Source organism: Streptomyces sp. NPDC020875 (assembly GCF_040641415.1).
Taxonomy (GTDB): Bacteria; Actinomycetota; Actinomycetes; order Streptomycetales; family Streptomycetaceae; genus Streptomyces.
Genome location: NZ_JBFADP010000017.1, coordinates 1 through 57,671, shown reverse-complemented (window position 1 = coordinate 57,671; position 57,671 = coordinate 1). Strand labels below are relative to the sequence as shown.

The 57,671-nt window shown below is 72.0% G+C and carries 49 protein-coding genes and 1 riboswitch (1 of these 50 running past the window's edge); of the genes, 20 read left to right on the top strand and 29 right to left on the bottom strand.

From position 1 onward, the window contains the following. The 4 genes from AB0G74_RS12245 to AB0G74_RS12230 form a co-directional block, all read right to left on the bottom strand. On the bottom strand, positions 1–18 hold the start of the coding sequence (locus AB0G74_RS12245; protein WP_361143987.1) for a DUF5304 domain-containing protein. Its footprint begins 510 nt before the window's first position; 18 of the gene's 528 nt are visible here — the first part of the coding sequence; its start codon is at positions 16–18; its stop codon lies beyond the left edge, outside the window. Positions 19–92: 74 nt separating this feature from the next. Beyond that, a complete protein-coding gene (locus AB0G74_RS12240; RefSeq protein WP_361143984.1) occupies positions 93–1,295 on the bottom strand; it encodes an ArsA-related P-loop ATPase in 1,203 nt (400 codons plus the stop codon). Continuing rightward, complete coding sequence (locus AB0G74_RS12235) at positions 1,295–1,741, bottom strand: SRPBCC family protein (protein WP_361143981.1); 447 nt, start codon at positions 1,739–1,741, stop codon at positions 1,295–1,297. The genes AB0G74_RS12240 and AB0G74_RS12235 overlap by 1 nt, the downstream gene beginning before the upstream one ends. A gap of 276 nt (positions 1,742–2,017) precedes the next feature. Further along, the gene (locus AB0G74_RS12230; protein WP_361143978.1) at positions 2,018–2,800 is read right to left on the bottom strand and encodes a metallophosphoesterase; all 783 of its coding nucleotides are present in this window, start codon (positions 2,798–2,800) and stop codon (positions 2,018–2,020) included. A 473-nt stretch (positions 2,801–3,273) separates the two neighbouring features. On the opposite strand from AB0G74_RS12230, the gene AB0G74_RS12225 reads away from it, so the two are divergent. Beyond that, positions 3,274–5,133 carry an AMP-dependent synthetase/ligase gene (locus tag AB0G74_RS12225; protein WP_361143975.1) on the top strand — a complete coding sequence of 620 codons (1,860 nt, stop codon included), beginning with the start codon at positions 3,274–3,276 and terminating at the stop codon, positions 5,131–5,133. Positions 5,134–5,424: 291 nt separating this feature from the next. Here AB0G74_RS12225 and AB0G74_RS12220 read toward each other — a convergent pair whose 3' ends face one another. Further along, positions 5,425–6,579: a glycosyltransferase family 4 protein gene (locus AB0G74_RS12220; protein WP_361143973.1), complete on the bottom strand. Its 1,155-nt coding sequence runs from the start codon at positions 6,577–6,579 to the stop codon at positions 5,425–5,427. Between the two features lie 184 nt (positions 6,580–6,763). On the opposite strand from AB0G74_RS12220, the gene AB0G74_RS12215 reads away from it, so the two are divergent. After that, positions 6,764–8,137, top strand: a complete 1,374-nt coding sequence (locus tag AB0G74_RS12215; RefSeq protein ID WP_361143970.1) for a glycosyltransferase family 87 protein — start codon at positions 6,764–6,766, stop codon at positions 8,135–8,137. On the opposite strand, the gene AB0G74_RS12210 is transcribed toward AB0G74_RS12215, so the two are convergent. The 5 genes from AB0G74_RS12210 to AB0G74_RS12190 all read right to left on the bottom strand — a co-directional run bounded on the left by AB0G74_RS12210 (position 8,094) and on the right by AB0G74_RS12190 (position 13,841). Next, positions 8,094–9,305: a hypothetical protein gene (locus AB0G74_RS12210; RefSeq protein ID WP_361143968.1), complete on the bottom strand. Its 1,212-nt coding sequence runs from the start codon at positions 9,303–9,305 to the stop codon at positions 8,094–8,096. The genes AB0G74_RS12215 and AB0G74_RS12210 overlap by 44 nt on opposite strands. A gap of 125 nt (positions 9,306–9,430) precedes the next feature. Beyond that, complete coding sequence (locus tag AB0G74_RS12205; RefSeq protein WP_361143965.1) at positions 9,431–10,456, bottom strand: NlpC/P60 family protein; 1,026 nt, start codon at positions 10,454–10,456, stop codon at positions 9,431–9,433. 288 nt (positions 10,457–10,744) lie between these two features. Further along, complete coding sequence (locus AB0G74_RS12200; protein WP_361143962.1) at positions 10,745–11,779, bottom strand: NlpC/P60 family protein; 1,035 nt, start codon at positions 11,777–11,779, stop codon at positions 10,745–10,747. 411 nt (positions 11,780–12,190) lie between these two features. Next, positions 12,191–13,552: an NYN domain-containing protein gene (locus AB0G74_RS12195; RefSeq protein WP_361143959.1), complete on the bottom strand. Its 1,362-nt coding sequence runs from the start codon at positions 13,550–13,552 to the stop codon at positions 12,191–12,193. 46 nt (positions 13,553–13,598) lie between these two features. After that, the gene (locus AB0G74_RS12190; RefSeq protein WP_358828767.1) at positions 13,599–13,841 is read right to left on the bottom strand and encodes a hypothetical protein; all 243 of its coding nucleotides are present in this window, start codon (positions 13,839–13,841) and stop codon (positions 13,599–13,601) included. Between the two features lie 254 nt (positions 13,842–14,095). Between AB0G74_RS12190 and AB0G74_RS12185 the strand changes: the two genes are divergently transcribed. The 7 genes from AB0G74_RS12185 (at position 14,096) to AB0G74_RS12155 (ending at position 20,766) form a co-directional block, all read left to right on the top strand. Beyond that, on the top strand, positions 14,096–14,851 hold the full coding sequence (locus AB0G74_RS12185; RefSeq protein WP_361144157.1) for a rhomboid family intramembrane serine protease: 756 nt from the start codon (positions 14,096–14,098) through the stop codon (positions 14,849–14,851). After that, on the top strand, positions 14,848–15,129 hold the full coding sequence (locus AB0G74_RS12180) for an Lrp/AsnC ligand binding domain-containing protein (RefSeq protein WP_358828765.1): 282 nt from the start codon (positions 14,848–14,850) through the stop codon (positions 15,127–15,129). The genes AB0G74_RS12185 and AB0G74_RS12180 overlap by 4 nt, the downstream gene beginning before the upstream one ends. A gap of 171 nt (positions 15,130–15,300) precedes the next feature. Next, the gene (locus AB0G74_RS12175; RefSeq protein WP_361143955.1) at positions 15,301–15,762 is read left to right on the top strand and encodes a hypothetical protein; all 462 of its coding nucleotides are present in this window, start codon (positions 15,301–15,303) and stop codon (positions 15,760–15,762) included. A gap of 79 nt (positions 15,763–15,841) precedes the next feature. Further along, positions 15,842–17,212, top strand: coding sequence for a HAMP domain-containing sensor histidine kinase (locus tag AB0G74_RS12170; RefSeq protein ID WP_361144153.1), 1,371 nt, complete (start codon positions 15,842–15,844; stop codon positions 17,210–17,212). Beyond that, the gene (locus AB0G74_RS12165; RefSeq protein WP_361143953.1) at positions 17,209–17,871 is read left to right on the top strand and encodes a response regulator transcription factor; all 663 of its coding nucleotides are present in this window, start codon (positions 17,209–17,211) and stop codon (positions 17,869–17,871) included. The genes AB0G74_RS12170 and AB0G74_RS12165 overlap by 4 nt, the downstream gene beginning before the upstream one ends. A 221-nt stretch (positions 17,872–18,092) precedes the next feature. Beyond that, positions 18,093–19,508, top strand: a complete 1,416-nt coding sequence (locus tag AB0G74_RS12160; RefSeq protein WP_361143951.1) for an SLC13 family permease — start codon at positions 18,093–18,095, stop codon at positions 19,506–19,508. A 40-nt stretch (positions 19,509–19,548) separates the two neighbouring features. Then, a complete protein-coding gene (locus AB0G74_RS12155; protein ID WP_361143948.1) occupies positions 19,549–20,766 on the top strand; it encodes a glycerate kinase in 1,218 nt (405 codons plus the stop codon). Here the strand turns inward: AB0G74_RS12155 and AB0G74_RS12150 are convergent. The 6 genes from AB0G74_RS12150 to AB0G74_RS12125 all read right to left on the bottom strand — a co-directional run bounded on the left by AB0G74_RS12150 (position 20,700) and on the right by AB0G74_RS12125 (position 28,549). Then, positions 20,700–22,127, bottom strand: a complete 1,428-nt coding sequence (locus tag AB0G74_RS12150; RefSeq protein WP_361143946.1) for an aminotransferase class V-fold PLP-dependent enzyme — start codon at positions 22,125–22,127, stop codon at positions 20,700–20,702. The genes AB0G74_RS12155 and AB0G74_RS12150 overlap by 67 nt on opposite strands. A gap of 210 nt (positions 22,128–22,337) precedes the next feature. Beyond that, positions 22,338–22,455: riboswitch (SAM riboswitch) on the bottom strand. 567 nt (positions 22,456–23,022) lie between these two features. Beyond that, positions 23,023–24,090 carry an anthranilate phosphoribosyltransferase gene (gene trpD / locus AB0G74_RS12145; RefSeq protein ID WP_361143943.1) on the bottom strand — a complete coding sequence of 356 codons (1,068 nt, stop codon included), beginning with the start codon at positions 24,088–24,090 and terminating at the stop codon, positions 23,023–23,025. A gap of 120 nt (positions 24,091–24,210) precedes the next feature. Then, a complete protein-coding gene (locus AB0G74_RS12140; protein WP_361143939.1) occupies positions 24,211–25,902 on the bottom strand; it encodes a cytochrome b N-terminal domain-containing protein in 1,692 nt (563 codons plus the stop codon). Continuing rightward, positions 25,899–26,981 (bottom strand): Rieske 2Fe-2S domain-containing protein, encoded by a 1,083-nt coding sequence (locus tag AB0G74_RS12135; protein ID WP_361143936.1) that lies wholly within the window; start codon positions 26,979–26,981, stop codon positions 25,899–25,901. The genes AB0G74_RS12140 and AB0G74_RS12135 overlap by 4 nt, the downstream gene beginning before the upstream one ends. After that, entirely contained in the window at positions 26,978–27,787 is an 810-nt protein-coding gene (locus AB0G74_RS12130) for a c-type cytochrome (RefSeq protein ID WP_361143934.1), read from the bottom strand. The genes AB0G74_RS12135 and AB0G74_RS12130 overlap by 4 nt, the downstream gene beginning before the upstream one ends. Before the next feature lie 144 nt (positions 27,788–27,931). Next, positions 27,932–28,549: a heme-copper oxidase subunit III gene (locus AB0G74_RS12125; protein WP_361143931.1), complete on the bottom strand. Its 618-nt coding sequence runs from the start codon at positions 28,547–28,549 to the stop codon at positions 27,932–27,934. Between the two features lie 182 nt (positions 28,550–28,731). Here AB0G74_RS12125 and AB0G74_RS12120 point away from each other — a divergent pair, with 182 nt between their 5' ends. Next, positions 28,732–29,133 (top strand): hypothetical protein, encoded by a 402-nt coding sequence (locus AB0G74_RS12120; protein ID WP_358828754.1) that lies wholly within the window; start codon positions 28,732–28,734, stop codon positions 29,131–29,133. Positions 29,134–29,337: 204 nt separating this feature from the next. Here the strand turns inward: AB0G74_RS12120 and AB0G74_RS12115 are convergent, their stop codons facing one another. The 4 genes from AB0G74_RS12115 to coxB form a co-directional block, all read right to left on the bottom strand. Next, entirely contained in the window at positions 29,338–30,588 is a 1,251-nt protein-coding gene (locus AB0G74_RS12115) for an Ig-like domain-containing protein (protein WP_361143928.1), read from the bottom strand. 128 nt (positions 30,589–30,716) lie between these two features. After that, the gene (locus AB0G74_RS12110; RefSeq protein WP_361143926.1) at positions 30,717–31,115 is read right to left on the bottom strand and encodes a cytochrome c oxidase subunit 4; all 399 of its coding nucleotides are present in this window, start codon (positions 31,113–31,115) and stop codon (positions 30,717–30,719) included. Next, positions 31,112–32,839: a cytochrome c oxidase subunit I gene (gene ctaD / locus AB0G74_RS12105; RefSeq protein ID WP_358828751.1), complete on the bottom strand. Its 1,728-nt coding sequence runs from the start codon at positions 32,837–32,839 to the stop codon at positions 31,112–31,114. Before ctaD ends, AB0G74_RS12110 begins: the two co-directional genes overlap by 4 nt. Beyond that, positions 32,836–33,801, bottom strand: coding sequence for a cytochrome c oxidase subunit II (gene coxB / locus AB0G74_RS12100; RefSeq protein WP_361143923.1), 966 nt, complete (start codon positions 33,799–33,801; stop codon positions 32,836–32,838). Before coxB ends, ctaD begins: the two co-directional genes overlap by 4 nt. Before the next feature lie 409 nt (positions 33,802–34,210). Between coxB and AB0G74_RS12095 the strand changes: the two genes are divergently transcribed. Beyond that, on the top strand, positions 34,211–35,602 hold the full coding sequence (locus AB0G74_RS12095) for an aminotransferase class V-fold PLP-dependent enzyme (RefSeq protein ID WP_361143920.1): 1,392 nt from the start codon (positions 34,211–34,213) through the stop codon (positions 35,600–35,602). 253 nt (positions 35,603–35,855) lie between these two features. Here the strand turns inward: AB0G74_RS12095 and AB0G74_RS12090 are convergent, their stop codons facing one another. Further along, the gene (locus AB0G74_RS12090; protein WP_361143918.1) at positions 35,856–36,827 is read right to left on the bottom strand and encodes a carbohydrate kinase family protein; all 972 of its coding nucleotides are present in this window, start codon (positions 36,825–36,827) and stop codon (positions 35,856–35,858) included. A 131-nt stretch (positions 36,828–36,958) separates the two neighbouring features. Between AB0G74_RS12090 and AB0G74_RS12085 the strand changes: the two genes are divergently transcribed. Both AB0G74_RS12085 and AB0G74_RS12080 read left to right on the top strand, forming a co-directional pair. After that, complete coding sequence (locus AB0G74_RS12085) at positions 36,959–37,162, top strand: hypothetical protein (RefSeq protein WP_361143915.1); 204 nt, start codon at positions 36,959–36,961, stop codon at positions 37,160–37,162. Between the two features lie 140 nt (positions 37,163–37,302). Next, the gene (locus AB0G74_RS12080) at positions 37,303–38,826 is read left to right on the top strand and encodes a hypothetical protein (protein WP_361143912.1); all 1,524 of its coding nucleotides are present in this window, start codon (positions 37,303–37,305) and stop codon (positions 38,824–38,826) included. 242 nt (positions 38,827–39,068) lie between these two features. On the opposite strand, the gene AB0G74_RS12075 is transcribed toward AB0G74_RS12080, so the two are convergent. Further along, complete coding sequence (locus AB0G74_RS12075) at positions 39,069–39,425, bottom strand: iron-sulfur cluster assembly accessory protein (RefSeq protein WP_006349715.1); 357 nt, start codon at positions 39,423–39,425, stop codon at positions 39,069–39,071. Positions 39,426–39,713: 288 nt separating this feature from the next. Between AB0G74_RS12075 and nadA the strand changes: the two genes are divergently transcribed. Further along, positions 39,714–40,919 (top strand): quinolinate synthase NadA, encoded by a 1,206-nt coding sequence (gene nadA, locus AB0G74_RS12070; RefSeq protein ID WP_361143909.1) that lies wholly within the window; start codon positions 39,714–39,716, stop codon positions 40,917–40,919. A gap of 290 nt (positions 40,920–41,209) precedes the next feature. After that, positions 41,210–42,436: a Bcr/CflA family efflux MFS transporter gene (locus AB0G74_RS12065; RefSeq protein ID WP_361143907.1), complete on the top strand. Its 1,227-nt coding sequence runs from the start codon at positions 41,210–41,212 to the stop codon at positions 42,434–42,436. On the opposite strand, the gene AB0G74_RS12060 is transcribed toward AB0G74_RS12065, so the two are convergent. From AB0G74_RS12060 to AB0G74_RS12035, 6 genes are all read right to left on the bottom strand, one after another. Then, positions 42,414–43,091 carry an alpha/beta hydrolase gene (locus tag AB0G74_RS12060; protein ID WP_361143905.1) on the bottom strand — a complete coding sequence of 226 codons (678 nt, stop codon included), beginning with the start codon at positions 43,089–43,091 and terminating at the stop codon, positions 42,414–42,416. The genes AB0G74_RS12065 and AB0G74_RS12060 overlap by 23 nt on opposite strands. A gap of 151 nt (positions 43,092–43,242) precedes the next feature. Then, the gene (locus AB0G74_RS12055) at positions 43,243–46,374 is read right to left on the bottom strand and encodes an efflux RND transporter permease subunit (RefSeq protein WP_361143901.1); all 3,132 of its coding nucleotides are present in this window, start codon (positions 46,372–46,374) and stop codon (positions 43,243–43,245) included. 163 nt (positions 46,375–46,537) lie between these two features. Then, positions 46,538–47,218, bottom strand: a complete 681-nt coding sequence (locus AB0G74_RS12050) for a response regulator transcription factor (protein ID WP_361143898.1) — start codon at positions 47,216–47,218, stop codon at positions 46,538–46,540. Continuing rightward, complete coding sequence (locus AB0G74_RS12045) at positions 47,215–48,639, bottom strand: histidine kinase (RefSeq protein WP_361143896.1); 1,425 nt, start codon at positions 48,637–48,639, stop codon at positions 47,215–47,217. Before AB0G74_RS12045 ends, AB0G74_RS12050 begins: the two co-directional genes overlap by 4 nt. A 175-nt stretch (positions 48,640–48,814) precedes the next feature. Beyond that, the gene (locus AB0G74_RS12040) at positions 48,815–49,093 is read right to left on the bottom strand and encodes a hypothetical protein (RefSeq protein ID WP_361143893.1); all 279 of its coding nucleotides are present in this window, start codon (positions 49,091–49,093) and stop codon (positions 48,815–48,817) included. Positions 49,094–49,281: 188 nt separating this feature from the next. Next, positions 49,282–50,064, bottom strand: a complete 783-nt coding sequence (locus tag AB0G74_RS12035) for a PspA/IM30 family protein (protein WP_361143890.1) — start codon at positions 50,062–50,064, stop codon at positions 49,282–49,284. A gap of 386 nt (positions 50,065–50,450) precedes the next feature. Here AB0G74_RS12035 and AB0G74_RS12030 point away from each other — a divergent pair, with 386 nt between their 5' ends. The 4 genes from AB0G74_RS12030 (at position 50,451) to AB0G74_RS12015 (ending at position 55,568) form a co-directional block, all read left to right on the top strand. Continuing rightward, positions 50,451–51,047, top strand: a complete 597-nt coding sequence (locus AB0G74_RS12030; RefSeq protein ID WP_361143887.1) for a DUF3043 domain-containing protein — start codon at positions 50,451–50,453, stop codon at positions 51,045–51,047. A gap of 164 nt (positions 51,048–51,211) precedes the next feature. Next, positions 51,212–51,937, top strand: a complete 726-nt coding sequence (locus tag AB0G74_RS12025) for a class I SAM-dependent methyltransferase (protein WP_361144148.1) — start codon at positions 51,212–51,214, stop codon at positions 51,935–51,937. 309 nt (positions 51,938–52,246) lie between these two features. Further along, a complete protein-coding gene (locus tag AB0G74_RS12020) occupies positions 52,247–54,028 on the top strand; it encodes an ABC transporter ATP-binding protein (RefSeq protein ID WP_361144145.1) in 1,782 nt (593 codons plus the stop codon). A gap of 373 nt (positions 54,029–54,401) precedes the next feature. Next, a complete protein-coding gene (locus tag AB0G74_RS12015) occupies positions 54,402–55,568 on the top strand; it encodes a trypsin-like peptidase domain-containing protein (RefSeq protein WP_361143884.1) in 1,167 nt (388 codons plus the stop codon). Positions 55,569–55,700: 132 nt separating this feature from the next. Here the strand turns inward: AB0G74_RS12015 and AB0G74_RS12010 are convergent, their stop codons facing one another. Continuing rightward, on the bottom strand, positions 55,701–55,907 hold the full coding sequence (locus AB0G74_RS12010; protein WP_361143881.1) for a hypothetical protein: 207 nt from the start codon (positions 55,905–55,907) through the stop codon (positions 55,701–55,703). A gap of 90 nt (positions 55,908–55,997) precedes the next feature. Here AB0G74_RS12010 and AB0G74_RS12005 point away from each other — a divergent pair, with 90 nt between their 5' ends. Then, the gene (locus tag AB0G74_RS12005) at positions 55,998–57,194 is read left to right on the top strand and encodes a bifunctional adenosylcobinamide kinase/adenosylcobinamide-phosphate guanylyltransferase (protein WP_361143878.1); all 1,197 of its coding nucleotides are present in this window, start codon (positions 55,998–56,000) and stop codon (positions 57,192–57,194) included. Positions 57,195–57,671 lie beyond the last annotated feature (477 nt).

Here is a 57,671-nt window from a genome sequence, read left to right as displayed (position 1 = left end):
CTCGGTGGCATCGCTCATCTCGTACTCCTGCACAGGCGCGGTCGGGGCGGGTTCCTCGTACGTTCGACGGTACCCGACCGGGCGCGGGCCGTTCAGCCCTGTGCGGGCCAGAGCCCGGGGTCGGGGGTGAAGCGGACGGTGAGGACGCCGTCGGTGAGTCCGGCGCCGCTGACGGTGCAGCGGCGGAGCGCGGACGGCAGCGGAACGATCCTGCGGAACGGCCCGACGGTGAGGACGAGTTCCTGGCCGCGGCGGACCAGACCGAGGTCTTCCTTGGCGGCGCCGGGCAGGGCGATGCTCCAGGTGAGGAGGTTGTCGTCGGCCCGCAGGTCGGTGACGCCGGTATCGGAGGGGCCGAGGGAGACCCCGGTCCCCCCGGCCGGTACGCCGAGCCGGGCCAGGTCGTCCGTACCGCGCGGGTCGTGTCCCAGGTGGGGGACGCGGCAGAGGACCGGGTCGCCGCCCCGTTCGTCCCAGGCGGCCCATTCGTCCAGGCATTTCCGCTGCCGGGCGGCGAGATCGGCGAGCCAGGGGTCGGTGGAGTGCTCGGGGAGTACGCGGTTGGCGATCAGGCCCTCGACCCGCAGGCCGTAGAGCGCGAGGCCGGGGCGGGCGGCCCGGAGCGCGGCGGTCGCGGACGGCGACGGCTCGGCGACCACGCGGACGGTGGTCGACTCGGCGGCGAGCAGGGTCTCGACGGCGGCCAGTTCGTCGTCCCGGCGGGCGGCGGTCTCGTAGAGCCAGCGCGCGGGCATCGGGACCCCGGCGAGCTGGGCGAGTACGGGCCGCAGGGCGCGGGCGGCCTGCCGTTCGGGCGGCAGGAGCCGGCGGAGGTAGCGGCGGAGCCGTTCGGGCAGGGCGAGCAGGTCGGGCGCCTCGGCGAGCGGCGGCAGATCGACCACCACGAGATCCCATACGGAGGTCCGCGCGGCTTCCCGGGCGACGGCCCGGAGCAGCGCGAACTGTTCGCCGCCGGGGATCCCGGTCAGCTCCTCGCCCGCCATCGGGGCGGCGCCGAGCAGTTCGAGGGCGGGTGCGGCGGTCCGCTGGAGGGCGAGGAACTCGGTCCGGAAGTCGGCCGCGGCGTCGATCCGGGCGACCCGGAGCCCGGGGGCGGCCTCGGCGGGGGTCGCGGTCGGCGGTTCGGCGAGTCCGAGCAGGGCGGCGAGGGCGGGCCCGGGTTCGGCCGACAGCAGCAGGGTGCGAAGGCCGTCCCGGGCGGCGGCCGTCGCGGTGGCCGCCGCGACGGTGGTACGGCCCGCGCCGCCGAGGCCGGTGACGAGGACCGTACGCATCAGGCCGCTGTCCCGCTTTCGACGCGCTTCTTCAGGCCGTCCAGCGCGCGGTCGATGATGACCTTCTCCGCCTTGCGCTTGATCATGCCCAGCATGGGGATCTTGACGTCGACGGTGAGCCGGTAGGTGACCTCGGTCCGCCCGCCGTCCACCGGGCGCAGGGTGTACGAGCCGTCGATGGCCCGGAGCATCTGGGACTTCACCAGGGTCCAGCTGACCTCGTCGCGGCCGTTCCAGGTGTACGCCAGGGTGTGGTCGTCCTTGATCGCCCCGGCGTCGAGGACGAGCCGGACCTGCTCGGCCCGGCCCTCGTCGTCCCGGGAGACGACCTCGGCCTGCTTCACCTCTCCGGTCCACTCGGGGTAGCGGTCGAAGTCCGAGATCACAGCCATGACTTCGGCGGGCGCCGCGTCGATGATGATGCTCGAGCTGGTGTGTTCCGCCATCGCCGCGGCTCCTCGCAGTGCGGTCCCGGTAACCGGGCCGACGCGGTCGGCACCGCGGGGTCCCCGGGTCAAGGGTGAAGGTGAATAGGTGGTGTGAAGGCTATCGCGCCCCCGGGGGCGGCTGTTCCACGCCCCGGGGGGTCGTCCGGGGCGCGGCGGGGTCCGGAAGCCGGGGCCGGGCGCCGGGCCCGGTCCCGGAGCGCGCCGCGCGGGCCGGTCCGAAGCCGCCGGGCCGCCCGGTCGGGCAGGGCTACCCGGGTCGGCCGGGCCGCCGGGTCACCACTCCAGCGCCCACGGCCGCCCGCTGGACGCGAAGTGGCCGACATTGACGCATTCGGTGGCACCGATCCGCATCCGGGACACCAGCGGCTGGTGGACATGGCCGAAGAGGGCGTACCGGGGCCGGACCCGGTGGATCGCGTCGAGCAGTGCGGCACTGCCCCGTTCGAAGCGGCGGGCGACGGTGTCGTACGTCAGCTCGGGAACGTCGGGCGGGATGTGGGAGCAGAGCACGTCCACCTCGCCGAGCGCCTCGACCTTCGCCGCGTACTCCTCGTCGGAGATCTCGTACGGGGTGCGCTGGGGCGTCCGCAGCCCGCCGCCGACGAAGCCGAAGACGAGCCCGCCGATCTCGGCCCGCTCGCCGTCGAGGACGGTGACCCCGGGGCGGGCGTACTCGGGCCAGAGGGTCGGGATGTCGACATTGCCGTAGGTGGCGTACGTCGGGACGGGGAAGGCGGCGAACAGCTCGGCGTACTGGCGGCGGACCGCTTCCTCGATCAGCTCGTCCCGGCTCCGGCCGCCGGTGTCGAGCCCGGCCCAGAGGCGGCGGGCCAGGTCACGGGCGTCCTCGAAGCGGCGGGCGGTACGGAGCGAGACGATCAGATCGGCGTTCTCGACACCGAACAGCTCGGGGAAGATCCCGCGCGAGTGATCGTGGTAGTCGAGGAAGAGGACGAGATCGCCGAGGCAGACCAGGGCATCGGCCCCGGCGCCCGCGGCGGCCAGGTCGGCCGCGTTGCCGTGTACGTCGCTCACGACGTGGATCCGTGTGCTCACCGTCCGGTCTCCCCTGTTCTGCGGCGTTACCCGCTCCCGGCGCGGCCCCGCGGGCCGCCCGCCCCTGCCCGGCCCCCGTACGCCCGGCGCGTCCGGGCCCGGCGGTCCGGCCCGCCGCCCGGAGACCGCTCGGTCCGTGGGACGGCCGCCGATGCCCGGCCCGGCCGGGGTCCGGCCCCGCCCCCGCCGATCACCCTAGGTCGGCCCGCCGCCGCCCGCCAGGTCCAGGGGCTCCGGACCCGGGCCGCCGTCCGGCCCCGGACCAGGCGTTCTTCCCCGTTGCCCGGCCGGTGGCTTACCGTGGGACTACCCTGCGCGAACCACAGCCGTACGCCTTCCACGGCGGGTGTGACGCACGGAACATCTGGCCGGAACCCCCTACCCGGAACCGACTACCGGTGGGTAACGTCCGGGCAGCCCAGTGCACCCCTCCACGAAGCTGTGGCGCCGGCGCCCGATGAGGAGCAGCAGTCTTGCGCGAGTTCAGCCTTCCGGCCCTGTACGAGGTCCCGGCCGACGGGAACCTGACGGACCTCATCCACCGCAACGCCGCCCAGTACCCGGATGTCGCGGTCATGGGCCGCCGCACCCCGGACGGCTGGGTCGACATCACCGCGCGACAGTTCCTCGCCGAGGTGCGCGCCGCCGCCAAGGGCCTGATCGCCTCGGGCGTCGAGCCAGGCGACCGGATCGCCCTGATGTCCCGGACCCGCTACGAGTGGGTGCTCCTCGACTTCGCGATCTGGTCGGCGGGCGCGGTAAGCGTCCCCGTCTACGAGACCAGCTCGGCCGAGCAGATCTCCTGGATCCTGGCGGACTCCGGTGCCGTCGGCATCGTCGTGGAGTCGGCGGCGCACACGGCGGCGGTGGCTTCGGTACGCGACCGGCTGCCGAAGCTGCGGTCGGTCTGGCAGCTCGACGGCGACGGGACGGACGGCGACCGGTCCGGCGACGGCGAGGCCGGGGCCGGAGCCGGAGCCGGGGCGATCGAGGAGCTGACCGCCGCCGGGGTCACGGCCGGGATAGCCGATACGACCGTGGACCAGCGCGGCGGAGCCCTCAAGGCCGACGACATCGCCACCATCGTCTACACCTCGGGCACCACCGGCCGCCCGCGCGGCTGCGTACTGACGCACCGCGCCTTCTTCGCCGAGTGCGGCAACATCGTGGAGCGGCTGAAGCCGCTCTTCCGTACCGGCGACAGCTCGGTCCTGCTCTTCCTGCCCGCCGCGCACGTCTTCGGCCGGATGGTCGAACTCGCCGCCGTGATGGCGCCGATCAAGCTGGGTACCCTGCCCGACATCAAGACCCTCACCGACGACCTGGCCGCCTTCCGGCCCACGGTGATCCTCGGAGTGCCGAGGGTCTTCGAGAAGGTCTACAACTCGGCGCGGGCGAAGGCACAGGCCGACGGCAAGGGCGCGATCTTCGACCGGGCGGTGCTCACCGCCATCGAGTACAGCCGGTCACTCGACACCCCGCGCGGCCCCTCGTTCGGGCTCCGGCTCCGGCACGCCCTCTTCGACCGGCTGGTCCACCGCAAGCTGCGCGCCGTACTCGGCGGACGCGGCGAGTACGCGATCTCCGGCGGGGCGCCGCTGGGCGAGCGGCTCGGCCACTACTTCCGGGGCATCGGCTTCACGGTCCTCGAAGGGTACGGACTCACCGAGTCCTGCGCGGCGACCGCGTTCAACCCGTGGGACCGGCAGAAGATCGGTACGGTCGGCCAGCCGCTGCCCGGCACGGTGGTACGGATCGCCGACGACGGCGAGGTACTCCTCCACGGCGAGCACCTCTTCGAGGGGTACTGGAACAACGAGGCCGCGACGGCGGAAGCCCTGCGCGACGGCTGGTTCCACACCGGGGACATCGGCACCCTCGACGAGGACGGCTATCTCGCCATCACCGGCCGGAAGAAGGAGATCCTGGTGACCGCGGGCGGCAAGAACGTCGCCCCGGCCGTGATCGAGGACCGGATCCGGTCGCACGCGCTGATCGCCGAATGCATGGTCGTCGGGGACGGCAGGCCGTTCGTCGGCGCGCTGATCACCCTGGACGAGGAGTTCCTCGGCCGCTGGGCCGCCGGACACGGCAAACCGGAAGGCTCCACGGCCGCCACGCTCCGGGACGACCCGGAACTGCTTGCCGCCATCCAGCGGGCCGTGGACGACGGCAACGCGGCGGTCTCCAAGGCGGAATCGGTCCGCAAGTTCCGGATCCTGGGAACCCAGTTCACGGAGGAGGCGGGCCATCTGACGCCGTCGCTGAAGCTGAAGCGGAATGTGGTGGCGAAGGACTTCGCGGACGAGGTCGAGGCGATCTACCGCGCCTGAGCGGCGAGATGCCCCGGGGCCCGGGGTCCCTTCTCCGGGCCGCGCGCGGCGGCTGAAGCCTGTTCGCGGTCCGCACCACCGTCGTGGCTGTTCGCGCAGTTCCCCACCCCCCTGGGTTGCCCTCCTGACCGCCCTCAAAGAGAGACGGCCCCTTCAGCGGCGTTGCCGGGGAGAGCTTTTAGGGGCTCTGGGGTCCCCCCCATTGCCCCTGGGCATAGGGGGCGGAACTGCGAGACGAGCCACCCACCGGCGCGCGGGCCGGGAACAACATCAGGCCGCGTGGGAGCGGGGTCAGAGCAGGCCGCGGAGGTGGGCGGCGAGGAGGTCCCAGCGCCAGGACTCCTCGACCCATTCGCGGCCGCGCCTGCCCATGCGGTCGCGGAGTTCCGGGTCCAGCAGGAGGGTGATCACGCGGTCCGCCGACTCGGCGACCGCCGCGTCGTCGGTGCCGCCGCGCACCACCCAGCCGGTCTCGCCGTCGAGTACGGCGTCGGGCGCGCCGCCCGAGTCGCCCGCGACGACCGGGAGGCCCGTGGCGGACGCCTCCAGGTAGACGATGCCGAGGCCCTCGACGTCGAGTCCCCCGCGCCGGGTGCGGCAGGGCATGGCGAAGACGTCGCCCGCGCCGTAGTGGGCGGGGAGTTCGGACCAGGGCACGGCGCCGGTGAGACGGACGGAGTCGGCCACGCCGGTGGTCTCGGCGAGCCTCAGCAGGTCCTTCTCGTACGGTCCGCCGCCGACGATCAGCAGGACCGCGTCGGGGACCCGGGCGAGGATCCTCGGCATGGCGAGGATCAGGGTGTCCTGGCCCTTGCGCGGCACCAGCCGGGAGACGCAGACGACGACGGGCCGGTCCTTGAGGCCGAGGCGGTCCCGGACCAGGGCGCCGCCGGAGTCGGGGTGGAAGGTCTTCTCGTCGACCCCGGGCGGCAGCTGAACCATCCGGGCCGCCGCCTCGGGGGTGAGCGCGGCGGCGATCCGGGAGCGGGTGTACTCGCCGAGATAGGTGATCGTGTCGGTGCCCTCGCCGATCCGCCGCAGCAGGCGGCGGGCGGCGGGCAGCTGGGCCCAGCCCGCTTCGTGGCCGTGGGAGGTGGCGACCAGTCGTTCCGCCCCGGCCTTGCGCAGCGCCGGGGCCATCAGCCCGAGGGGCGCGGCGGCGCCGAACCAGACCGAGCGGCAGCCGTGTTCCCGCAGCAGGGCCGTGGCGCGCGCGGTGACCCGGGGGGTCGGCAGCAGCATGGTCGTACGGTCGCGGACGACGGTGAACGGCTGCTCCGCGTCGAACGCGGCCGTCGCCTCGACGCCCTCACGGCTCCGCTTCCAGGTGGAGGCGTAGACGACGATCCGGTCGGGGTCCATCCGCAGCGCCATGTTGTGCAGAAACGCCTGGATGCCGCCGGGGCGCGGCGGGAAGTCGTTGGTCACGATCAGGGTCTTGTGCATCGTGCGCCGACAGTACCAATCCCGTCCGGCGGTCCCGGAGCGGCGCCGCCCGCCGTCCGGAGGTGACGGCCCCGCCTTCCCGCGCGGGGCGCGGGAGCCCGGCATCATGAGCGGACCACTGCCCGGCATTTCAGGCAAAAGTGATGCGTGGGACGGGTCGGGTGGATCAGCGGAGGGGCGCGTCATGAGCGACCGGCGGTACGGGGACGGCCCCGCGCGGGAGTCGGAGGACCGGACCGGACCGCCGCCGGGCCCCGTGGCGCCGGGCGCTCTCGCGGGGATCGCCGTGGTCTGGTCCCTGACCCGGGCCGTACTGCTCCTCGGTGTCTTCCGGGTGGTCGTCCTGCCGGGGCCGGACGTCACCTCCGACGTCTCGGTGATCTACCGGGGCTGGTACGAGGTGCTGCGGACCGGGACGTTCCCCGTCGCCGATGTCACCTGGCAGTATCCGCCCGCCGCCGCGCTCGCGATCCTCTCCCCCGGCGCGCTGCCCTTCCTCGGCTACACCACCGCCTTCTTCGTACTGGCCCTGGTCTGCGACGCGGTGGTGCTGGGGCTGTTGCTGACGGCGGCCCGCCGTCCGGGGCGTTCGGTCCGGGGCGTCTGGGTGTGGGTGGCGGGTGTTCCGCTGCTGGGGCCGACCGCGTACGCCCGGTACGACCTGATGGTGACGGCGGTCGCGGTCGGGGCGCTGCTGGCCGGGGTGCGGCGGCCCCGGGTGATGGGGGCGCTGGTGGCGCTGGGCGCGCTGTTGAAGGTGTGGCCGGTGCTGCTGCTGGCGGGGGTGGCCCGGGCCCGGGTGTGGTGGTCGGCGGGTGTGGTGGCGGGGGCCGTACTGGCGGTGTCGGCCCTGGTACCGGGCGCGTTCGGCTTTCTGACGCATCAGCGGGACCGGGGTACGGAGGTCGAGTCGCTGGGCGCGCTGGTCTTCCACGCCCGGCGGCTGCTGGGCGACCGGGAGACGCGGGTACTGCTGAACTACGGCTCGATCGAGTTCGTCGGGCCGGGTGTGCCGGTGGTGTCGGCCGCCGCGCTGCTGCTGGCGGTCGCGGCGCTGGGCTGGCTGGTGGTGTGGCGGCTGCGGGCCCGGGCGGCGCTCCGCGATCCGGGGCCCGCCGGGTGCCGTACGGCCGAGGACCCGGCGTCCGGGCGCCGTACGGCCGGGGGACTGACGGCGGACGCCGCCCTGACGGCGGTACTGCTCTTCACCACCACGAGCCGGGTGATCAGCCCGCAGTATCTGCTCTGGCTGATCGGGCTGGCGGCGGTCTGTCTGCTGGGCCGCCGGGCGGCGATGACGGGCCCGGCGGTACTGGTCCTGCTGGCCTCGGCGGTGACGGTGGTGGAGTTCCCGCTGCTCTTCGACCGGGTGGTGGCGAGCGACCCGGTGGGGGTGGCACTGCTCGTGCTCCGCAACGGGCTGCTGGTGGCGGCGACGGTGTGGGCCTGCCGCCGGCTGTGGCGGGCCACGGTCCCGTACCGGGGGACGCGTACCACCGCCGTACGCCCGGCTGCTAGTCGAGGCGCTGCCGCAGATAGTCCCGCCAGCGCGCGGTGAACTCGCCGGGTTCGACGCCGAGGAGTCCGGTCATCGCCTTCTCCACCGAGGCACGGCGGTCGGCGCCGCCGCCGATCTGCCGGTAGAACCGCAGCAGGGTGTCCTCTCCCCAGTCGGCGGCGATCAGTTCGCAGGCCAGCCAGCCGCTCTCGTAGGCGCGGGCGAGGGTGGCCGCGTCGCCGCCGAACGAGAAGGCGTCGTCCTCCGGCAGTTCGGCGGGCAGTTCGCCGAGGCGGGCGGCGCGCTGGAGTTCGGGTGCGTTCTGTCCGGCGGTCCGGGGCGTTTCCCGGTACGCGACCCAGTCCGCGAACCCCTCCGACAGCCAGAGGGGGGTGGCGGCGGAGGTCGCCGTGCGGGTGGCGACATGGGTCGTCTCATGGGCCAGGACCACACTCTGGCCGAAGTCGCCCAGCAGGTCGTACGCGGCGGGGTTGACGATCACCCGGTCGGCGGGGACCGCCGCGGTCGTCCCGGTCTCCCCGGTGGTGACGGCGGCGATGCCCCGGTACGAGGCCCCGGGCGTGCCGAGCAGCGCCCCCATCGCGTCGACGGAGCGGGGCACGAGCACCACGACCTGTCCGGCCCAGGGGAACCGCCAGGCCGCCGAGACGACGGGGACCGTACGGTCCACCAGGGCGGCCAGGGCCCGGAGCCGTTCGCGGGGCTGTCCGACGGCGAGGACGAGGGAGTCGCGGCCCCGGACGGCGGTCACCGGGCCCTGCTCCCACAGCTGGTCGGCCGCGCCGGGGCCGGGCCGGTCGGCGGTGACGTACCAGTGGTCGTCGCGCAGGACCAGTTCGATCGAGCGGGGGACGACGACGGGCGCGGTGTCGTATCCGGCGATCCGGTAGTGGAGTTCGGCCTCCGCGTACGCCTTGCCGCCCTCCCGCCGGACCGTGCCGAGCCGGTAGGCCCAGGAGGCGACGGGGACATGGGCCAGATTGCGGAACGTCCGGCGCTCCTTCGCCCGCAGTACGGTCTGCTCGATGGCGACGACCGACAGATACGCCTGCTCGTCCCGCTGTTCCAGGGCGGTCGCGCGGTGGTTGAGGGTCTCCTGGACCGAGTCGACGGTATGGCCGGATGCCGACGGTTCCGTCGTACAGCCGACGGCTCCGCCGCCGATCAGGGCGGCGACCGCGGAGAGGGTGACGGCACGTCTGCCCACCGTCGGCCCGGGGGCCTCCGGTGGGTCCGTCCGCCCTGTCGGGGCCATTCGTTCCGGCCACTCCGGCCTCTCGCGCACCGCCACCCGGCCGATCGTACGGAACGCGGGCACCGGTGGCCCGGTGTTCAGACCCGTGTGACCGAAGAGACCGGCATCATGCCGACCGGGTCGTAGCGGACGGCGGCGCCCGGATAGGGGGCGTGGACGACCTGTCCGTTGCCGACGTACATCCCGATATGGCTGGCGTCGTGCCGGTAGGCGACCAGGTCGCCGGGGCGGGCCTGGGAGAGCGGTACGCGCCGTCCGGCGTACCGCTGGGCCTGTGACGTGCGGGGCAGTCCGACCCCCGCCTGGGCGTACGACCACTGGGTGAGGCCCGAGCAGTCGAAGCCGGAGGGGCCGTTGGCGCCCCAGACGTAGGGGCGGCCGACGGCGCCCCGGGCGGCGGCGACCGCGGCGGCGGCGCGGGACGAGGCGGGGGTCTCGCCGCCGGCCGGGCCGAGGGAGCCCCGGCCGGAGCGGGAGGAGCGGTCGTAGGCGGACCGCTCGTCGGCGGGGAGGGCGTTCAGCAGCCGCCGGGCGGCGGCGAGTTTCCGTTCCACGGTCCGTTTGTGGCGGGCGACGGCGGCCCGGGAGCGTTCCAGTTCGGCCAGGTCGCGGTCGGCCTCGGCCCGGCGCTGGACCAGCTCGCGCTGGGAGCGCAGGTACTCGTGCAGGGTGTCGGTCTGGCGGTCGCCGATCCGCTCCATCAGTTCGGCGCCGCTCAGATAGCTGTCCGGGTCGGCGGAGAGCAGCAGCATCAGGGCCGGGTCGGCGCCGCCGAGGCGGTACTGGGTGCTGGCGACCGCGCCGAGGGCGCCGCGCATCCGGTTGAGCCGTTCCTGGCCCCGGGCGAGGGCGTCCTGGGCGGCCCGGGTCCGGGTCCGGAGCTCCCCGGCCCGCTCCCCGGCCCGGTTGAACTCCTCGGTGGCCCGCTCCGCGTCGGCCAGCAGCCGGTCGACCCCGGCCCGGGAGGGGCGCGGACCGTCGGGCGCGGCACCGGCGGGCGCGGTGCCCAGGGCGGCGGCGGCCGTCGCCGCGGCGGCGGAGAGCACGGTGACCCGGGCGCTGTGGGTGAGACCGGGCGGTGAGGGCCGTCGATGGGACGCCACGGGCCGCGCTCCTTCTGGGGACGGGGAGTGGTGCGCGGCAGACAGTAGCCGGGCGGGCGGGGGCGGCCAAAGACCGTACGGGTGCCCGTGACGGCGCCCCGGCGGGAGACCAACAGGTCACCGGCGGGGCGCGGGGTCGCCTCGCGGGCCGCAGATTCGCCCGTTCGGGCGGCATGCCCGGGTGTGGCGCGGGAAGGGGTGCCCCGCCGCCGGGCGCCGAACGGCCGGGCACGGGGCCCGTCCGGGCCGACGGCGGGGGCGGGTCAGGTCAGGTCAGGTCAGGTCAGGTCAGACCCGGACGCCGAACTGGAACGGCATGTTGTTGATGGACTCGTACCGCACCACGGCGCCGGTGCGCGGCGAGTGCAGGATCTGGCCGTTGCCCGCGTAGAAGCCGACGTGGTGCAGATCCCCGTAGAAGAAGACCAGGTCGCCCTGTTTCAACTGGCTCTGCGAGTAGATCCGCTGGCCGATGTTGGCCTGGGCCTGGGAGGTGCGCGGGATGGGACGGCCCGCCTGGGCGAAGGACCAGGAGGTGAAGCCGGAGCAGTCGAAGGTGTTCGGGCCCGCGGTGGCGTACTTGTACGGGGAGCCGATCTTGCCCTGGCCGATGGCGAAGGCGGCCATGCCGTACGACGATCCGGCGGCGGGCTTGCCGAGGTCGGGCCGCTCGCCGGTCGATCCGGCCCGGTCGGCGCGGGTCTCCTCGCGCTTGATCTCGGCCCGTTCCTTCGCCGTCAGCGAGTTCAGCAGCTTCTGCGCCGAGGACAGCTTCGACTGGATCCGGCGCTTCTCCGCGCCGAGCTGCTCCCGGGTCTTCGCCAGCTGGGTCAGCTTGCCCTGGGCTTCCTTGCGCTGCTGGGCGAGGGCGCGGCGCTTCTCCTGGATCTCGTCGATGGCGTCGCTGTGGCGGCTGCCGACCCGGTCGAGCGCCGCGGCCCGGTCGAGATAGGTGTCCGGGTCGCCGGAGAGGAGGAGTTGGAGCGACGGGTCGACGCCGCCGCTGCGGTACTGGGCGCTGGCGACGATGCCGAGGTTGTTCCGCAGGGTGTTCAGTTCGTCCTGGCCGCGGGCGATCCGGTCCTGTACGGCGTCGACCTGGCCCTGGAGCTTGTCCTGCTGCTCCTTGGCGCCGTTGTACTTCTCGGTGGCCGAGGCGGCCTCCTCGTACAACTTGTCGACCTTGGCCTTGACCTCGCCCTTGTTCGGCTGGGGGGCCGCGTTGGCGGCCTGGGAGGTGAGGGCGACGGCCGCGGCGGCGGTGGCGCCCATGAAGGTGACGCGGGTGCGGCCCGGCGGCTTGGGACGACGGTGAGACGCCACGGAGACGGGCTCCTTCTCCTCGGGACCGCCTGCCGGACGCGGGAACGCCCCCCGGCTCCGTTCCGACAGCTCCCCCCGGTACGGGCCGGCGAAGACGGGCTCGGCGGTTCCTTCGCCGTCACCCCTGCTGGGTGATCAACCGTGCGAAGGTTCGAGGCCCGACCCTAGTGACGTTCTTGTGATCAGTTCAAACCATCATCGGAAAAATTCCGGCGGGGTGTGGATTCTTTACCGTCATCCCCCCTGGCCCCAGAGGGGATTATCCGACCGACTCATCCCATCAACCATCAAATCGACCGACCGCACGGGCCGGTCACGATGTACAGAGATGTTCACACGGGACAGCCCCTAGGGAGACATTCGTACGACGGCGTACCTACGGGAACTTCCGTACGGGAGCGGCCCCGCTCCTCAGACCCGGGAGAGCCGCTTCAGCAGCAGCAGCGACGCCACCGGCCGGGCGCCCGCTTTGGCCACCCCGTCGGCGACCTCCCGGTCGGTGGAGACCACCACCACCGGCCGCCCCGGCGGCTCCGCCCGGACGAGCTGGCGGATCAGCTCGTCGGCGGTCACCCCCGGCTTGGAGAAGAGGACCCGGACCCCTCGCGGCGGGGCGAGCAGTACCGGCGCGGCCAGTTCGGCGCCGTCGAAGACACAGGTGATCTCGGCTCCGGTCTGGGCGGCCAGTACGGAGAGCCCGCCCAGCAGCCGCAGTCGCTGCTTCTCCAGCGGCATCGTCGGATAGCCGGTCTTGGTCACGTTGTAGCCGTCGACCACCAGATGGACCTGGGGCAGTGCCAGCAACTGGTCCAGCAGCGCCGGGTCGGTCTCCGAGAGCGCCCGGGCCGCGATGTCCTTCGGCGACATCCGGCCGGGCGCGACCGCGTCCACGGCGTCCGCGGGCCGGGCCGACGCGGGCGGCAGCGCCAGCTCCCGGCGCAGGCCCTGGGCGGCGTCGAGCACGGTGTCCAGCAGCAGCCGCAGCCGCATGTCCTCGACGGACCTGCCCTCGCGGGCGGCCCGCCGCCCGGCCTCGACGGCGGCCTCGGCCTCGCCGAGCCGGGCCTTGAGCCGACGGGTCTCGCTCTCCGCCGCCGACACCTGCGCCGCAGCCTCCGCGCGGGCCGCGTCCAGTTCGGTACCGGCCCGGCGCAGCGCGGCCTCGCCCCGCTTGATGTCGCTCTCGGCGCTCCGCAGCCGGCGCCGAAGCGATTCGGCTTCCTTGCGGGCCGTCTCCAGCTCCGTACGGAGCCGCTCGGTCTCGGCGCGGGTGTGCGACCGGGCCTCGGCGAGGTCGTCGCGGAGCCGTTCCAGTTCGCGCCGGCCGGCCTCGTCGGCGCGTTCGGCGTCGGCGCGCTGGGCCTCCTCGCCCGCGGCGGCCACCAGCTTCACCCATCCGGTGGGCCGCAGTACGTACGCGGCGGCGGCCACGTCCAGCGGATCGGCGGCGGCGGGCGGGGCGCCCGCCGCCAGCGCCGCGCACAGTTCGGGCTGCGCCTGGGTGATCCGCTCGCCGATCCGCTGCCGGAAGACGGGGTCGCCCTCCAGGGCCGCCGCCATCGCGTTGCCCGCGAGTTTGGCCCGCCGGGAGGGGGTGAAGCGGGCGTACTGCCGGAGCTGGCCCGGCAGCTCGGCGACGGTCAGGGCGCCGAAGGCGTCGGCGACCAGCGCCACGACCCGGCGCCGGACGCCCTCCGGCAACGGCCGGTCGAGCGCCTCCGCGGCGTCACCGGCCGGCCCGGCCTGCCGGTCGCCGCTCTCCGGCTGCTCCACGATCCGTCACCCCATAACCCGTCGCCCGAGGACCGGCCGTCTCCGCTCAGGAGGCAGCGCCGGGCCTGTCCACCAGCTCGATCTGATCCACGGCGTTGCACCAGCGGCAGCGCACGGTCTCGATGGTCTCACTGAGCACCTCCCGCTCCTCGACGGCGGGCTCCCCGGCGAGGTCCAGATGGACGTACTCCACGACCTTGGAGGAGCGCGTCACATCGAAGCGGGTGAGGTTGCCGCAGAGCGTGCAGCGCCAGCGGGTGTCCGCGGTCGGCGTGGGCACCGTCGTCATCGTTACGTCCGTCCTGTTCGTCACGGGTTCCATCCGGGGCTTGCCTAGCAGATTGTGCGGTTGGTCCGGACACCGCGGTGCGCCGTCGAACTGCGGGTGTACTGCTCGTAACTCTATGGCCTCGCGGGGGTCCCGGGGCACGGCGAGGCACCCTGTACCGCTTGGTCCGGTTACGCCATGATCTGTCCGTGAATTCTCGGCAGCGGTCGGTCCGGTATCCGCTCTCCACCGCGGCCCGGGCGGTCCGCGACTGTGTGTCCGCCGCGGCCCGCGGCCCCCGGGTCACCTGCGCCCTGATCGCCGTGTGCTGCGCCGTCTTCCTCGCCGGTCCGGTCTCGGGCCTCGCGCCCGGCTACGGCTCCGGGGACGCCCTCGCCGCCGCCCAGGGCGCGTACTTCGCCCGCTGGGGGGTGATCCCGGCCCGGCTGGCCGACGGCACTCCCGGCGCGCTCGCCACCCCGCTCACCGCCCTCTTCGTCCACGGCAACTGGCTGCATCTCCTGGGGAACATGCTCTTCCTCTATGTCTTCGGCGCCATGACCGAGGAACGGCTGGGGCGGCTGCGGTTCACCCTCTTCTATCTGGGGGCCGGTTACACGGCCCTGGCGGCGTACGCGATCGCCCACGCGGGGTCCGGACAGCCGCTGGTGGGGGCGTCCGGGGCGATCTCGGCGGTACTCGGGGCCTTTCTGGTTCTCTTCCCGAAAGCCCGGGTCACCAGTCTCTTCCCGTTCCTCTTCTTCCTGCCGCTGCGCTTCCCGGCCCGGGTGGTGCTGGTCTTCTGGATCGCGCTCCAGTGGCTGGCGGCGACCGGGATCGGCCGGGGCTCGCCCGCGGTGGCGTATCTGGCGCACCTGGTGGGCTTCGCGACCGGCTTCCTCTACGCGTGGGGACGGATCCGGCGCCCGCCGGGGACCGCCCGCCGGTTCGGGGCGCCCGGTGCGATCCGGCGGCGAGGGCCTAGAGTGAAGGACCCAGCAGCGGCCACCGAGGGAGACAGCCAGCCGTGATCACCGCGATCGTGCTCATCAAGACCAGTGTGGACCGCATTCCGGAGATCGCGGACGAGATCGCGGCGCTGGAGAGCGTGAGCGAGGTCTTCTCGGTGACCGGGACGTACGACCTGATCGCCATGGTCCGGGTCGCCCGGCACGAGAACCTGGCGGATGTGATCCCGGGCCGGATCAGCAAGGTCGAGGGCGTTCTGGGCACCGACACCCATGTCGCGTTCCGGACCTACTCCCAGCACGACCTGGAGGCGGCCTTCGCCATCGGGCTCGACTCCTGACCCATCGGGCCCGCTGTTCGGGCCGGAGTCGGGCGACGCGCTGGCGACGTGCGTCACAACCGTCTCAGCAACCCCCTCACCAGCGACTTCATCTCCTGGACACCTGAGGATGAAGAATTCTTCATCCCGTTCTCATCCGAACGCCGCCCTGCGCCTCGCACCATCGACATCATGCTCTTCTCCCACCGCATCGCGGCCCTGGTCGCCGTTGTCGCGATCCCCCTCGGGATCGCGGTGACCAGTTATGCCCTCACCGACAGTTCCGACACGCCCAAGGTCCCGCCGAAGGTGAAGCTGGAGTCCGGCACACCGACCGGCGACCCCGGTGGCGTCAAGTCGCCTACCGGTGACGAGACCGTGGCACCCCCGGTGAGCGAGAACCCGTCGAACGACGACGACGACGCGCCGTCTGCCAAGCCCTCGGCCAAGCCGCCGCAGAACGGCAACGGCGGCAACCCGCCTGGCTCCGGCGCCAACAGCGGGGCGAACAACGGCACCAACAACGGCGCCAACGGCGGCGGTAACAACAGCGGCGGCGGAAGCGGCGGAAGCGGTGGGAACACCAACCCGAACCCGGGCAACGGCGGGGACGACGACGGCCCGGGGGGCGACGACTACGGTGACGACGGCTGAACCACTGCGCCGCTGGATCACCGCGAGAATCCGGACGGTCTCCGCGCGAGCCCGCATCCTGCTGTGGCTGCTCATCGTCATGGCGGTGGCGCTCGCCGCGGTGGCCGTCGCCACCCGGTCCGTCCTGCTGCGCGACGCCGATCAGCGGATCAACGGTCTCCTGGTGCAGGAGACCAATGAATTCGCCAACTTCGTCCAGGAGGGCTTCGACCCCGACACCGGACAGCGCTTCACCGACCCCAACCCCCTGCTGGTGGTCTTCCTCAAGCGCCAGTACCCGGACCCCGACGAGGAACTGATCGGCCTGGTCCACGACCCGGTCAAGAACAGACCGGCGAAGAAGGTGCAGGGCCGGGACCACGGGATGCGCCACCCCCTGGTCGAGGACGACCCGGCACTCAAACAAGTATTCGACGCCGAGGCGGACTCGGGCACCCTCCGACGGCCCGAGGGCGAAGTCCGCTGGGCGAAGGTCCCCATCGAGGCGGGGAACGGCCATCCCCCGGCCGCCTTCGTCGTCGCCGTCCACCCCGCGGGCGAGCGCGAGAAGGCCACCGACGTCTTCCATATGCTGCTCGCCATCTCCGGGGTGGCCCTGCTGATGACGACCGGGATCGGCTGGGTCGTCGCGGGCCGCATCCTGCGCCCCGTACGGCTCGTCCGCACCACCGCCGCCCAGCTCACCGAGCAGGACCTCACCCAGCGCATCCCGGTCAAGGGCCGGGACGACATCGCGGCACTCGCCGAGACCTTCAACGCCATGCTCGACCGGCTGGAACGGGCCTTCGCCGCCCAGCGGGAGTTCGTCGACGACGCCGGACACGAGCTGCGTACCCCCATCACCATCATCAGGGGCCATCTGGAGCTGATGGGCGACGACCCGGCCGAGCGGGAACAGACGGTCCGGATCGTGATGGAGGAACTCGACCGGATGAGCCGGATCGTCGAGGACCTGCTGCTCCTCGCCAAGGCCGAGCGGCCCGACTTCGTCACCGCCGAACCGGTCCAGATCGGCGAACTGACCGCCGATGTCTTCGTCAAGGCCAGGGCGCTCGGCGAGCGGAAGTGGCAGCTCGCCGAGGCGGTCGACGCCGAGGTCGCGCTCGACCCCCAGCGGATCACCCAGGCGATGGTCCAACTGGCCCAGAACGCGGTCCAGCACACCGTGCCGGGCCAGCGGGTCAGCATAGGCTCGCGGGACGAGGGCGACCGGATCGAGCTGTACGTCGCCGACAGCGGCCCCGGCGTCCAGCCGCAGGACGCCCAGGTGATCTTCGAACGGTTCAGGCGTGGCACGGCGCGCCGAGGGGCCAGGGCCACCGGCGCCGGGCTCGGACTCGCCATTGTGAAAGCCATCGCCGAGGGCCACGGTGGACGGGTGGAGCTACGTCCCACCGACGGCGGCGGTGCCACCTTCGTCCTCGTACTCCAGAAGGAAACCACGCAGTGAACCGGATACTCATCGTCGAGGACGAGGAACGCATCGCCGCGTTCGTGGAAAAGGGACTCCGGGCCAACGGCTTCACCACCTCGGTCGTCCACGACGGGGACTCCGCCTTCGACTACGCGATGACCGGCGGCTTCGACCTGATCATCCTGGACATCGGACTGCCCGGCCGGGACGGCTTCACCGTGCTGCGCCAGCTGCGCGAGGCCCAGGTGTCCGTACCGGTGATCGTGCTCACCGCCCGGGACTCGGTACGGGACACCGTCGCCGGGCTCGAAGGCGGCGCGGACGACTGGATGACCAAGCCGTTCCGGTTCGAGGAACTGCTGGCCCGGGTCCGGCTGCGGCTGCGGACCGCCGCCCGGGCACCCGAGGTCACCGTACTGCGCAACGGCGAGCTGACCCTCGATCTGCGCACCCGGCGGGCCAAGTCCGGGGAGCGGACCGTCGATCTGACGGCCCGGGAGTTCGTCCTGCTGGAGCTGTTCCTGCGCCATCCGGGACAGGTGCTGTCCCGGGAGCAGATCCTCTCCCATGTCTGGGGGTACGACTTCGACCCCGGCTCCAACATCGTGGACGTCTACGTCCGGGCCCTGCGGAAGAAGCTGGGCGCCGACCGGGTGGAGACCGTACGGGGGATGGGCTACCGGCTGCCCGAGTGACAGCCGGCCAGGGGCGCCGCGGGCCGGGACAGGTCCGCGGCGCCTTTGTCGCGTCCAGGGGGCGCGCGGCGGAGTCCGCACAACCGACGGGGCCTCCGTACAACCCTTTCGCACGTCCGCGCCGCCGCACGCCCCGATGCGCCGCCGGTCACACCGGTTGGTGAAGTTCCTTTCATCAACGGCTCATGAAGTGCTCACCGCCCCGGTGAACGCTCTTATCCGTGACACTGAACCTCCGACAGGCCGCGACCCTCTGTGTGGCGCTCAGCATCTGCGCGCTGCTCGTCGTTCCCGGCAACTTCCCCGGCCTGAACGGCGACGCCCGGATCACCCTCGGCGTCTTCGCCATCGCCACCTGCGCCTGGATCGGCACCCCGATCGACGACACCTACATCGCGCTCGGCGCGGGGCTGGCGCTCACGGCGACCGGGGTGATCACCAGCGACACCCTCTTCGGCACCCTCGGTGACGATACGGTCTGGCTGCTGATCTGCGCCTTCGTCCTGGCCGCCGCGGTGGCGCGGACGGGGCTCGCGGGCCGGGCCGCGGCCTTCCTGGTGACCGGCGCCCGCAATGTCCGTCAGCTGGTGCATCTGACCACGGCGGCGCTGGTCGTCACCGCCTTCGCGGTCCCCGCCACCTCCGGCCGGGCCGCGCTCGCCCTGCCGGTCTTCATCGCCCTGGCGAAGGCCCTGGCCGACCGGAAGCGGCTGGTGGTCATGCTGGCCCTGCTCTTCCCCACGGTGATCCTGCTCTCCGCGGTGGCCACCCTGATCGGCGCGGGCGCGCATCTGATCACGGTCTCGGTGCTCTGGGAGGCCACCGGCGAGAGCATCGGCTTCGCCGAATGGCTGCTGATCGGGCTGCCGCTGGCGATCGTCTCCTCCCATCTCGCCGCCGAGGTCGTCCTGCTGACCACCACCAAGCGGGCGGACCGCTCGGGCCCGGTGCACATCACCGCCGAGCAGATCCAGGAGCACACCGAACAGCCCGTCACCGGCCCCTGGTCGCAGGCGGAGGCCAGGTGCGCGCTGCTGCTGGCGACCGTGGTCGCGCTCTGGTGCAGCGAGCCGCTGCACCGGGTGCCGCCCGCCGTGGTCGCGCTGATAGGGGCCATAGTCGCCGCCTCCCCGGCGCTGGGGACCGTACGGCTGAAGGACGCCCTGAAGACCGTGCCCTGGTCGATGCTGCTCTTCATGGCCGCGACCATGGCCATGGGTGTCGCGCTGGCCGACTCGGGGGCGGCGAAGTGGCTGGTCGGCGGGGTGCCGCTGGATGTGCCCGCCTGGGCGTTCCTGGCGGTGGTGGTCCTGGTCTCCACCGTGGCGCATCTGGTGCTCCAGTCCCGTTCGGCCCGCTCCTCGGTCCTGGTGCCGCTGGTCGTCGCGGCGGCCGTGGGCGCCGGGGTCAATCCGGTGGCGGCGGCGCTGGCGTCCACGGCGGCGGCCGGGTTCTGTCACACCCTGCCCGCCTCGGCCAAGCCGGTGACCCTCTACTCCGACATACCGGATATCCCCACCTACACCCCTCGCGATCTGCTGCGGATGTCCGCCTTCCTCGCGCCGCTCACGGCCGCGCTGGTGCTGCTCTTCGCGGTGGCCGTCTGGCCGCTGGTCGGCGTGCCCGTCACCCCCTGAACCTCTTTCACCGCACGAACCCTCACCTGGAGTTCCCACGATGCTGACCCGAATCGCCGTCGCCCCCAGCGGTTTCAAGGAGTCCCTGTCCGCCCAGTCCGCCGCCGAGGCCATCGCCGCGGGCGTCCGCCGGGTGGTCCCCGACGCGGAGATCGACCTGATCCCGCTGGTCGACGGCGGCGAGGGCACCGCGGAGGCGCTGGCCGCCGCGTCCGGCGGACGGCTGGTCCGGTTGAACGCGACCGGCCCCACCGGCCGGCCCGTCGCCACCCACTTCGCGATGCTCGACAAATACACGGCCGTGGTCGAGATGGCCGCCGTCGCCGGTCTGTCGCTGGTGCCCCGGGTCCTGCGCGACCCGGGCGCCACCACGACCTACGGCGTCGGCGAACTGATCCGCGCCGCCCTCGACGAGGGCGCCCGGGAGATCCTGGTGGGCTGCGGCGACTCCGGTACGTCCGACGGCGGCGCCGGGGCCCTCCAGGCGCTGGGCGCCCGGCTGCTGGACGCGGACGGTGTGGAGCTGCCGTACGGCGGCGGCGAACTGCTGCGGCTCGACCGGATCGACGTCTCCGGCCTCGACCCCCGGCTGCGCAGGACCGATATCCGGGTCGCCTGCAACCCGTTCAACGTGCTCTGCGGGGAGCGGGGCGTCGCCCGGGTCTTCGGACCGCAGAAGGGCGCCACACCCGAACAGGTGGAACAGCTCTCGGCGGCGCTGGAGCACTGGGCGGACGTCCTCACCCGCGATCTGAAGGTCCGGGCCGATCTGTACGAGGGCCCCGGTACGGGCGCCTCCGGCGGACTCGGCGCCGGGCTCGCGGCGCTCGGCGCGTCGCTGCTGCCCCGGTTCGAGGTGCTGCTCGACCATCTCGACCTCGACGCCCGGCTGGCCCGTGCCGATCTCGTCCTCACCGCCGAGGGCGCGCTGGACCACCAGACCACCCGCGGCAAGGTCCCGGCCGAGGTCGCCCGGCGCGCCAAGCGGTACGGGCGGCCCGTACTGGCCCTGGCGGGCACCATCGGGGAGGGCGCGCACCAGGTGCGGGCGGCCGGGGTGGACGCGTACAGCGCCATCCTGCCCGCGCCCGTCACGCTCTCCGAGGCGCTCGGCCGCGGCGGGGAGTTCCTCGCCGACGCGACCGAGCGGGCGCTGCGGATGGTGCTGATCGGGACCCGGATCCCGGAGCGTCAGCCGGTCGGCGCGGCGGCCGGACCCGTCGGGTCGGGCACACACCTGCCGTCCTCGGTCCGGTAGTTCCACCGGGCGCCGTCCGTGACCAGCTCACGGACGGCCCGGACGAACCGCTCCACGTGCTCGTCGGGGGTACCGGCGCCGAAGCTCACCCGGATCGCGTTGAGGGACCGCTCCCCCGGCTCCGCCTCGGGGGCGCCGCACTCCCCCGGGTCCTGCGGGTCGCTGCCCAGCAGGGTACGGACCAGGGGATGGGCGCAGAACAGTCCGTCCCGGACCCCGATGCCGTACTCGGCGGAGAGCGCGGCGGCGAAGTGCGAACTGTTCCAGCCCTCCACCACGAAGGAGATCACGCCGACCCGGGGGGCGTCGTCGCCGAAGAGGGAGAGGACCTTGACCTCCGGCACCTCGGCGAGACCGGCCCGGACCCGGGCCACCAGCGACTGCTCCCGCTCCACCAGGCCGTCGAACCCGGCCTCGGTGAGGGCGCGGCAGGCGGCGGCGATCGCGTAGACGCCGATCACATTCGGCGAACCGGCCTCGTGGCGGGCGGCCGTGGTGTGCCACTCCACCTCGACACCGCCGTCCGCCCGGCGGGCCACCTTGCGGGAGGCGCCGCCGCCCGCGAGATACGGCTCGGCGGCGGTCAGCCAGTCCGCGCGGCCCGCGAGCACCCCGGACCCGAAGGGCGCGTACAGCTTGTGCCCGGAGAAGGCGACCCAGTCCACGTCCAGCTCCTGGACCGACACCGGGTGGTGCGGTGCGAGCTGGGCGGCGTCCAGTACGATCCGGGCGCCGTGGGCGTGCGCGGCGGCGGCCAGCTCCCGTACCGGCCACAGCTCACCGGTCACATTGGACGCACCCGTCACACAGACCAGCGCCGGGCCGTACGGCTCCCGGTCCGCCAGCGCCCGCTCCAGCGTCGTCACGGCCTCGTCGGGGGTACGCGGCGCGTTGAGATAGGTGACCCGGGCGTCCCTCCAGGGCAGCAGCGACGCGTGGTGCTCCGTCTCGAAGACGAACACCTGGCATTCGGCGGGCAGCACGGCGGCCAGCAGATTGAGCGAGTCCGTGGTGGACCGGGTGAAGACGACCTGGTCGCTCTCGCGGCAGTCGAGGAACTCGGCGACCGTGCGACGGCTGCTCTCGAAGAGGTCGGTGGAGAGCTGCGAGAGATACCCGGCACCCCGGTGGACACTGCCGTAGTACGGGGCGTACGCGGCGACGTCGTCCCACACCCGGCGCAGGGCGGGGGCGCTGGCGGCGTAGTCGAGGGCGGCGTAGGTGACCTCGCCACCGGTGACCAGCGGCACGGTGACATCGGAGCCGAGGACGGCCAGCGGCTCGGTGGCGGCGGTCGAGCCGGAGGCGGTCCCGGTGGCGGTACAGGAGACGGCGGAGACGGCGGGCACGGATGCGGACATGACGGAACTCCCGGGCGGGGCAGGCGGAATGGAGGCATAAGGCTCCGCACGACACACGCCATGACTCGACCACACGCCCGGACGGTGTCAGGGGATGGGGGTAGCGGCGGGGTACGGAGGATGTGCGGGAAGAAGGGGCTTCGAGCCCTATCGCATTCGCTTGCTCACGAGACTGCTCCCTTGAGGACCAGGACCCCAGGGTGACGCAGGGGTCCGCGCTTGCCGCGGGCCTCGCTGCCCACGGCCTGGTCTTCACCCGGGGCACCCCGCCACGGACGGAGGGTTGCCGGACAGCGGGCCGGGGCCGTAGTCGCTGTCGCTCATGACCTGCGCGAAACGGTATGCGACGGTGCGCGCCGCCGCAACCCTGTCCGCAATCCGGACGGCCCATTCCCATGACCCTTGCGTTCGGCCTCCCTGCAGGGCCCCAGCGCCTCGGCCCTCCACGGCACCGCCGAAAGACCCGGGCCGCGCCCGGCGACCTGATGTAGTTCGCGGTCCGCGGACCGCCCGTGGCTGGTCGCGCAGTTCCGCCCCCTATGCCTTCGGCAATGGGGGGACCCCCAGCGCCTCGGCCCTGCGGGGCACCGCCCGAACTACCCGGGACGCGCCCAGCGACCTGATGTTGTTCGCGGTCCGCGCCACCGTCGTGGCTGATCGCGCAGTTCCCCGCGCCCCTAAATGCTCTCCCCGGCCAGGGACCTGAAATGAGGGCCCCGTCTCCCCACCAGGGCAGCAAGAAGGGCAACCCAGGGGCTCGGGGAACTGCGAGGCAAGCCACCCACGGCGGGCAGACCGCGAACAACATCAGGCCGCCGGGCGCGGGGCAGCCAACGACGGGCGAGGTCGGCACGCGACGGTGGGGAGCACGGCGCGACCCCGCCCCCGGAAAAGGCTACGCGCGCGTCGTCGCGTGGACCCAGTTCTCCAGGGTGCGCGCCGCCGCGCCGGAGTCGAGGGACTCCGCCGCGCGCGCGATGCCCGCCGCGATCTGCTCCGTCAGGCCCGCGTCCGTCGGCGCCAGCGCCACCAGCGCCGCCGCCGCGTTGAGCAGGACCGCGTCCCGGACCGGGCCCCGCTCCCCCGCCAGCAGCCGCCGGGCGACATCCGCGTTGTACGACGCGTCCGCGCCCCGGAGCGCTTCGACGGGAACCAGGTCGATCCCCACGTCCCGGGGGTCGAACGCCTCCTCGCGGACCGTACCGTCGCGGACGATCCACACCCGGGACGTCGCGGTCGTGGTCAGCTCGTCCAGCCCGTCGTCGCCGCGGAACACCAGCGCCGACGAGCCCCGCTCGGCGAGTACCCCGGCCATGATGGGGGCCATCCGGGCGTCGGCGACGCCGGTGGCCTGGGCCCGGACGCGGGCGGGGTTGGTCAGCGGGCCGAGGAAGTTGAAGGTGGTGCGGATGCCGAGTTCCTTGCGCGCCGCCGCGACGTACCGCAGCGCCGGATGGAACTTGACGGCGAAGCAGAAGGTGATGCCCGCCTCACCGGCGACCTCGGCGACCCGCCGGGGGGTCAGCTCCAGATTGACTCCCAGCTTCTCCAGTACGTCGGACGCCCCGGACGCGCTGGACGCGGCGCGGTTGCCGTGCTTGACGACCTTCGCGCCGGTTCCGGCGACGACGATCGACGCCATGGTGGAGATATTGACGGTCTTGGCGCCGTCGCCGCCGGTGCCGACGATATCGACGCTGGGGCCCGGTACGTCGATCAGATTGGCGTGCTCGTACATGGTGCGGACCAGGCCGGAGATCTCGGCGACCGTCTCGCCCTTGGCCCGCAGCGCGACCGCGAAGCCGGCGATCTGGGCGTCGGTCGCCTCCCCGCTGAGGATCCGGTCCATCGCCCAGGCCGTGGCGTCGGCGCTCTGGTCGTGGTTGCCGAGCAGGGATTCGATGACGGCCGGCCAGGAGTGGGCCGCCACGCTGTCGCCGCCGACCGGGGTCACAACGTTCATGGTCCGCTCCTGGGTCCATCGCGAATAGGGGTACGACTCCCACCCTATCCAGCCCCGGGCACGGCAAAGAGCCCCGTCCGGGCAGTGGACGGGGCTCTTGCCGTGGCGACGCTTCAGCGGTCAGTGCTTGCCGCTGGTGACCTCCTCGTGCTCACCGTGACCATGGCCGTGACCATGGGCGGCGGCGATCTCCTCGTACTCCTCGCGGGTGGCCTTGGGGATCTGGTTCCCCTCGCCGTAGAAGCCCTTGCTGAGCTTCGCGCGGAACTTCTGCACGGGCGAGATCTTCCGGCGGACGCCGTTCTCGTCGACCTCCGGGCCGACCTCGATCGGCTTCGGCTGGTCGTGCGCGGTGAGGGTGTGCAGATCCGACTGGCTGAGCGGCTCGTGCACCTCGATGAACTCACCGTGCGGCAGCCGCTTGATGATGCCGGACTCGCGTCCGTGCAGCACCTTCTCGCGGTCGCGGCGCTGGAGGCCGAGACAGATGCGCTTGGTGATGATGAACGCCAGGACCGGTCCGACGAAGAAGAAGATCCGGACGAACCAGGTGATGGAGTTGATCGACAGGTGGAAGTGGGTGGCGAAGAGGTCGTTGCCACCGCCCACCAGCATGATGAAGTACGCGAACAGCCACGCCACACCGAAGGCGGTCCGGGTCGGGGCGTTGCGCGGGCGGTCCAGGATGTGGTGCTCGCGCTTGTCGCCGGTGACCCAGGACTCGATGAACGGGTAGACCGCGATCGCGCCCAGCACCAGCGGGAAGATCACCAGCGGGATGAAGACGCCCAGGGCGAGTGTGTGGCCCCATGCGTTGATCTCCCAGCCGGGCATCACCCGGATGAGTCCTTCGGCGAAGCCCATGTACCAGTCGGGCTGGGCGCCGGTGGAGACCTGGTCGATCCGGTAGGGGCCGACGGTCCAGACCGGGTTGAGCGTCGCGATCGCCGCGATCACCGAGATCACACCGAAGACCAGGAAGAAGAAGCCTCCGGCCTTGGCCATGTAGACCGGCAGCAGCGGCATGCCGACGACGTTCTTGTTGGTCCGGCCGGGACCCGCGTACTGGGTGTGCTTGTGGTACACGACAAGGATCAGATGGCCGACGAGCAGCGCCATCATGATGCCGGGCAGCAGCAGGATGTGGATCGAGTAGAACCTGGGCACGAAGTCGTGACCGGGGAACTCGCCGCCGAACAGGAACATCGAGATGTACGTACCGACGATCGGCACGGACAGGATCGCGCCCTGCATGAAGCGGACACCGGTACCGGAGATCAGGTCGTCCGGGAGCGAGTAACCGGTGAAGCCGGTGAACATGCCCAGGACCAGCAGCAGGAAGCCGAAGAGCCAGTTGACCTCACGCGGCTTGCGGAACGCGCCGGTGAAGAAGACGCGCATCATGTGGACCATCATCGCGGCGACGAAGATCAGCGCGGCCCAGTGGTGGATCTGGCGGATCAGCAGACCGCCGCGGACGTCGAAGCTGATGTCCATGGTCGAGGCGAACGCCTCGGACACCTTCACGCCCTGGAGCGGCACATAGCTGCCCTCGTAGACGATCTCGTTCATCGACGGGTTGAAGAACAGCGTCAGATACACACCCGTGAGGATGATGATCACAAAGCTGTAGAGGCAGATCTCGCCCAGCATGAAGGACCAGTGGTCCGGGAAGATCTTCCGCATGTTGGCCTTGGCCAGGGAGTAGATCCCCAGCCGGCCGTCGGCCCAGTCCGCGACCCGCTCGCCCGCGGGCGCCTTGCGGTCGTTCGCCGGGGGCTGCGTGTTCTCGGTGGTTTTCGTAGTACTCATCCGCGCTCCCAGAAGGCGGCACCGACGGGCTCTTCGAAGTCGCCGAGCGCCTGGAGGTTCCCCTCGGCGTTCACACCGATCCGCAGCTGCGGAAGCGGGTGACCCGCCGGGCCGAAGATGACCCGGGCGCCGTCGGAGAGGTCGAAGGTGGATTGGTGACACGGGCAGAGCACGTGGTGCGTCTGCTGCTCGTAGAGGCTGATCGGGCAGCCGACGTGGGTGCAGACCTTGGAGAAGGCCACGATGCCGTCGTGCGACCAGTCCAGCTCGCGCTTGTCCTTGATGTCCTCCGGCTTGATCCGGACGAGCATCAGGGCGGCCTTGCCCATCTGGATCTGCCAGTCGTGGGCGTGCGGGTCGAGGCCCTCGGGGCTGGCGAAGACCAGCGAGCCGACGGTGATGTCCTCGGGGCGCAGCGGCTCATTGGTGTTCATGTTGATGAGCTGCTTGCCCTTGGCCCACAGGGTGGAGCGGAGCTTCTTCTCCGGCAGCGGACCGAGGTCGCGCAGCAGCACCACACCGGAGAGCGGCACCAGGGCCATCGCACCGAACATGGTGTTCCGGATCAGCTTGCGCCGGCCGAAGCCGGACTCCTCGTTGCCCGCCCGCCAGTCGGCCATGACCTGGGCCTTGACCTCGGGGGACGCCTCGATCGGGTGCCGGTCGTCGGCGACCTCGGCATCGGACATCAGGGTACGGGCCCAGTGGACCGCGCCCGCGCCGATGCAGAAGAGTGCGACGCCCAGGGTCAGACCGAGGGAGAAGTTCAGCGCGCTGATATGACCGAACGGCCAGATGTACACGATCTTGTCGATGGGGAAGATGACGTAGCAGGCGATGAAGCCCACGGTCGCCAGCATCGACAGCGTGAACAGGAAGGCAACGGTGCGCTCGGACCGCTTGGCGGCCCGCTCGTCGATGTCCTGGATGCGCGGCTTGTGGGCCGGCAGTCCCGGGTCGGCGAACGGGTCGGCGGTGCCGCCCGTGCGCGGGGTCACGGCGGAGCCGTCCCCGGCCGCGTGGTGCGCGGCGCCCTGCTCGTCCGGCAGGTTCTCTTCTGGAATGTCTTGGCTACTCATGACTTCTTGGCCTTAGCGGTGTGGGCCGCGACCCAGACGGCAACTGCGATCAGCGCGCCGAGCCCGAAGACCCAGGCGAAGAGACCCTCACTGACGGGACCGAGAGCACCGAGGGAGAAGCCGCCCGGGCTCTCCGCCTGGCTGTCGTTCGTCTCCAGGACGTAGGCGATGATCTCCTTCTTCTCCTTCTCGGGCATGACCCCGTCGGGGAAGGAAGGCATGTTCTGCGGGCCGGTCTGCATGGCCTCGTAGATGTGCTTGGCGCTCACGCCCTCGAGGCTCGGGGCGTACTTGCCGTTGGTCAGCGCACCGCCCTTGCCCGAGAAGTTGTGGCACTGGGCGCAGTTGTTACGGAAGAGGTCGCCGCCCCGGGCGACGTCCGCGCCCGTGGGGCTGTACTGCTTCTCGGTCGGCGTGACCGGACCGGCGCCGAACGAGGCGACGAACGCCGCGAGCTGGTCGACCTGGGCCTGGTTGTAGACGGCCGGCTTCTTCGGCACCTGGGCGCCGGGCTGCTGGGCCGGCATCCGGCCGGTGGTGACCTGGAAGTCGACCGCCGCGGAGCCGACACCGACCAGGCTGGGCCCGTCGGTGGTGCCCTCGCCGCCCATTCCGTGGCAGCTCGCGCAACCGACGGTATAGAGCTTCTTGCCCTCCTCGATGGCGAGGGACTGGGCGGTTTCGTCAGCCTGTGCCTTGTCCGCGGGCGCGAACGCGGCGTACAGCCCCCCGGTGGCCGCCAGCGCGAGGAGTAGGACGACGAGCGCCGCCAGCGGATGGCGTCGTCGTGCGGAGAGCTTTTTCACGGATTACCCCGGTGTCAGGATTTTCTGCGTCGTGCTTCTGGACTGGTGTCTGTCTGCGTCTGACTGCGTCTGTCTGCGTGATTCGGCGGTCGTCCGGAGTGTTCCGGTGCCGGCCGCCGTCGTCAGGCGGTAGCGCCCGCCCCGTTACTTGATCATGTAGATCGTGAGGAAGAGGCCGATCCAGACGACATCGACGAAGTGCCAGTAGTAGGACACGACGATGGCGGAGGTCGCCTGCTCATGGGTGAAGCGCCGGGCCGCGTAGGTACGTCCGAGGACCAGCAGGAAGGCGATGAGGCCACCGAGGACGTGCAGTCCGTGGAAGCCGGTCGTCAGGTAGAAGACCGAACCGTACGGGTCGGACTTCAGGGAGAGACCGTGCTGGACCAGCTCGGTGTACTCGTACACCTGGCCGCCGATGAAGACCGCCCCCATGACGAAGGTGATGATGAACCACGTCCGCAGCTTCTTCACATCACCGCGCTCGGCGGCGAAAACGCCGAGCTGGCAGGTGAGCGAGGAGAGCACCAGGATCGTGGTGTTCGTCGCCGAGAAGGGAAAGTTGAGCAGGTCCGCCCGCTCACTCCAGAAGTCGGCACCCGTCACCGATCGAAGAGTGAAGTACATCGCGAAGAGGGCCGCGAAGAACATCAGCTCGGAACTCAGCCAGATGATGGTTCCGACGCTGGTGAGGTTCGGTCGATTGACCGACGGGTGCGCGTGCCCGATATCTACTGTCGTTGCTGTCGCCACGACCGACATTATGTCGGTCGCTTATCCCGCCCTCACTCCGGGGGGTGCCGTTCGGTGTGTCAGTGCCCCCTTCCCAGCTCGAACGGCCCATCGCCGGAGCCGGGAACCCGGTGTCGGGCGGCTGTCGGGCGGCAGTTGGACGGAGTAGCATCCGGCCCATCGGTACCAGGGTCCGAAGACGCGGAGGAACGATGCAGCCGACCGCCACCGTGCTGGTCTACAGCGACGACGCCAACACCCGTGAGCAGGTGCGGCTGGCCTCGGGGCGGCGGCCGGCGCCCGATGTGCCCCCGGTCGAGTTCGTGGAGTGCGCCACCCTGCCCGCCCTGCTCACCCGGCTGGAGGCGGGCGGGATCGATGTCTGTGTGCTGGACGGGGAGACCGTTCCGGCGGGCGGTATGGGTGTCTGCCGCCAGATCAAGGACGAGATCTTCGACTGTCCGCCGGTGCTGCTGCTGATCGGCCGCCCGCAGGACGCCTGGCTGGCGACCTGGAGCCGGGCCGAGGCCGCGGTGACGCTGCCGGTGGACCCGGTGGAGTTCGCCGCCGCGCTGGCGGCGCTGCTGCGCAGCCGTACGGCCGTGGACGCCTGAGGGACGGGTTTCCCTCCTTCGGAGTAATCACGGGGGCCTCGCGGACGGCCGGAGGCCGCCCGCTGAGGCCCCCGTTCCGTTTTCCCGGCGGTACGGGCCGGGAGGCGGCCGGACGGTCCCCGTACGGCCCCCTGAGCGCATTGGGGGGCCGTACGGGTGTACAGGGGGGCGGCGGGCGGGTCCACCCGCCCCGGGCGGCCGGGATCAGAGCCGGGGACGGAGCCGGGAGGTGTCGCCGACGGCGCTGCCGTCGGGCTTGGTCTCGGCTCGCAGCGCGCTGCCGCCGCGCCATTCGTCCCACTCCATGTTCCAGTCGCCGTAGCCGTTGCCGAAGACGTCCATGTCCTCGCCGATGCTGTTGATCACCTCGACGAGGTCGCCTTCCTTGAAGGTCTCGTAGAACCAGGCGGCGTTCCTGGTCGACATGCCGGTACAGCCGTGGCTGACGTTGGCGTAGCCGTGGGAGCCGAGGGACCAGGGCGCGGCGTGGACGTACTCACCGCTCCAGGTGACCCGGGTGGCGTAGTAGACGGGCAGGTTGTACGCCTCGTCGCCGAAGATGCCGACGCTGGAGCCGCGCATCCGGACGAAGTACTCCTTGCCGAGGACGACCTTGACGCCGTTGCGGGTGGCGAAGCCGGGTTTGCCGGTGGTGACCGGGACCGTGTTGATGACCTCGCCGTTGCGGAGCACCGTCATCCAGTGCGACGAGGCGTCCACCACGGCCTCCATCCGGTCGCCGAACTCCATGGTGAGGGACTCGGTCGGCGGGCCGCCGTAGAGCCCCTTGGCGATCTTCACACCCTGGAGGTTGTTGGTGACGGTCACCTTGCCGCCCGCGGGCCAGTACTCCTTGGGGCGGTAGTGCAGGACCTCGTCGTTGAGCCAGTGCCAGGCGCCCTCGACCCCGGGTTTGACATCGACCTTCAGTCCGCGTTCCACGGCCTTGCGGGCGGCCCGGTCCACCGGGGCGCTCAGTTCGGCGATGATCGGCTGGCCGACCCCGTACTCGCCCGACTCGGGGCCGAACTCCACGGTCAGCGCCTTCTTGGCGGCGGCGGTGGTGAAGGTGTGCGTACGGGCGCCGGGAGAGCCCTCGGCGTTCTCGGTGGCGACCCTGGCGGTATAGCGGGCCCCGGCGGAGAGCGGGGCCGTGGAGCGCCAGCGGACCCCGTCGGCGGAGAGTTCGCCGGCCAGGTGGTGCCCGGTGTCGTCGGTCACGGTCACATCCGTGATGCGCCCCTCCTCGCGCTGGACCGTGACCTCCAGCGGCTTGTCCGGATCGACCTTGGTACCGCCGAGCGGTGTGTTGAAGGTGATCTGCTTCGCCGCGTCGTAGGGCTTGACGGTCAGCGGGTCGGGGGCACTCTCGCCGCAGGCGATCGCCACCGCTCCGAGGGAGACCAGCAGCAGGGAGCAGCGCAGAGCCGTACGAAACCGGGGCGTGTCGTTCATAACTCACACGGTAGGAAGATCGCCTTCCGGGGGCGCGCTGGGTGCGTACAAAAGGGGTGGGCCCGGGTCCCCCTGGGTGAAGGGGGACCCGGGCCCGGTGTGTGTCGTTGACACGGCCCCACTGATGACTACTGGTTCTGGTTCTCGCCCTTGTAGTACTCGAAGACCCAGCCCCAGATGCCGACGAGGATGATGGGCGCCGAGTAGTACATCAGCCACCAGCCGACCGCCACCGAGAGGAAGGCGAGCGCGCTGCCGAAGGCGAGGGCGAGCGGCTGCCAGCTGTGCGGGGAGAAGAATCCCAGCTCGCCGGCCTCGTCCGCGACATCGGCCTCCTTGTCGTCCTGGGCCATCGCGTCGACCCGCCGGGCCGTGAAGGCCAGGTAGAAGCCGACCATGACGCTCAGGCCGAAGGCCATGAAGAGCGCGGTGGTTCCGGCCGGCTCCTTCGACCAGACGCCGTAGAGGATGGCGACGGCGAGGATGAAGACGCTCAGCCAGATGAACATCCGTCCCTGGATCTTCACTTGCCGGACTCCTTCCCGGTGGTGAGGGCGGTGTCGGCGTGGTCGAGCTGGTCCAGAGCCGCGATCTCGGGGTGGTGCAGATCGAACGCCGGGGATTCCGAACGGATCCGCGGGAGGGTGAGGAAGTTATGCCGCGGGGGCGGGCAGGACGTAGCCCATTCGAGCGAGCGTCCGTAGCCCCACGGGTCGTCGACCTCGACCTTCTTGCCGTACTTGGCGGTCTTCCAGACGTTGTAGAAGAACGGCAGGAGCGACGCGCCGAGGACGAAGGAGCTGATGGTGGAGATGGTGTTCAGCGCCGTGAAGCCGTCGGCGGCCAGGTAGTCCGCGTACCGGCGGGGCATGCCCTCGGCGCCCAGCCAGTGCTGGACGAGGAAGGTGCCGTGGAAGCCGAGGAAGAGCGTCCAGAAGGTGATCTTGCCGAGCCGCTCGTCCAGCATCTTGCCGGTGAACTTGGGCCACCAGAAGTGGAAGCCCGCGAACATCGCGAAGACCACGGTGCCGAAGACGACGTAGTGGAAGTGCGCCACCACGAAGTACGAGTCGGAGACGTGGAAGTCCAGCGGCGGCGAGGCCAGGATGACACCGGTCAGACCACCGAAGGTGAAGGTGATCAGGAAGCCGATGGTCCAGAGCATCGGGGTCTCGAAGGAGAGGGACCCCTTCCACATCGTGCCGATCCAGTTGAAGAACTTCACACCGGTCGGTACCGCGATGAGGAATGTCATGAAGGAGAAGAACGGCAGTAGCACGCCGCCGGTGACGTACATGTGGTGCGCCCAGACCGTCACCGAGAGACCGGCGATGGCGATGGTGGCGGCGACCAGGCCCATGTAGCCGAACATCGGCTTCCGCGAGAAGACCGGGATGATCTCCGAGACGATGCCGAAGAACGGCAGGGCGATGATGTACACCTCTGGATGGCCGAAGAACCAGAAGAGGTGCTGCCAGAGCAGGGCGCCGCCGTTGGCGGCGTCGAAGATATGGGCGCCGAATTTACGGTCCGCCTCCAGCGCGAAGAGCGCGGCGGCCAGCACCGGGAAGGCGAGCAGCACCAGCACACCGGTGAGCAGCACGTTCCAGGTGAAGATCGGCATCCGGAACATCGTCATGCCGGGCGCGCGCATGCAGATGATCGTGGTGATGAAGTTGACCGAGCCGAGGATCGTACCGAAGCCCGAGAGGGCCAGACCCATGATCCACATATCGGCGCCGACACCCGGCGAGCGGACGGCGTCCGACAGCGGGGAGTAGGCGAACCAGCCGAAGTCGGCCGCGCCCTGCGGGGTGAGGAAGCCGGCCACCGCGATGAGCGAGCCGAAGAGGTAGAGCCAGTACGCGAACATGTTCAGCCGCGGGAACGCCACATCGGGCGCGCCGATCTGCAGCGGCATGATCCAGTTGGCGAATCCGGCGAACAGCGGCGTCGCGAACATCAGCAGCATGATCGTGCCGTGCATCGTGAACGCCTGGTTGAACTGCTCGTTCGACATGATCTGCGTGCCGGGACGAGCGAGCTCGGCGCGCATGAAGAGCGCCATCACGCCACCGATGACGAAGAACACGAACGACGTGACCAGGTAGAGCGTACCAATGGTCTTGTGGTCGGTGGTGGTAAGCCACTTCACCACCACATTGCCGGGCTGCTTGCGCCGGACCGGCAGCTCGTTCTCGTACGAGTCGTCGGTCGCGGCGGCACCCTGGGGTTGGTTGAGGATGCTCACAGTTGGTTCTTCTCCGCGTTCTTGGCCGGCCTGGTCTGCTCGATGCCCGCCGGGACGTACCCGGTCTGACCCTTGTCAGCCAGTTCCTTCAGGTACGTCCGGTACTCCTCCGGCGAGACGACCTTGACGTTGAACAGCATCCGGGAGTGGTCGACACCGCAGAGCTCGGCGCACTTGCCGAGGAAGGTGCCCTCCTGAGTGGCGGTCACCTCGAACGCGTTGGTGTGCCCGGGGATCACGTCCTGCTTGAAGAGGAAGGGGACGACCCAGAAGGAGTGGATGACGTCACGGGAGGTCAGGATGAACCGGACCTTCTCCCCCTTCGGCAGGACCAGGGTCGGGCCCGGGTTGCCGGTCTCGGGGTTGCGGGTGCCGGGGATACCGGCCTCCCAGACGCCGCCCGCGTTGGCGGGGAGGTCGTTCAGCCACTTGTCCGGGATGGCCTTGAGGTTCTTGTCCGTCTTCGCGTCACCGGTCGAGCCGGGGACGTTCTCGATGTAGTTGAAGGCCCAGCTCCACTGGTAGCCGACCACGTTGACCGTGTGCGCCGGCTTGTCCGAGAGTGAGAGCAGCTTCGACTCGTCCCGGGCGGTGAAGTAGAAGAACACCGAGACGATGATGAGGGGGACGACGGTGTAGAGCGCCTCGATGGGGAGGTTGTACCTGGTCTGCGGAGGGACCTCCACCTTGGTTCGGCTGCGCCGGTGGAAGAAGACACTCCACAGGATCAGACCCCAGACGAGGACGCCGGTGACGAGCGCCGCCGCCCACGAGCCCTGCCAGAGGGAGAGGATGATGGGTGCCTCTTCCGTGACCGGGGTGGGCAGGCCCAGCCGGGGGAAGTCTTCCCAGGTGTATTCACAACCGGTGGCGGTAACCAGAATCAGGCCCGCAGTCAGCACCTGCGGCAGCTTCCGCCGCATCGGGCGCCGCGACGAGCGGTCGGAGCCGTTGGGACTCACGTAGCGCCTTCCCGAGAGTCTCGGCCCGCGCGCGACGGGTGCGGCCGTCTCGCTGGTCGGTCGCCGGCCCTGACGCGGGCAGGGGTTTGGATGTTTATGCGGACCAAACCCTACTGGACGCTATTTGGGGTCGCGCGGGGAGGGTGCCCAACGCGCCGTCCGACCCCCTGAAGGGGTGGAATCCCCCCGAAATTTCCCCGGATTTCCACCCCAAACGCAGGGCGTTCGGGGTGGCGCGGACGGCCCGGACCCACCGGTAGCGGAACCGGGCGGACCGCTCCGGGCGGCTCATGGAGGCGGTGATTCCGGCGGCCTCGCGAGGGTGCGGCGGCGGCGACGGCCGGGCGCGGCGCGGCGCCGGGCGGGGGGCGCAGGGGGGCCGGGGCCGTACGGGGCGTACGTTGAGGCCGTGCCCTACTTCGACGCCGCGTCCTCCGCTCCCCTGCACCCCGTGGCCCGGCAGGCGCTGCTCGCCGCCCTGGACGAGGGGTGGGCCGATCCGGCCCGGCTCTACCGGGAGGGGCGGCGGGCCCGGCTGCTGCTGGACGCCGCGCGGGAGGCGGCGGCGGAGGCGGTGGGCTGCCGTCCGGATGAGCTCACCTTCACTCCTTCGGGGACACGGGCGGTCCATCTCGGGGTGTCGGGGGCGGTGTCGGCGCGCCGCAGGGCGGGGCGCCGGGTGGTGGTGTCGGCGGTGGAGCACTCGTCGGTACTGCACGCGGCGGGCCGGTTCGTGGTGACGGAGGTCCCGGTGGACCGGCTGGGCCGGGTGTCGGAGTCCGCTTTCGCCGGGGCGCTCGGCCCGGACGGCTCCGGTGAGGGGGTGGCTCTGGCGTGTCTGCAGTCGGCGAACCACGAGACGGGTACGGAGCAGCCGGTGGCCGAGGTCGCCGGGGCCTGCCGGGAGGCGGGGGTGCCGCTGCTGGTGGACGCGGCGCAGTCGCTTGCCTGGGGTCCGGTGGGTGCGGAGTGGTCGCTGCTGGCGGGGAGCGCGCACAAGTGGGGCGGCCCGGCGGGGGTGGGGCTGCTCGCGGTCCGCAAGGGGGTGCGGTTCGCCCCGCAGGAGCCCGCGGACGAGCGGGAGTCGGGGCGTTCGGCGGGGTTCGAGAACCTGCCGGCGATCGTGGCCGCGGCGGCGTCCCTGCGGGCGGTCCGGGCGGACGCGGCGGCCGACGCGGTACGACTCCGGGGTCTGGTGGACCGGATCCGGGCCCGGGTCCCCGAGCTGGTGCCCGATGTCGAGGTGGTGGGCGACCCGGTCCGGCGGCTGCCGCATCTGGTCACCTTCTCCTGTCTCTATGTCGACGGGGAGAGTTTGCTGCACGAGCTGGACCGGGCGGGTTTCTCGGTGTCGTCGGGTTCGTCGTGTACGTCTTCGACGCTGACCCCGAGCCATGTGCTGCGGGCGATGGGGGTACTGAGCGAGGGCAATGTCCGGGTGTCCCTGCCGCCGGGTACGGAGTCGGCGGACGTGGATCGCTTTCTGGCCGTTCTGCCGGAGCTGGTGGCCGGGGTCCGGGCGAAGGTGGGTGCCCCGGTGGCGCCGGTCCGGTCCGAGGAGTCCGGCGGGGCGGATGAGTCCCCGGTCGTGGACGCGCTGGGGAGGCGTTGCCCGATTCCGGTGATCGAGCTGGCGAAGCTGCTTCCCCAGGTCGCGGTGGGCACCACGATCACGGTCCTGTCGGACGACGAGGCGGCTCGCCTGGACATTCCGGCCTGGTGCGAGATGCGGGGCCAGGAGTATCTGGGCGAGCGCCCGTCGGACCGGGGCACGGCCTATCTCGTCCGCCGGGTGTCGTAGTACGGCGGCGCGGACCCCCGGGCTCCCGGAGGGGCGGGGGGCCGTAGGAAGCGATCCGTACGCCCCCCCACTTCTCAAGCCGGGTGCCCCGGGTCGCCTCGCCCTGCCGTCGCCCCGGAGAGGGCGAGTGAGCCGAAGGGGCGCGCGGATTTCAGCAGGGAGAACGCGCGGAGATCGCGAGGTACGAGCGATCGAGCACGATCGACCGATGAAAACCGCTGAAGCGCCCCGGAGGCGAACCGAGCCACAAAAACTACAAATACTGCTTGACCTCGGTGGCGGCGTCGTGGCCGTACGCCTTGGTGAAGCGTTCCATGAAGTGGACTCGGCTGAGGGTGTACTCCTGGGTGCCGAGGGTTTCGACGACGAGGGTGGCGAGCATGCAGCCGACTTGGGCGGCGCGCTCGTGGCTGACGCCCCAGGAGAGTCCGGAGAGGAAGCCGGCCCGGAAGGCGTCGCCGACGCCGGTGGGGTCGACCTTGGCTTCTTCCTGGGGGCAGCCGACTTCGATGGCGGGTTCTCCGGCGCGTTCGATCCGGACGCCGCGGGAGCCGAGGGTGGTGACGCGGTGGCCGACGCGGTCGAGGATTTCCTGGTCGGTCCAGCCGGTCTTGCTCTCGATGAGGCCCTTCTCGTATTCGTTGGAGAAGAGGTAGAGGGAGCCGTCGAGCAGTATGCGGATCTCGTCGCCGCTCATGCGGGCGATCTGCTGGGAGAAGTCGGCGGCGAAGGGGATTGCGCGGGTGCGGCATTCCTCGGTGTGGCGGAGCATCGCTTCGGGGTCGTCGGCGGCGATGAGGACGAGGTCGAGTCCGCCGACGCGGTCGGCGACGGATTTGAGTTCGATGAGCCGGGCTTCGCTCATGGCGCCGGTGTAGAAGGAGCCGATCTGGTTGTGGTCGGCGTCGGTGGTGCAGACGAAGCGCGCGGTGTGGAGGACTTCGGAGATCCGTACGGAGCCGGTGTCGACGCCGTGGCGGTCGAGCCAGGCGCGGTATTCCTCGAAGTCGGCTCCGGCGGCGCCGACGAGGATCGGCCGGGTGCCGAGCTGGCCCATGCCGAAGCAGATGTTGGCGCCGACGCCTCCTCGGCGGACGTTGAGGGTGTCGACGAGGAAGGAGAGGGAGACCGTGTGGAGCTGGTCCGCGACGAGCTGGTCGGCGAAGCGACCGGGGAAGGTCATCAGATGGTCATTGGCGATGGATCCGGTGACTGCGATTCGCACGGCGTGTGGGCTCCTGTGGCGGGGTGGAAAAGACGCCTAACGCTACCCGGTCGTGTCAGGCCACCAAAGAACATAAACTACCCCATAGTAGATCCTTTTCCGGTGAACTTAGGGGTGCATACGGTGCGCTCATGACGAACTCGACCCCTGCTCCAGCGTTTCGCGACCCCGACTTCACCCTGGCCCAGCTTCGGGGTGACTGTGTGCGGATGGCTCCGCACTGGCCAATGGCGGCGCGGGTCGTTCCGGCTCCGGTGCCGCCGTCCTCGATCCGGGGTGTGGTGGTGCCTCCGGTGTCGGTCCGGCTGGTGGGCGGGCTGCCGGGCTTCGGCTGAGGGCGGGCGGGGCGGGTTCGGCGGGGCGCGCCGCGGCCTTCGGGGGGTGACCGCCGGGGAACCGTACGCGTCCGCCTTCCGTCCCATCGCCGTGGCTCCCACTCGGGGGACCGCCGGGGGGCGAGGCGAAGGAGTTCGCGGTGAGCGGTGCAAGGAGTTCGGAGGACGGCAAGGGGGTCACCCGCGGGCGTACCCCCCTGATCGCGTCGGTCGTGGCGGCCGTGCTGGTGGTGGGCGGCGGCAGTGGGCTCTATCTGGCGGTGGGCGGTTCGTCGGATTCCGGCGACCGGGGTGCGGCGGCCGGGAAGTCGGCGGACGACCGGGAGCCGCCGAAGATCCGGGCGGAGTCGGGGCTCTCCTCGGCTCCGGGCTCGGTGCCCGGGATAGCGCCGGGTGAGCCGGGGCCGCTGGGCGTGGTCCTGGAGCGCGGCAAGGGTGTCTCCTTCCCGGACGGGCCGGACGAGGCGGCGGTGTACCGGGCCGGTGGTGATCTCCCGGCGGCGGACGCGGCCCGGGTGGCGAAGGCGCTGGGGTTGCCGGAGGCGCCCCGGCGGAGCGGCGGGATGTGGCGTTCGGGTCCGGCGGCGGACGGTACGGGGCCGGTCGTGGATGTGGGCGGGAAGGCGCCGGGTTCGTGGTCGTACCGCGCGCACGGGGGCACGGAGGGCGGCGACGACTGTGCGAGTCCGACGGTCTGTGCCACCGGGCCGGGGGCGGTCGGGTCTTCGGGTGTTCCGGTGTCGGAGGCGCGGGCCCGGCAGGCGGCGGCTTCGGTGCTGAAGGCGCTGGGGTTGGGTGACGCGGTGGTCGACGCCCGGCAGACCGTGGGCGCGGACCGGATGGTGACGGCGGATCCGCTGGTCGGCGGGGTACGGACGCAGGGGTACGCGACCCGGTTGACAATCGGCCCGGACGGCACGGTGGTGCGGGGGAACGGGTTCGCGGCGGTGCCGTCGAAGCGGGACGTCTATCCGCTGGTGTCGGCGGACGAGGCGCTGCGGGAGGCCGGTCGGGCGGTGCTGGGGTCGGTCGGCGACGGCCGGTCGGGGCCGCCCGCGTGTGCCACGTCGGCTCCGCTCGGCGGCGGGGACGACGCGGTGAGTACGGACCGGGGCCTGACGGAGAAGTGCGGCCCGGCGCTTCCGGCGCCGCAGCGGACGGCGGTGGTCGGGGCGGTCCTGGGGCTGTCGGCGGTGCACGGAGCGGACGAGGTGACGTTCGTTCCGGCCTGGCTGTTCCGGGTGGCGGCGACGGGCGGGGGCCCGGGGTTCGTCCATGCGCAGCCCGCGGTGGAGAAGCGTTTTCTGGACAGTGCGCCCGCTCCGGTGCCGGGCGGCGGGAACAAGCCGCCGTCGGACGGCGGCGGGGATGTGTCACCGCCGGCCGGGAAGCCCGCGCCGACGGTGAGCGCGGTGACGGAGTACCGGGTGGACGGCCGGGCCTTGAAGCTGACCTTCTACGGCGGGGTCTGTGAGAGCTATCGGGCGTCGGCCCGGGAGAGCGGCGGTTCGGTCGAGGTCACGGTCGAGGGGAAGTGGAACACTCCGGGGAAGGCGTGTATCGCCGTCGCGAAGGAGCAGACGGTGGCGGTGACACTGGACGCGCCGCTGGGTGGCCGGAAGGTCGTGGACGCGGCGACGGGTGAGGCGGTCCCGCGGAGCTGACGGGTCCGGCGGGCGGGCCGGTGCGCGCGGCCGGTGTACGGCGGTCGGCGCCGGGGGTACGGGGCATGCTGCCCGTACCTCCGACGCTCATGACACCGCAACCGCCGCCGCGCCCGGCGCCGTAGAGCCGTAGAGCCGTAGAGTCATGGAACAGAACGAGGCGGCGGCCCCGGATCACCGGGGCCGCCGCCTCCGCCGTGTCTCCGGCCCGGCGCGGACGACGCGCCGGGCCGGATCCCGGCTCAGTTGAAGGAGTCGCCGCAGGCGCAGGAGCCGGTGGCGTTCGGGTTGTCGATGGTGAAGCCCTGCTTCTCGATGGTGTCGACGAAGTCGATGGAGGCGCCGCCCAGGTACGGGGCGCTCATCCGGTCGGTGACGACCTTGACGCCGTCGAAGTCCTTGACGACATCGCCGTCGAGGGAGCGCTCGTCGAAGAACAGCTGGTAACGCAGGCCGGAGCAGCCGCCGGGCTGGACGGCGACGCGCAGGGCCAGGTCGTCGCGGCCCTCCTGGTCGAGCAGGGCCTTCACCTTGGCCGCGGCGGCGTCGGACAGGAGGATGCCGTCGCTCACGGTCTGGGTCTCGTCCGATACGGACATCTGCTTCATCACTCCCGGGATGGGCTCCCCCCATCGCAGCAGGGGAGGTACGGAGACTGCTTGCCGACATTGCAACCGGCGGGGCCGCGGATTCATTCCGGGCCCGGGGCGGGTCTTGCGGGTCCTTCCCCTTCATGCTCGCACATCGCCCCCGGGGGGCATCGGGGGCCGTGGCGCCCGATCGGGAGGTGCGTCACATTGACGCTATCAACATCGTCAAAGTGACACGAAGTGATTATCATAGATAACGTCAATCAGACGAAAAGGGCTGATCGTAGAGAGAAAGGTGTGTGGGACGTGACCACCACCCCAGCCGGTACCGAGCTGCGGAGCGCCACGCTCGACGTGGAGCCGACGCCGCTCGCGTTGCTGCTGCTCGGCCGGGAGGCCGACCCGAGGAGCGAGCGCGGCGTCGAGTGTCCCGGCGATCTCCCGTCCCCGTCCGACCCGGACCTGGTGGAGCGGGCCCGGGCCGCCAAGGAGCGGCTGGGCGACCGGGTCTTCGTACTGGGTCACCACTACCAGCGCGACGAGGTCATCCAGTTCGCCGATGTCACCGGCGACTCCTTCAAGCTGGCCCGGGACGCGGCGGCCCGCCCGGAGGCCGAGTACATCGTCTTCTGCGGTGTCCACTTCATGGCCGAGTCCGCGGACATCCTCACCACCGACGCGCAGAAGGTCGTCCTGCCCGATCTGGCGGCCGGCTGCTCGATGGCCGACATGGCCACCGCCGAGCAGGTCGCCGAGTGCTGGGACGTACTGACCGAGGCCGGGATCGCCGAGCGGGTCGTCCCCGTCTCGTATATGAACTCCTCGGCGGACATCAAGGCGTTCACGGGCCGGCACGGCGGCACCATCTGCACCTCGTCCAATGCCAAGCGGGCCCTGGAGTGGGCCTTCGAGCAGGGCGAGCAGGTGCTCTTCCTGCCGGACCAGCACCTGGGGCGGAACACCGCCGTCCTCGATCTGGGGATGTCCCTGGACGACTGTGTGGTCTACAACCCGCACAAACCGAACGGCGGGCTCACCGCGGCCGAGCTGCGGGCCGCGAAGATGATCCTCTGGCGGGGCCACTGCTCGGTCCACGGGCGTTTCTCGCTCGACTCCGTCGAGGACGTCCGGGCCCGGATCCCCGGGGTCAACGTCCTGGTGCACCCCGAGTGCAAGCACGAGGTGGTGAACGCGGCGGACTACGTGGGTTCGACCGAGTACATCATCAAGAAGCTGGACGCGGCCCCGGCCGGGTCGAAGTGGGCGATCGGCACCGAGCTGAACCTGGTCCGCCGGGTGGCCGCGGCCCACCCGGACAAGGAGGTCGTCTTCCTCGACCGTACGGTCTGCTTCTGCTCCACGATGAACCGGATCGATCTGCCGCATCTGGTCTGGGCGCTGGAGTCGCTGGCCGACGGCGCGCTGGTGAACCGGATCCAGGTCGACCCGGAGACGGAGCGGTACGCCAAGCTGGCGCTGGAGCGGATGCTCGCCCTGCCGTAACACCGGCCGGACCCGGGCCCGGCCGCCCCGCCGCGGCCCGGTCCGGCCGGCCCACCGGGCGCCCCCGCCGTACCGTCGGCGGGGGCGCCCGGTGCTTTTCCCGGGCCCGGCCGTGGGCTACCGTACGGTTCATCCGGTGTCGAGCCGCCCTCCGAGCGGCTCCGCCTCTCCCGCCCCCGTGGGGGCGTTTCCCCGCCGCCCGTCGCGGCCGTCTCACCCGCGCTCACGCGTCTCTCCTTCATCAGCCACGCCCCGCCTCCCGTTCGCCTGCCCCGAGAGGTCGTGGTCTCGTGCCCCTGTTGCCGGTCGCGCTCGCACTGCTCTGTGTCGTCGGTCCGCTCTCCACCGATATGTATCTGCCCGTGCTCCCCGGTCTGGCCGGGGAACTGGGCACGGACGCGTCCGGGGCGCAGCTCACCCTGACCGCGTTCCTGGCCGGGATGGTCCTGGGCCATCTGGTCTTCGGCCCGCTGGGCGACCGCTTCGGGCGGCGCCGTCCGCTGCTGGCCGGGGCGGTGGGCTGTGCCGTGGCGACCGGTCTGTGCGCCGTGGCGCCGACCCTGCCGTGGCTGATCGCCTTCCGGTTCGCGGCCGGGTTCTGCGGGGCCGCCGGGGTGGTGCTGAGCCGGGCCGTGGTGGCCGATGTCCTGACCGGGGTCCGGGCCGCCCGGCTGGCGGGGCTGCTGGTCACCCTGGGCGGGCTGGCGCCGGTGGTGGCCCCGCCGCTGGGCGGCGCGGTCGCCGGGGTCCTCGGCGGGCGCGGTGTCTTCTGGGCGCTGGCGGCGGTGGCGGTGGTCGTGGTGGTGGCGGTGCTGATCGGCGTACCGGAGACACTGCCGCCGGAGCGGCGGGTCACCGGCGGTACGGCGGGCTTCGCCCGGTCCGTCCGGGCGGTTCTGCGCGACCGGGGCTATCTCGGCTGGACGGGCGCGTTCGGCTTCGGCTTCGCCGTGCTGTTCTGCTGGATCGCCGGGGCGCCCTTTCTGCTGCGGCGGATCCTCGGCCCCGGTGTCGGCGGTATGTCGGCCGTCTTCGCGGCGGGCGCGGCGGTCACGGCGCTGGCCGGTCTGCTGTCGGCCCGGCTGGTGGGGCGGGTGGGGCCCGAGCGGCTGCTGCGGACCGGGCTGCGGCTGCTGCTGGGCGGCTCGGCCGCGCTGCTCGCCGTCGCCGTCGCGGTGCCCGGGGAGCGGGTGACGGCGGCGCTCGTACTGCCGCCGCTGGGGGTGATCTGCGCGGGCCTCGGGCTGGTCACCCCGAACGCGGCGGCGCTGGCCCTGGCCCGGGTGCCGTACGCGGCCGGGACGGCGTCCGCGCTGCTCGGTACGTTTCAGAGCGCGGCCGGGGCGCTGGTGGCACCGCTGATGGGGCTGGGCGGCGGTTCGGCGCTGCTCCCCCTGGCGGTGGGGACGACGCTCTGCGCGGCGGCGGCCCTGCTGAGCGCCCGGGCGGCGGTATCCGGGGGTGTTCCGGGGCGACCGGTCGGGGAGCCGGAGGTCAGCCGCAGATCCAGTCGGTGAGCTGTTCCGGGCGGGCCAGGGCCACCAGATGGCCGCCGGGGAGGGGTTCCACCGGGATCCCGAGACGGTCGGCGACGACCTTGCGCTGGAACTCCAGGGGGAAGAACCGGTCGTCCCGGCCCTGGAGGAAGCGGGTCGGCACATCGGGCCAGGCGTCCAGCGGCCAGGGGTCGGCGAAGAGGGTCTCGGACGGGCCGCCGGGCGGGCCGATCGCCAGGGCCTCGTCGGCGATCTCCGGGGGTACGTCGTGGAAGAAGTCGACCAGCGGGTCGAAGGGCGCCTCCGGGTCCCGGCCGTCGCGGAGCGCCGCCGCGCGGCGGGCCTCGGGGTGCCCGGTGTTGGACCACCACTGTTCGGCGGTCTCCCCCGGCGCCGGGACCATGGCGTTGACCAGGATCAGCCGCTCGACCGGGATCCGGGAGCAGACCAGCGGGGCGACGAAGCCGGCCAGCGACTGGGCGACCACGACCAGCCGGCCGGGGGCGGCGTCCAACTGGTCGATCACCGCGTCCGCGTAGTCGTCGAGCCCCGCGGACCGGTCCTCGGGCAGATCGACGGCGATGGCCTCGTGTCCCCGGGACCGCAGTTCGGGCACGACCCGGTGCCAGTACCAGGCCCGGCCGTCGGCGCCGGGGATGAGCACATACTCCGTCATGCTCACATCGTGACCCACAAACCATAGTTTTGTGCGCTTTGCCCATCTTTCGGGCGCCGCGCCCCGGGCCGGTGACCGGTTCGAACGCGGGGAGCCCGCCCGTACTCGCGTACGGACGGGCTCCCCCGGTCAGGCTGTGCCTTCCAACGGGCTACGCGTTCTGGAGGCTCCGCCCCTCCTCGCCCGCATCGGCGCCGGGCGGCGTCTGGCCCGACTTCCGGGCCCGCTTGGCCGCCTTCTTCGCCGCCCGGCGCTCCTTGCGCAGCTCGACCATCGTGTAGAGGGTCGGCACGAGCAGCAGCGTCAGTACGGTCGAGGAGAGCAGCCCGCCGATCACCACGACCGCCAGCGGCTTGGCGATGAAGCCGCCCTCGCCGGTGATGCCCAGGGCCATCGGCAGCAGCGCGAAGATCGTCGCCAGGGCCGTCATCAGAATCGGGCGGAGCCGGTGCCGGCCGCCCTCGATGACCGACTCGACCACCCCGAGGCCCTGCTTGCGGTACTGGTTGATCAGGTCGATCAGCACGATGGCGTTGGTGACCACGATGCCGATCAGCATCAGCATGCCGATCAGGGCCGGTACGCCCATCGGGGTGTTGGTCGCCAGCAGCAGACCGATCGCGCCGGTCGCCGCGAACGGGATGGAGACCAGCAGGATCAGCGGCTGGATCAGCGACCTGAAGGTGGCGACCAGCAGCATGAAGACGATCGCGATCGCCGCCAGCATCGCCAGGCCGAGGGAGGCGAACGCCTCGTCCTGGTCCTCGGAGACCCCGCCGATGGAGGCCGTCGCGCCCTCCGGCAGATCCAGCTCCTTCAGCTTGGTCTGCAGATCGGAGCTGACCGCCCCGGTGTTGTCACCGGTCGGCTTGGCGGTGATGGTGGCGGCCCGGGAGCCGTCGATCCGGGTCATGGAGACCGGTGCGGGCGCCAGCCGGACGTCCGCGATCTGACCCAGCTTCACCGCGCCGAGCGACAGCTCGCGCAGCTCGGCCATGGTCTTCGCGGGCCTGGCCGAGGCGACCACGACATCGCGCTCGGAGTCGCCGATGACCGCCTTGGCGGCGATGGTGCCCCGGACGGCCTGGGTGACGGCCGCGCCGAGCGCCGCGTCGTTGAAGCCCGCCGCCGCGGCGGACGGCTTGGCCGTGACGGAGATCCGGGGGATGGACTGCGCCAGGTCGCTCTGGACGTCGGTGACGTCGTCGAGACCGGCGATCTCCTTCCGTACCGCCTCGGACGCCGTCTTGAGGACGGCCGGGTCGGCGGCCTTCACCACGACGCTCAGGTCCTGGTTGCCGAAGCCGTCGCCCGCGGCGATGGTGGTGTCCCCGATGCCGTCGAGCTTCGCCAGCTCGGCGTCGAGCCGGTCGCGGACCTTGTCGTAGTCGCCGCCGTCCTTCAGGGTCATCTGGTACGACGCCTGGTTGACCCCGGTCGAGCCGCCGAAGGCCGCGAGGAATCCGGCGGAACCTACGGTGACCTGGTAGTTCTCCAGCTCGTCGATGCCTTCGAGGACCTTTTCGACCTTCTTGGCCGCGGCGTCGGACGCCGCCAGACCGGTCCCGGCGGGCAGCTCCTGACGGAGCGACATCACTTCCTGCTCGCCCTGGTCGAAGAAGTTGGTCTTCAGCAGCCCGGCCATGCCGAACGTTCCGGCGAGGACGACGAAGGCGATCACGACACTGGTGATCCGGCGGCGGGTGGCGAACCGGAGCACCGGGACGTACGTCCGCTGGAGCCTGCTGCGCTCCTCCTTCTCCTCCGCGATCCGCCGGGCCTCGTCGGCGTCGAGGTCCCGGACGTCCTTGGGGGCGCGCAGGAACCAGTACGAGAGGACCGGGACGACGGTCAGGGAGACCAGGAGGGACGCCAGCAGCGCCGCCGTGATGGTCAGCGAGAAGGAGCCGAAGAGGGAGCCGATCATCCCACCGGTCAGACCGATCGGCAGGAAGACCGCGACCGTGGTCAGGGTGGAGGAGGTGACCGCGCCCGCGACCTCCTTGACGGCGGTGACGATCGCGGTATGGCGCTCCTCGCCGTACCCCAGATGGCGCTTGATGTTCTCCAGCACCACGATCGAGTCGTCGACGACCCGGCCGATGGCGATGGTCAGGGCGCCGAGGGTGAGCATGTTGAGGGAGAGGTCGCGGGTCCACAGCACGATCAGCGCCAGCACCACCGAGAGCGGGATGGAGACCGCGGTGACGAGGGTGGAGCGCAGGGACGCCAGGAAGACCAGGATCACGATCACGGCGAAGAGCAGACCGAGCGCGCCCTCCGTGGTCAGTCCGGAGATCGCCTTGGAGACCGCCGGGCCCTGGTCGGAGACGACGGTGACCTCGGCCCCGGAGCCCAGGTCGCGGCGCAGCTCGGGCAGTTCGTCCTTGACCGCGTCGGAGATCGCGACGGCGCTGCCGTCGTTGTCCATGAAGACATAGACCGCGAGGCTCGACTTGCCGTTGGTCCGGGTCAGGGCGTCGGCGGGGGCCGGGGTCTGGGTGACCTTCGCCAGGTCGCCGACCCGGACCGGGCCGCCCTTGGCCCGGGGGATCCGCAGTTCCTCGATCTGCTTCAGATCGGTGTATCCACCGCCGACCTGGACCGTACGGCTCTTGCCGTCCTCCTCGAAGGAGCCCGCGGGCACGGTGGCGCCGCCCGCCCGCAGCGCCTCGGCGAGGCTCTGGACGTTCAGACCGGCCGCGGCCAGCCTGGCGTCGTCGGGGGTGACGGAGATCTCCAGGTCGCGTACGCCGTCGACGGAGACCTGGCCCACGCCCTCGATGTCCTCGATCGCCGGGAGGACGACCCGGTCGAGCTGGTCCGCGAGGGCCTGCTGGTCCTTGTCGGAGCTGACGGCGAGGACGACGGCCGGGATGTCGTCGGTCGAACCGGCGAAGACCTCGGGTTCGACGCCCTGCGGCAGCTCGGCCCGGGCCCGGTTCACGGCCTGCTGGACATCGGCGACGAGCTGCTGGGTGCCGTCGCCGTAGTCGAAGCTGGCGGAGAGGATCGCATTGCCCTCACTCGCCGTGGAGGTGATCCCCTTGATGCCGTCGACGGCCTCGATGGAGCTTTCGAGGGGTTCGACGACCTGCTTCTCCACGACGTCGGGGGACGCGCCGGGATACGTCGCGAGCACCGACACCACCGGGAGTTCGATGGTGGGGAGGAGCTGCTGCTTGATCTGGGGAATGGCGATCGCGCCGAAGACGAGTGCCACGATCGACATCAGCCCGACGAGGGCGCGCTGTTTCAGACTGAATCTGGACAGCCAGGACATGGGGTTCGACTCTCCTTCGTGGCCCGCCCCCGGGGTCGGCGCCCGGGGTTCCGGGGCGGCTGTGGCCCGCTTATACGATCAGCCACGCGAAGGGCGGACCCGTCGCCCCCAGGTCCCGTTCTTTATGCCGCGCATACCGCAGTTGGAGTATGCGGTCCGGAAATCACTCCACCCTCGGACGTACCAGCCCCGACTCGTAGGCCACGACGACGAGTTGGGCCCGATCACGGGCGCCCAATTTGGCCATGGCCCGGTTCACATGGGTCTTCACGGTCAGCGGGCTCACGGCCAGCCGTTCGGCGATCTCGTCGTTGGAGTGGCCGCCCGCGACCAGGACCAGGACCTCCCGTTCCCGGCCGGTGAGCGCGTCCAGCCGGTCGGAGTACGGCTCGGGATCGTCGTCGTCCGTGCCGCCCTGGGCCAGGAACTTGGCGATCAGCCCCTTGGTGGCGACCGGGGAGAGCAGGGCCTCACCGGCGGCGGCGATCCGGATCGCGTTGAGGAGTTCATCGGGCTCGGCGCCCTTGCCGAGGAAGCCGGACGCCCCGGCCCGCAGCGACTGGACCACGTACTCGTCGACCTCGAAGGTGGTCAGCATCACCACCCGTACTCCGTCGAGTTCGGGATCGGCGCTGATCAGGCGGGTGGCGGCGAGACCGTCCATCCCGGGCATCCGGATGTCCATCAGGACCACGTCGGGGCGCTGGGAGCGGGCCAGTTCGATGCCTTCGGCGCCGTCGGCGGCCTCCCCGACGACCGTCATGTCCGGTTCGGAGTCCACCAGCACCCGGAAGGCGCTGCGCAGCAGTGTCTGGTCGTCGACGAGCAGCACCCTGATGGTCATCCGTCCTCCCCCGTACGCGCGGTGAGGGGCAGTATGGCCTGTACCCGGAAGCCGCCGCCGTAGCGGGGTCCGGTGGTGAGCCGGCCGCCGAGGGCGCTGACGCGTTCGCGCATCCCGAGCAGTCCGTGGCCGGTGCCGCCGATCTCATGGGGCGGGGTGCCGTCGCCGCCGCCCGCGTCGGGGGTGGCTCCGGGGTCGGGTCTGCGGGCGCCGTCGCCGTTCCGCGGTGAGCCGTACGCGCCCCTCGTCCCGCCGGGGCCGCCGGGGCCGCCGGGGCCGTCGTGGGCGGCCGGGCCGGGGGGCGGGGTGCCGCCCGGTGTCCGTTCCGGGGCTGCGGCCGTCGGGACCCGGCCGCAGATCCCGTTGTCGAGGACGGTGACCTCCAGGGTCGACCCCACCCGGATCACACTGACCTCGGCCCGGGCGTCCGGTCCGGCGTGCTTGCGGACGTTGGTGAGCGCCTCCTGGATGATCCGGTACGCGGCCAGGTCGACGGCGGCGGTCCGGCGGGTGCCCTCGTCGGCCCTGGCCACCTCGACGGGCAGCCCGGCCTGGCGGAAGGTGGTGACGAGTTCGTCGAGGACGTCGAGTCCCGGGGCGGGTTCGGTGGGCGCCTCCGGGTCGCCGGACTGGCGGAGCAGACCGACGGTGGCGCGCAGTTCGTTGAGCGCCGAGCGGCTGGCCTCCCGGACATGGGCCAGCGCCTCCTTCGCCTGGTCCGGGCGCCGGTCCATGACATGGGCGGCGACGCCCGCCTGCACATTGACCAGGGCGATGTGGTGGGCCACCACGTCGTGGAGGTCGCGGGCGATCCGCAGCCGCTCCTCGGCGACCCGGCGGCGGGCCTCCTCCTCGCGGGTGCGTTCGGCGCGTTCGGCCCGCTCCCGGATGGCGTCGACGAAGTCGCGGCGGCTGCGGACCGCGTCCCCGGCCGCGGCGGCCATCCCGGTCCAGGCGAAGATCCCCAGGTTCTCCTGGGTGTACCAGGGGGTGGTGCCGAACCACATCGCGGCGCCGGTCAGCACCGTCATGGTGAGCACTCCGACCCGCCAGGTGGTGGCCCGGTCGGTGCGGGACGCCACGGTGTAGAGGGCGATGACCGCGGCCATGGCGACCGGGGCGGGCCGTTCCCCGTAGACGAGTTCGATCACGGCCAGTACGCCGGTGAGGACCAGGACGGCCGGGGGGTTGCGGCGGCGGCGCACCAGCGCGGCGGCGGCCAGGCACATCAGCGCCAGACTGTGGGCGTCGGGGGTGCCGACCCGCATCCGGGGACCGTGCTCGCCGTAGCCGTACGGGTCCACGAAGGAGCCCGCGACCATGGAGAAGAAGACGAGGGCGGCGATGGCGCCGTCGAGGGCCGTCGGGTGTTCACGGAGCCAGCACCGAGTGCGGTCGAATCCGGTGGCGAGGGGGGTCACGACAAGCAACGGTACGGCGTGCCCGGGGCGCCGGAGCCCGATCGGGGGTATCGCGTAGGCCACGGTACGGCGCCGGAACGGGCGCCGCCCCGCGCACCGGACCCCGGCGGCGGGGGCGGTGGGCGGGGCGGTCCGGCGGGGTGCGGTGCCCGGGGGCGCCGGAGCGCCGCGGCGGTCAGCCGGGAATGAAGCCCCATTCGCCGAACAGTTCGCGGACCTCTTCCAGGGTGGCCCCGGGGGCCGGGAGGATCAGCTCGGACGGCTCCAGGGTGTCGTCGGGCAGCGCCTCCCCCAGCTCCCTGACCCGGCTGAGCAGGGCGCCGTAGGTGCGGCGGAAACCGTCCTCGTCGCCCTGTTCCAGCTCCGCGAAGAGTTCGTCGTCGAGCTTGTTCAGTTCGGCGAAGTGGCTGTCCGCCAGCCTCACCTGGCCCTCCCCCATGATCCGTACGATCATGACGAGCCCCTTACCTTCGTCGCGCTGTCGGTCTGTCCGGTCGAGCTGCGGTATTGGTCTTCGGTGTTGGTGTGGCTGGTGCGCCGGCGCCGGTTCGGATGGTGCGGCGCCGTCACCGGTGCCGCCCGCCCGTCAGTGCTGGTTCAGCGCTTGCCCTGCCTGTTCCAGAGCCTGCCTCACTGCTTGCCTCAGTGCTTGTTGAAGTCCGGACGGCCGTCCTGCGTGGTGCCGTTGCCGCCTTCGATGGCCTGCTGGGCCGGGCCGCTGCCGCCCGCCAGTTCGGCCTTCATCCGCTGGAGCTCCAGCTCCACGTCCGTGCCGCCGGAGATCCGGTCCAGCTCGGCCGCGATGTCGTCCTTGGCCATCCCGGACGGGTCGTCGAGCGCGCCCGAGGCGAGCAGCTCGTCGATCGCCCCGGCCCTGGCCTGGAGCTGGGCGGTCTTGTCCTCGGCCCGCTGGATCGCCAGACCGACGTCGCCCATCTCCTCGGAGATGCCGGAGAACGCCTCGCCGATCCGGGTCTGGGCCTGGGCGGCGGTGTACGTGGCCTTGATGGTCTCCTTCTTCGTGCGGAAGGCGTCGACCTTGGCCTGGAGCCGCTGGGCGGCGAGCGTCAGCTTCTCCTCCTCGCCCTGGAGCGTGCTGTGCTGCGTCTCCAGATCGCTGACCTGCTGCTGCAGGGCGGCACGGCGGGACAGCGCCTCACGCGCCAGGTCCTCACGGCCCAGCGCCAGCGCCTTGCGGCCCTGGTCCTGCAGCTTGGCGGACTGGCCCTGCAACTGGTTGAGCTGCAGTTCGAGACGCTTGCGGGAGGTCGCCACATCGGCGACCCCGCGGCGTACCTTCTGCAGCAGTTCGAGCTGCTTCTGGTACGAGTAATCGAGGGTCTCGCGCGGGTCCTCGGCCCGGTCAAGGGCCTTGTTCGCCTTCGCGCGGAAGATCATCCCCATACGCTTCATGACACCGCTCATGGGCTTCGCGCGCCCCCTTCTGACGGACTTCAGCTCCAGCACTCCAACAGAACCCACAGTACGGGCCCTGCCTCCATTACCGCACTGTTCGAGCGCGGATGCGCTCCTCCCCAAGGACGACTGCGTACGGCTTCTGATCCGGCGCAAGGAGTAGACGAGGGTCAGGGTCGCCCCGGCGGGGTACTCCCGGGCGGCCCCTCGGGGCTCTCGCGTCCACGGCTCTTCTCCTCGTCGCTCACCGCGTCCGCGCCACTTCCGTCCGCTGCGATCGGGCCGTTCCGGTGCCGATATCGGTACGGCCTTCACCCAGTACACACGTACGGTGTTGCCGTTTCGTTCCCCACCGGCGTTGGGTCCATGCACTCCACCCCGTACCCTTGGGTTCTGTGTTCCGTAGCCGTGCCAAGACAGAGAAGGCTCCCGCCCAGCAGGTGACGGCGGCCGACTCCCCCCAGACCCGCGATCCGCAGGCTCCCAAGGGCCGTCCCACTCCCAAGCGGAGTGAGGCCGAGAGCCAGCGCCGTCGTGCCGCCACCCAGCCGAAGGACCGCAAGGCCGCGATGAAGCGGGCGCGCGAGACCAGGCGGATGGAGCTGGCGCGTCAGCGCGAGGCCCTGGCCAGTGGTGACGAGCGGTATCTGCCCGCCCGTGACAAGGGCCCGGTCCGCCGCTTCACCCGCGATTTCGTGGACTCCCGCTTCTGCATCGCGGAGTTCTTCCTGCCGATGGCGGTCGTGATCCTGATCCTGAGCATGATCCGCGTCGGTCAGCTCCAGACCGTGGCGCTGCTGCTCTGGCTCGGTGTGATCGTGATGATCGTGATCGACTCGGTCGGTCTCGGACTGCGCCTGAAGAAGCAGCTCCGGGAGCGCTTCCCGGACGAGCCCAAGCGGGGCGCGGTCGCCTACGGTCTGATGCGGACGCTTCAGATGCGTCGGCTGCGTCTGCCGAAGCCGCAGGTCAAGCGGGGAGAACGGCCCTGAGCGGGCAGATTCCGGAACCCCTCGCGGCAGCCACCGCCATCGCCGCCGAACCGGCTGCGACGCCGACCGCCGACGGGCCCGTACCGACCGCTGCCCCGGTACCGCCGGGCGCGCTGCGGGAGGCGGTCCGTCAGGAGCTGCTCGCCCGTCAGCTCGACGAGCAGATCGTGGCCCGCTACCCCGTGGGGCAGCGGCTGCGGATCCTCGACGTCGGCATGGGGCGGGGCGTCCAGGCCCTGCGGCTGGCCAGGGCCGGGCACACCATCACCGGCCTGGAGGCGGACCCGGGGCTGCTGCGCGCGGCTCAGGAGTCGCTGGCGGCCGAGCCCGCCGGGATCCGGGAACGGGTCCGGCTGCTGGAGGGCGACGGCCGGGAGACCGGGGTGCACTTCGCGCCGGGCAGCTTCGACGTGGTGCTCTGCCACGGGGTGCTGATGAACTCCCCGGAGCCGGACGCGGTGCTCGCCGGGATGGCCCGGGTGCTGGCGCCCGGCGGACTGCTCTCCCTCGTGGTCCGGAACGCCGACGGGCTCGCCCTCGGTCCCGGGCTCGCCGGGGACTGGGCGGGTGCGCTGGCGGCGCTGGATCCCGAGGCGACCGGCTATACCGACGAGCGGACCGGGCTGCCGCCGCGGGCCGAGCGGCTGGAGGTACTGACCTCGACCCTCGCCGGGATCGCGGCTCCCCTCCATGTCTGGTACGGGGTCCAGGTCTTCAGCGAATGGGCCGACGACGCCCGGCTGCCGGTGGTCCACGACGACCGTCCGGACGCTCCCCGGCTGGACTCCCCGCAGGTGGAGCGGTTGCTGGCGGCGGAGGACCGGGCCGGGCGGACGGATCCGTACCGGCGGATGGCGGCCCTGCTCCATCTCTGCGGCGTACGGGGCTGACCCCGGCCGCGCCCTCGCGCCGGGCCGTCGGCGGCCACGGTCGTGTACGGCCGACTCCGGGGTGTCCGGACCGGGGCGCTCCGGCGGATCGACCAGTACGCGCCGGTCCGCCGCTCCGGGGCAGGTCTCCGGGGTCGTGCCCGGCACCCACGGGCAACTTCCGCCCCGACTGTTACGCGCCCCCGGTCAGGTACGACCGGGGGTTTTCGCGTCCCCCGACGTGTGAGCACCGAAGAAACCGCCCGTAATGATGAATCCGCCGGTCGGCCGCCCGTTGACGGCGACGCCGGGGCGACGGGCACGCCCGTACTGAGCGCCGGGGAGACCTGGCGGGCGCTGTACGGCCATTTCCGCCCGCACCGCTGGGCCGTGGTGCTCGGCGCGCTCTGCGCCCTGGCGGGGGCCGCCGCCGGGCTGGCCCAGCCGCTGGCCGCCAAGTCCCTGGTCGACAAGCTGGGCACCGACGCCGGGATCGGCGGGATCCTGGTCCTGCTGACGGCGCTGGTACTGGTCGGTACGGTGATCGACGCCGTGGGCGCGTACGTACTCGACCGGACCGCCGAGTCCGTGGTGCTGGCCGCCCGCCGGTCCCTGATCGGCCGGCTGCTGCGGCTGCGGCTGCCCGAGGTGGAGAAGACCCAGCCCGGCGATCTGATGTCCCGGGTCACCTCGGACACGACCCTGCTGAAGGCGGTCACCACCCGGTCGGTGGTGGCGGCGGTCACCGGCGGGGTCACCTTCGTCGCCACGATCACGCTGATGGCCGTGATGGACCCGGTCCTGCTGGGCGTGACCCTCGCGGTGATCGTGCTGATCGGCGGGGCCGTCGCCCTGGTCATGCCGCAGATCTCCAAGGCGACCAAGAAGTCCCAGGAGGCGGTGGGCGAGATCTCCACCGTCCTGGAGCGGGCCTTCGGGGCGTTCCGCACCATCAAGGCGTCCGGCGCGGAGGAGCGGGAGACCGAGGTCGTCAGCCGGGCGGCGGCGACCGCCTGGCGGTACGGGGTGCAGTCGTCGAAGTGGGAGGCCGTGGCCCATACGTCGATCGGGCTCGCCGTCCAGGTGTCGTTCCTGGCGGTCCTCGGCGTCGGGGGCGCGCGGGTGGCGTCCGGGGAGATCCCGGTCTCCACCCTGGTGGCGTTTCTGCTCTTCCTCTTCTATCTGATCGAACCGATCTCGTCGCTGGTGGACGCGGCCACCCAGTACCAGGTGGGTTCGGCGGCGATCGCCCGGATCGTGGAGGCCGAACGGCTGGCGACCGAGGAGCCGGGTCCGGCGGACGCCGCGCCGCCGGCCGCCGCCGGACGGGCGGCGGCGGTCGCCTTCGAGGACGTCCGCTTCCGCTACCGCGAGGACCTGCCGCCGGTCCACCACGGCGTCACGTTCACGGTGCCGGGCGCCGGGATGACGGCCTTCGTGGGCCCGTCGGGCGCGGGCAAGACCACCGTCTTCGGGCTGATCGAGCGGTTCTACGAGGCCGGGGGCGGCCGGGTCCTGGTCGACGGGCGGGACGTCCGGGAGTGGCCGCTGAGAGAGCTGCGGGCCTCCATCGGCTATGTGGAGCAGGACGCGCCCGTACTCTCGGGCACCCTGCGCGAGAATCTCGTCTTCGCCGCGCCGGACGCCACCGACGAGGACATCCGGGACGTGCTGGTACGGGCCAGGCTCGACACGCTGGTCGACCGGCTGCCGGACGGCCTGGAGACCGTCGTCGGACACCGGGGCTCCAAGCTCTCCGGCGGTGAGCGGCAGCGGGTGGCCATCGCCCGGGCGCTGCTGCGCCGCCCCCGGCTGCTGCTGCTCGACGAGGCGACGTCGCAGCTCGACGCGGTCAACGAGATGGCGCTGCGGGACGTGGTGGCGGATGTGGCCCGGGATGTGACGGTGCTGGTGGTGGCGCACCGGCTGTCGACGGTGACCCTGGCCGACCGGATCGTGGTGATGGACGCGGGTGTGGTCCGGGCCGTGGGCACCCATGCCGAACTGGTGGCGTCGGACCCGCTGTACGGGGAGCTGGCGGCGACCCAGTTCCTGGCCTCGGACCCGGCGGTCCCGGGCCCCCGGGAACAGACGGGGACGCCGGTGGGCTGAGGGCCCGGACCGGGCTCGGACCGGGCTCGGGCGGCGGACCGGACTGTCGGCCGCGCGGGCGCCCCGGGGCCGGGGCCGTCGGGAGCGCGCCGGGAAGACCCGGGCGTACTCGCCGCCGGGCGGCTCGGACGGGCCGTGCCCGGTCGGGCCTTCTCGTGGGTGACGCGTTTCCCCGGCGGGGCGCTCCCGGGTGGCGCCTACCCGGGTGGGGCGTTTCCCGAGTGGTGCCGGGCCGGGCGTTTCCCGGTGACGCGATTCCCCGGCGGGGCGCTCCCGGGGCGTGCCTAACCGGGCCGGGCGTTCCCGGGGTGCGGCCACCTGATCGGAGGCGTAGAACAGGCCGTCGGCGGCGGGCGGCGGGGAGACTGCGGGCATGGACGACGCCCCCCGCTCCCGCCGCCACCGTCCCCCGCCGCCCGCCGCCGACTCCGGCCCCGCCCGCCGCTCCCGAGGGGCCCGTCGTACGACCCCGGGCCGCCGCCCGCTCCGGTCGGCCACGGCGCTGGCCGCCGCGATATCCCTGGCCGCCCTGAGCGTGCTGGCCACCGGCTGCGGCGAGGAGTCCGAGCCCGCCGTGACCCCGACGAGCTCCACCCGGGCCGCCGCGCCCCGGGTCGTGGACGACCTCCAGACGGCGTACCAGGACGTCATCGAGGACGTCCTCCCGTCCGTCGTCCAGATCGAGGCGGGCGACAGCCTCGGCTCCGGTGTCGTCTACGACGAGCGGGGCCATCTGATCACCAACGCCCATGTCGTCGACTCCGCCGACTCCTTCCAGATCACCGTCGCCACCGGCGAGGAGCCGGTACCGGCGAAACTCGTCTCCTCCTACCCGGAGCAGGACCTCGCCGTCCTCAAACTCGACCGGGTGCCGACCGGGGTGAAGCCCGCCGTCTTCGGCGACAGTTCACAGGTCCAGGTCGGGCAGATCGTGCTGGCGATGGGCTCACCGCTGGGGCTCTCCGGCAGCGTGACGCAGGGCATCGTCTCCGCCGTCGGCCGGACCGTCACCGAGAGCTCCTCCGGCGGTGGTACCGGCGCCACCATCGGCAACATGGTGCAGACCTCGGCCGCGATCAACCCGGGCAACAGCGGGGGCGCGCTGGTCAACCTCGACAGCCGGATCATCGGCATCCCCACCCTCGCCGCGACCGATCCCGACCTCGGCAACAGCGCCGCGCCCGGAATCGGGTTCGCCATCCCGGCGTCCATGGTGAAGACGGTCGCCGACCAGATCATCACCACCGGCCGGGTCACCGACTCGGGCCGGGCGGCGCTCGGGATCACCGCGCGGACCGTACTCGACGACAATTACCAGCCGTCCGGGACGGCGGTCGTGGACGTCGAGAAGGGCGGCCCGGCCGACGACGCGGGGCTCAAGTCCGGGGACATCATCACCCGGCTGGGATCCGCGCAGATCACCACCATCACGTCCCTGGCGGAGGCGCTGGCGTCGGAGAGCCCGGGCGACAAGGTCGTGGTGGCCTACACGCGCGGCGGGGAACGGCGCTCCGCGCAGGTCACGCTCGGCGAGATCTGACGCGGCGGGTCCGGGCGGGCCGGTCCGGTGGTCGTGAGGGGCTGTGGCCGGGGGTGGTGGCGGTCCCGGGACCGCCACCGCCTCCGCCGCCGTTCGGCATCGGGCGCACCGCTCACCGGTGCGCCACGCGGACTACTCCGGGGCGTCCAGGCTCATCGGGCCGTAGATCACCGTGCTGTCCTCCGAGAGGACGACCTGCCCGGCACCGCCCGCCCGCAGTTCCTTCCAGTGCTCCCCGAGCCAGCTCTCCGCGTCCCCCTGAGTGGTGAACTCCTCGGGTTCCACCGCGGGCGCGACCTGCGTACCGTCGGACTTCTCGAACCGCCACGTCCATGCCATGTCCGCCTCCGGAGGGCTGTAGGTGATCTCCGTCCTGCCCGCAGCGTAGCCGGGCGCGCAACAGGGCCGGGGACGCGGGAGGATCAAGGCGTGGAACTGACTCTGCTCGGCACCGGCGCGCCCGCCGGACTGCCCCGGTCCGACTGCCCCTGCGCGGTCTGCGCCCTCGCCCGCGGCTCACGGGCGAGGGCCGCGACGGCGCTCCTCGTCGACGGGGCGCTGCTGCTCGACCTCACCCCGGGCGCCGCGCTCGCCGCCGCCCGCGCCGGGCACTCCCTGGCGGGCGTACGCCAGGTACTGCTGACCCATCCGCACGACGGGCCCGCCGTGGACCTCCCCCCCGGACTGCCGGCCGCCGGGCGGGTTCCCGACGGGCGGGTACTGACCCTGATCAGCGGGCACCGGGTACGGGCCGTGCCGATGGACCACCCGGGGACGGGGTACGAGGTCACCTCGCCCGCGGGCGACCGGCTGCTCTATCTCCCGCCGGGCGGGGCGCCCGCCGGGCTCGCCGACGGCACCGGGCCGTACGACATGGTGGTCGCCGATGTCGTCGGACGGCCCGACGCGATCGCCCGGCTGCGGGCGGCCGGGGCCGTCGGGCCGACGACCGATGTGGTCGCCGCCCACCTCGACCACGACGTGCCCGGCGGGCCCGAACTCGACCGGCGGCTCGCGGCGGCGGGCGCGCGGGCCGTACCCGACGGGTCGACCCTGCTGGTCGGCGAGTACCACGCCGTGCCGGACGTGCCCCGGCGCACCCTCGTCACCGGAGGCGCCAGGTCCGGCAAGTCCGTCGAAGCCGAACGGCGGCTCGAAGCCTTCCCCGACGTGGTGTACGTCGCCACCGGCGGAACGCGCGGCGAGGACACCGAGTGGGCCGAACGCGTCCGGCTCCACCGCGACCGGCGCCCCGGCACCTGGCGCACCGAGGAGACCTGCGACCTCGTACCGCTGCTCGCCGAACCCGGGCCGCCGCTGCTGATCGACTGCCTGTCGCTCTGGCTCACCGACGCGATGGACCGCGTCGGCGCGTGGGACGACGCGACCTGGGCGGCGGGCGGCGCGGACGCGCTCCGCGCCCGCGTCGCCGAACTGATCCGGGCGATCCGCGAGACCCGGCGCATGGTCGTCGCCGTCACCAACGAAGCCGGCTCGGGCGTCGTCCCCGCGACGGCGTCGGGCCGCCGCTTCCGGGACGAACTGGGGCGGGTGAACGCGGGGGTGGCGGCGGAGTGCGAACACGTCCTCCTGGTGGTCGCGGGCCAACCGCACCCCTTGCGCTGACGCCGCGCGCCTGCCCCTCCGGGTAGACCCCGCGCCTGCCCCGGAGACCGGCGCCGTGCCGCGCCCTCGCCTCTCCGGGTGGGGCCCGGAACCCGGGCCGTGCCCTGGCCCCTCCGGGGCGCCGCGCGCACTGCCCGGGTCGCGCCCAGCCGCTGATTCCTGTTCGCGGTCCGCGGACCGTGGGTGGCTGGTCGCGCAGTTCCGCCCCCTATGCCTTCGGCAATGGGGGGACCCCCAGCGCCTTGACTCTCCACGGCACCGCCCGAACTGCCCGGGCCGCGCCCAGCGGCCTGATGTTGTCGGCGGTCCGCACCACCGTCGTGGCTGTTCGCGCAGTTCCGCCCCCTATGCCTTCGGCAATGGGGGGACCCCCAGCGCCTTGGCCCTCCACGGCACCGCCCGAACTGCCCGGGCCGCGCCCAGCGGCCTGATGTTGTCGGCGGTCCGCACCACCGTCGTGGCTGTTCGCGCAGTTCC

Excerpts from the sequence above, each read along its gene's own strand:
- AB0G74_RS12240 (WP_361143984.1), bottom strand. The coding sequence starts at position 1,295 with ATGCGTACGGTCCTCGTCACCGGCCTCGGCGGCGCGGGCCGTACCACC.
- AB0G74_RS12235 (WP_361143981.1), bottom strand. The coding sequence starts at position 1,741 with ATGGCGGAACACACCAGCTCGAGCATCATCATCGACGCGGCGCCCGCC.
- AB0G74_RS12220 (WP_361143973.1), bottom strand. The coding sequence starts at position 6,579 with ATGCACAAGACCCTGATCGTGACCAACGACTTCCCGCCGCGCCCCGGC.
- AB0G74_RS12215 (WP_361143970.1), top strand. The coding sequence starts at position 6,764 with ATGAGCGACCGGCGGTACGGGGACGGCCCCGCGCGGGAGTCGGAGGAC.
- AB0G74_RS12190 (WP_358828767.1), bottom strand. The coding sequence starts at position 13,841 with ATGACGACGGTGCCCACGCCGACCGCGGACACCCGCTGGCGCTGCACG.
- AB0G74_RS12175 (WP_361143955.1), top strand. The coding sequence starts at position 15,301 with ATGCTCTTCTCCCACCGCATCGCGGCCCTGGTCGCCGTTGTCGCGATC.
- AB0G74_RS12170 (WP_361144153.1), top strand. The coding sequence starts at position 15,842 with ATGGCGGTGGCGCTCGCCGCGGTGGCCGTCGCCACCCGGTCCGTCCTG.
- AB0G74_RS12155 (WP_361143948.1), top strand. The coding sequence starts at position 19,549 with ATGCTGACCCGAATCGCCGTCGCCCCCAGCGGTTTCAAGGAGTCCCTG.
- AB0G74_RS12150 (WP_361143946.1), bottom strand. The coding sequence starts at position 22,127 with ATGTCCGCATCCGTGCCCGCCGTCTCCGCCGTCTCCTGTACCGCCACC.
- trpD (WP_361143943.1), bottom strand. The coding sequence starts at position 24,090 with ATGAACGTTGTGACCCCGGTCGGCGGCGACAGCGTGGCGGCCCACTCC.
- AB0G74_RS12140 (WP_361143939.1), bottom strand. The coding sequence starts at position 25,902 with ATGAGTACTACGAAAACCACCGAGAACACGCAGCCCCCGGCGAACGAC.
- AB0G74_RS12135 (WP_361143936.1), bottom strand. The coding sequence starts at position 26,981 with ATGAGTAGCCAAGACATTCCAGAAGAGAACCTGCCGGACGAGCAGGGC.
- AB0G74_RS12125 (WP_361143931.1), bottom strand. The coding sequence starts at position 28,549 with ATGTCGGTCGTGGCGACAGCAACGACAGTAGATATCGGGCACGCGCAC.
- AB0G74_RS12120 (WP_358828754.1), top strand. The coding sequence starts at position 28,732 with ATGCAGCCGACCGCCACCGTGCTGGTCTACAGCGACGACGCCAACACC.
- AB0G74_RS12115 (WP_361143928.1), bottom strand. The coding sequence starts at position 30,588 with ATGAACGACACGCCCCGGTTTCGTACGGCTCTGCGCTGCTCCCTGCTG.
- AB0G74_RS12085 (WP_361143915.1), top strand. The coding sequence starts at position 36,959 with ATGACGAACTCGACCCCTGCTCCAGCGTTTCGCGACCCCGACTTCACC.
- AB0G74_RS12075 (WP_006349715.1), bottom strand. The coding sequence starts at position 39,425 with ATGTCCGTATCGGACGAGACCCAGACCGTGAGCGACGGCATCCTCCTG.
- AB0G74_RS12060 (WP_361143905.1), bottom strand. The coding sequence starts at position 43,091 with ATGACGGAGTATGTGCTCATCCCCGGCGCCGACGGCCGGGCCTGGTAC.
- AB0G74_RS12055 (WP_361143901.1), bottom strand. The coding sequence starts at position 46,374 with ATGTCCTGGCTGTCCAGATTCAGTCTGAAACAGCGCGCCCTCGTCGGG.
- AB0G74_RS12050 (WP_361143898.1), bottom strand. The coding sequence starts at position 47,218 with ATGACCATCAGGGTGCTGCTCGTCGACGACCAGACACTGCTGCGCAGC.
- AB0G74_RS12040 (WP_361143893.1), bottom strand. The coding sequence starts at position 49,093 with ATGATCGTACGGATCATGGGGGAGGGCCAGGTGAGGCTGGCGGACAGC.
- AB0G74_RS12035 (WP_361143890.1), bottom strand. The coding sequence starts at position 50,064 with ATGAGCGGTGTCATGAAGCGTATGGGGATGATCTTCCGCGCGAAGGCG.
- AB0G74_RS12015 (WP_361143884.1), top strand. The coding sequence starts at position 54,402 with ATGGACGACGCCCCCCGCTCCCGCCGCCACCGTCCCCCGCCGCCCGCC.
- AB0G74_RS12010 (WP_361143881.1), bottom strand. The coding sequence starts at position 55,907 with ATGGCATGGACGTGGCGGTTCGAGAAGTCCGACGGTACGCAGGTCGCG.